Raw genomic sequence first — 46,482 nt, 5'->3', positions numbered from 1 at the left:
GCGGGTTCCTTCGCCGGCTCGCCTTCCGAGTCCTGGCCGGGGGCCTTCTCCGGCTTCTGGCCCTGCGGGTGGCCGGGGTCCTGTGCGGGATCCTTCGCGGACTCCTTCGCCGCCTCCTTCGCGGGTTCCTTCGCCGGCTCGCCTTCCGAGTCCTGGCCGGGGGCCTTCTCCGGCTTCTGGCCCTGCGGGTGGCCGGGGTCCTGTGCGGGATCCTTCACGGGGTCCTTCGCCGGGGGCTGTCCGGTGTCGCCCTTCGACTTCTGTTCCGTCTTCCCGCCGGGGTCCTTCGCGGTTTCCTTCTCGGGAGGGGGTGCCGGATCCTTGCCGGGCTCCGGGTGCGGGACGTGGTTCTGGTTCTGGTTCTGGCCCGGCTGCTGGTTCTGCTGCTGGGGCGGAGCCTGGTTCTGGTTCTGGTTCTGGTTCTGGTTTCCGGCCGGGTTCTGGTCCTGGTCCTGGGGCCGGTTCGCGTCGTCCGTGCCCCGTCCGGGGACCTGGTCCGGCGCGTGGGGCTGCTCCTGCGGGCGGGGCGAGGGCAGCGCCGGGCCGGGGGCGTCGGCGGGCCGGCCCTCCGGGGGCGGCGCCGGGCGGTCGTGCGCGCCCCGGACGTCGCCGCTGCGCCGCTCGTACCAGCCCTTGCTGCCCTTGTCGTACATCGTGACGGTCTTCACCGGCTTGACCGCCGGCCTGACCGCGACGACGTCGGTGGACCGGAACGCCGACCACTCCGTACCGCTGTACGTCTGCGCACCCCTGCCCGCGACGGGTGGCGTCAGCGGGTTGCCGCAGGCGCAGCGGACCCTGGGCACGCCGCGGTCGTCGACCAGGACGGCCGTGCCGGCCTGCAGGACCGCCTGGTAGCCCGTGGCACGGCTGCCGTCGAACCCGTGGTTGGTGACCCGGGTGTCCCAGCCCAGCCGGACCGGTGTCAGCGACCGCAGGTACGCGGGGACGGCGGACTGCGGGATCCCCAGCGGGGCGGCGAAGGCCCGGCCCTTGTCCCCGTGCCGGGTGAGGAAGTCGATCTGGCGCTCCACGTCGCAGCTGGCGACGTTGCGCGTGCCGCCGTAGAGGCCGGGGTGCGCCCCGTCGACCTCCAGCGCGCGGGCGCCCTGCATCCTCCGGTCGGTGCCACCGGCGGTCGCCGGGGTGATGTCGCCGGCCGTGGTCTCCCCCGCGGTCGAGGGCGTGAACGGATCGGGGCCTGCGGCCGAGGCGGACTGGAGGAAGATCTCCCCGCCGGCCGCTTGGTTGCCGGACATCAGGGTGAGGGCGAGCACGGCGGCCGTTCCGACGACCACCGCGGTGCCGGCGCTCAACAGGGTCCTGCGCGGCCGCCTGCGGCGGGTCGCGCGCCCGGGCCCGTCGGGGTCGCCGGGTCCACCGGCCGCCGGGCCCGGCGGCCCGGGTGGCGGCGGTGGTCCGGATGGTGGCGGGGTCCCCGCGGGCAGCGCGGAGCCGGGCGGCGGTCCGCCGGTCGGCAGGGACCCGGCGGGCGGCGGGGGCGGCGGTGCGGGCAGCTCGTGCGTGGAGCGGCCGGAGAGCGGGCCCGACGGGGGCCCGGTCGGGCGGCCGGACGAGGGGGGCAGGGAGGTCATGACGCGCTCCCCTCGGTGGAGGGTGTCGGGGGAATGGCAGCGTGCCGCATCTTCGTGCTCCTTCACGGTGGGTGCGGGCCTCGACGGTGTGTGCGGGCGTCCGGTCCTTGCCGTGCGCGGGCCCCACGTCCTTCGAGTAAGCCCCCGGCCGCGAGGGGCGTCACGTCGCGATTTCTCGGGGCTTGACAACGGGCGCCGGGCCGGCCCGGGAGGCGTCGCGCGGGGTGGGGGCGGGGACGGGCGGGGCCGGGCGCGGCCGAGGGGGTCACTCCACCGGCCCGTCCGGGCGCGCCTCGGCCGGCTTCCCGGCACAGGCTTGGTACAGGGGAGTCCCAGGCCACGAAAGGACCCGTACCTTGCTGAGGCTCGTAGTCGATCTCAACCGCTGCCAGGGATACGCGCAGTGCGCCTTCCTGGCACCGGACGTCTTTGCGATGCACGGAGAGGAGGGCCTGCTCTACGACCCCCAGGCCCAGGAAGCGCAGCGCGCCCGGGTCCTGCAGGCGGCGGCCGCGTGCCCCGTGCAGGCCATCCTGATCGACGAACCGGACCTCGCGGCCACGTCGGCCGTCGGTTCGAACGAGGCGGCCACCGATGCCTGACAGTTCCCTCGAACAGCTCAGACGCGAGGGCCGCATCGTCGTGGTCGGCGCCTCGCTGGCCGGTCTGCGCGCCGCCGAGACGCTCCGCGAGAAGGGCTTCGCGGGCACCCTCACCATGATCGGCGACGAACCGTACGACCCCTACGACCGCCCGCCACTGTCGAAGCAGGTGCTGCTCGGCCACGCCGACGCCGCGCGCACCGCCCTGCCCCGCCGCCGCGTCGTCGACGCCGACTGGCGCCTGGGCGTGGCGGCCACCGGTCTGGACATGGCGGCCCGGCGAGTGCGCCTGGACGACGGCCAGGAGGTCCCGTACGACCGCCTCCTCATCGCGACCGGCGTACGGGCCCGGCCCTGGCCCAATCCGGCGGAGGCGGAGCTGGACGGCGTCTTCGTGCTGCGCACCCGCGACGACGGCGTCGGCCTCTCCCGCCGGCTGGCCGCGGGCCCCCGCCGCGTCCTCGTCATCGGTGCCGGCTTCACCGGCTCCGAGATCGCCTCCGCGTGCCGCGAACGGGGCCTGGAGGTCACGGTCGCCGAACGCGCGGACGCCCCGCTGGTCGGCGCCCTCGGCGGCGTGATCGGCCAGGTCGCCGCCGACCTCCAGCGGGAGAACGGCGTCGACCTGCGCACCGGAGTGATGGTCACCCGCCTGGAGGGCGACTCCGCCGGCCGGGTCCGGGCCGCGCACTTCTCGGACGGCACCAGCGTGGAGGCCGACGTCGTCGTGGTGGGCCTCGGTGCCGTCCGCAACACCGAGTGGCTGGCCGGCTCCGGCCTCGGCGCCGGACCGCGCGGCATCGCCTGCGACGCCGGCTGCCGCGCCTTCGACATCCGGGGCATCGTCACCGACGACATCTTCGTCGCCGGCGACGTGGCCCGTTCCCCGCACCCGCTCTTCGGCTACCAGTTCCTCTCGCTGGAGCACTGGGGCAACGCCGTCTCGCAGGCCGAGACCGCCGCGCACAACATGCTCAGCGAGAGCACCGAGCGGCGCCCGCACATGTGGGTCCCCGCCTTCTGGTCGAGCCAGTTCGGGGTCAACATCAAGTCCGTCGGCGTGCCGTCCATGGGCACCGAAGTCATGATCACCCAGGGTTCCCTGGCCGAGCGGCGCTTCGCCGCCGTCTACGGCTACCAGGGGCGCGTCATCGGCGCCGTCACCTTCGACAACACCCGCTGGCTCGAGTTCTACGAGCGGCAGATCGAGATCACGGCACCGTTCCCGCCGCCGTACGACACCGTCGACCGGCGCCCCGAAGGCCGGCGACCCGTCTCGGCCGACTTCCCCGACCCCTCGGTCCCCACCCACGGGCCCACCATCACCCTGAGCGGCTACTCGCCGGCCGATCGGCGGATGGAATTCACCCCCGCCGGGCACTGACCCGCCGACCCGGCCCCCGGAGGAGCCTCCCCATGCCCCAAGACATCCTGCGCCGCATCCTCGACCCCGCCAGCCGCGCCGACCCGTACCCGCTGTACGAGGAGCTGCGCAAGACCCCCGTCTACCACGACGGCGACGGGCCGTACGCGATCAGCCACTACCACGACATCCGCGCCCTGCTCCACGACCCGCGGCTCAGCTCCGACCCGCGCAACCGGACCGCCGTCGGAAACGACCCGCTGGCCGATGCCGAGGATGAGGAGTCCACCGCCCTACCGACCCCCTTCCTCCGGCTCGACCCGCCGGAGCACGACCGGCTTCGGCGCATGACCAACCGCCCCTTCGGGCCCCCGCACTCGCCGCACCGCGTCGACTCCATGCGGCCCGAACTCCACACGATCGTCAAGGACCTCATCGACGGCATCGGCGACCCGGGCGACGTCGACGTGGTCGAGCAGTTCTCGTACCCGTTCCCGGTGACCGTGATCTGCCGGCTGCTGGGTGTGCCGCACGAGGACGAGTCCCGCTTCCACGTCTGGGCCGACACCCTGGCCGCCAGTCTCGACCCGGACCCCGACTCCGACCCCGTCGAACGGGCCAAGGTCTCCCAGGGCGCCCGCATGGAGCTCGGCATGTACCTGGCCGGGCTGATCGAGGAGCGCCGCAAGAAGCCCGGCGACGACATGCTCTCCCAGCTGGCCGCGGGCGGCGGCGGCAAGGGCGAGGACGGGCCCATGTCCACCATGGAGCTGCTGAGCACCGCGGCGCTGCTGCTGATCGCCGGCCACGAGACGACGGTCAACCTCATCACCAACGGCATGCTCACCCTCCTGCGCCACCCGGAGGTCCTGGCGGACCTGCGCGCCAACCCGGGCCTCGCGGTGCCCCTGGTGGAAGAACTCCTGCGCTACGAGCCCCCCGTGCAGCTCCTCCCGGGCCGCACCGCGCTCTCCGACATCGAGGTCCGCGGGGTCACCATCCCGAAGGGCTCCACGATGTGGCTGGTGGTGGCCTCCGGCAACCGCGACCCGGAGCGCTTCGCGGATCCGCACCGCTTCGACCCCTACCGGAAGGACATCCAGCACCTCGGGCTGGGCAGCGGCATCCACAGCTGCTTCGGCGCTCCACTGGCCCGTCTCGAGGCCCAGATGGCGCTGTCGGAGCTGGCCCGCCGGCTGGAGAACCCGCGCCTCGTGGCGGACCCGCCGCCGTACCGGCAGAACGCGGTGCTGCGCGGCCCGCGCCACCTGCGCATCACCTGCGACGGCATCCGCCCCTGACGCGGCACCGGAGCCCCTGACCGGGCGCGTGCGGCCGTCGGCCGGCGCGCCCGGTTCCGTCTTCGCGCTCCGTTCGGTCCGCGTGATCTGCCGGTTCCGCGCCTACACCGGTTCCAGGAGGTGGGGGCCGTTGTTGCGGACGCTGTTGACCGCGGTGGAGACCGCCGTCGCGGTCAGGCGACCGTCGGCGGGGGTGTGCAGCAGGGCGCGCAGGTCGTCCGTGTGCTGGTGGGCGGGGTCGAGCCAGGTCGCGTAGTCGTCGGGGTGGAGGGCGAGGGGCATCCGGGGGTGGATGCGGCCCGCCTCGTCGGTGGCCTCGGTGGTGAGGATCGTGGCGGTGGTGAGCCAGGCCGCCGGATCGTCGTCGTCCTCGACGGACTTGTCGCGCCAGAACTCGTACAGGCCCGCCATCGCCATGACGCCGTCGTCCGCGGGGCGGATGAAGTACGGCTGCTTGTAGGCCTTCGCCGTGCCGCTGGCGGGCACCGCGACCCACTCGTAGAAGCCGTCCGCCGGCAGCAGGCAGCGCCGCCGGGTGAACGCCTTGCGGTAGGCGGGCTTCTCGTGCACCGTCTCCACCCGGGCGTTGATCATCCGGGAGCCGACGGAGGGGTCCTTCGCCCAGGAGGGCACCAGGCCCCACTTCACGGGGCGCAGGCGCCGCAGGACCTCGCCCGTGCCCTTGTCGACGCGTTCGAGGACGGTCCACACCTCGTCCGTCGGCGCCACGTTCCACGAAGGGCCCGGCACGCCGCGGTCGGGGTCGAGTTCGGCCTCGAAGAGGCCGGCCAGGTCTTCGGGAGCCCGTGAGGAGGCGTATCGGCCACACATGCCTCCACTGTCCCACCCGGCACGGCCGCGGCGCAGCGGCTCGGCGGGACCGGTCACCAGGACTCCTCCGCGCCGGGCCCCGCGCACCACCAGGAGGAGCAACAGGAACACGGGCAGCAGGAACAGCTCCCGCCCTCCGTCGAGCAGCGCGCTCAGGTCGAACTCGATGCCGGTGACGACGTAGAACAGCGGTACCGGGAAGCCGAACCCCACGGCCCCCACCTCGGACAGCACCAGCGCGCTGCTCGCGCGCTGCGGCGTCCCCGGCCGCCCGGCCGGGTCAGCTGCCGAACCACACGGTCAGCCGGACGTTCTCGTCGCCGTGCCGGGCGGCGAGCGTCCGCATGACGGTCCAGACCGGCTCCCACTCCCCGTCGACCGGGATCGCCTCACGCCGCGTCATGCGCCCGATGCGGTACAGGCGGTCCTCGCCGTCCCGCCATTCCGTGCCCTCCGGCCAGTCGTGGTCCTCGTACCGGAAGAGCCTGCCGGGGTCGCGCCGCCTTTCCAGTCCGGTGACTTCGGCGACCCGCGCGCTCCAGGAGGCCTTGCCCGCCATCACCCAGCCGCCGTCCGCGGTGCGGCGGTACTCGTGGATGCGGGCGTCCACCTGCTCGGCCGGCTCCGACCAGTCGATCCGCCCGATCTCCGCCCAGCTGATCCAGGTGGTGTCGTGGGCGTCGGTCCCCCAGTCCTCGACCCGGGCGCGTACGGTCGACGAGGCGTCGGGCGGCAGGCCGCGGCGCTCGGCGAGGGCCCGGAACCCCGCGAAGTTGCGCACGCCGAAGAGGCAGCCGAAGGCGTCGTAGTCCCGCCCGTCGTACAGCAGGTCGAGGTCGATGGCGGCCTGCCACGGCTCTTCGCCGTACTCGGCAGAGCATTCGACGAACCCGTAGATGTCTGTTCCCATGCGCCGTGATTCTGCGGGCCGGCCGGGGGCTCGCGCCACGGGGTTTCCGACGGCGCCGGCGGGTCCGGGGCCCGGGCAGCCGGGGCCGCCCGCCGCGGGCGGCTCAGTGCGGGCGGCTCAGTGCGGGGTCCAGGTGAACTTGCCCCCTCCCACCCACCGGACCTCTTCCAGGTCGTCGAGGTCGTGGATCGGGACGCCCGATTCGGCCGCGATCAGCAGCACGTCGGTCATCGACATCGCCCTGCCGACGAACTCTCCGTCGACCTCGACGATGCGGAAGGGCGGATTGGCGGGCTGGACACCCAGGACGGTGATCCGCGCCGGAGAGAGATGAGGAGTCGAGCCTTCGGTCATGCGAGAACGGTTCCACGCCGGGACCCGCGGCGCATCCCGCGCCGTGCCCGGACCGCCGTCCGTGTCGACGCGCGGGGCCCGTGACGTGTCGTGGAGCGCTCGTACGGACGGCCTCGCGACGCGGCTGCCCTGCGAGGCCCGCCTTCCCGGTACGGCGGGCGGACAGCGGTAGGGTGCCGCCCGTGTCCGAGCAACAGCGCGACCTGGTCGGGTACGGTGCCGAGCCGCCGCACGCCGGCTGGCCCGGCGGTGCCCGGGTCGCCGTCAGCCTCGTCCTCAACTACGAGGAGGGCGGCGAGCAGAACGTCCTGGAGGGCGACGCCGCCTCCGAGGGCTACCTGCACGAGATCGTCGGCGCTCCGCCGGTGGTGGGCGGGCGCGACCTGAACGTCGAGTCGATGTTCGCGTACGGCTCGCGCGCCGGCTTCTGGCGCCTCCACCGCACGCTCACGGCCCACCGCGTGCCGGTGACGGTCCACGGGGTGGGGCAGGCCCTGGAGCGCAATCCGGACGCGGCGCGGGCGATGGGCGCGGCCGGCTGGGAGGTCGCGGGCCACGGCTGGCGCTGGATCGACTACCGGCACGTGCCCGAGGACGTCGAGCGCGCCGACATCGCGCGGACGGTCGCGACGGTCGAGCGGCTCGTGGGGCGCCGGCCCGTGGGCTGGTACACCGGCCGCACGAGCTCCCGCACCCGGAACCTGATCGCCGGGGCGGGCGGCTTCCTCTACGACTCCGACGACTATTCGGACGACCTGCCGTTCTACGTGGAGGCGGCCGGCCGGCCGCACCTCGTGGTGCCGTACTGCCTGGACGCGAACGACTTCAAGTTCCTGATCGTGCACGGCTTCACCACCGCCGGCGACATGCTCGACTACCTCGTCGACACGTACGACGCCCTGCACGCCGAGGGCGCCGACCGCCCGCGCATGATGAGCGTCGGCCTGCACTGCCGGATCACCGGCCGGCCCGGCCGCGTCCGCGCCCTCGACGGGTTCCTCAAGCACGTCGCGCAGCTCGGCGGCGGGTGGACCGCCACCCGCGAGCAGATCGCGCGCCACTGGCTGGCCACGCACCCGCCCCTGCCCCGGCCCTGAACCGGCGTCCCGGTGCTCCGGCGCCGGGGCCCGCCCCACCTTCACCGCGGTTCGTGGAGCCCGCCCCCTACCGGGGTACGGCCCGGGGGGGGTACCCCGGTATGACGTGCCGGTGCCCGCGCGGTACATACGCTGGCCGGACCATGAAGGATGAGAAGCGGCGTCGGCCGCGCGCGTCACAGGCAGGGGCCCGGGCCCGGGAGTCGCTGCGGAGTTCCGCGGTGGCCCTCGCCGCGCCCACCGGTCCCGGCGAGGCCCTGTTCGCCCGGGCGTCGTCCGCGTGGGTGCGGTGGCTGCCGTACGGGGTGGCGCTGGCGTTCGTCGCGTCGCTGCTGCCCGTCACCGTCACCGTCCTGGTGCAGGACTACCACGTGGACGGCGCCCTCGCCGGCGCCCTCGCCACCGCGCAGACCGCGCCGCTGGTGCTCGCCGTCACCCGGCCGCTGCGGGCCTGGTGGATCGTCTTCGCCGGGGACGTCGCGGGCGGGTTCGCGATGCTGGCCGCCTCCGGTGTGGACGGCCGGCCCTGGCCGTGGACGCCCATGGTCGTCGTCGGCTACCTCGCGCTGATGCTGGCCCTCGGGCTGCGGGAGTCCCGGCGCGTCCTGATCGGGGTGTGGCTCGCGACCGGTGCGGCGGGGGCGGTCTTCGAGATGGTCTCGCCGGACCGCGCGGGCGGGGTGACCGTGCTGCTCTTCGTGCTCAGCGGCGCCGTGCTGCTGCTCACCGCGACGCTGCGCGGGCGCGGCGAGGCCGAGTGGCGGCTGGTGGAGCAGGAGACGATCAGCGAGGCCGAACGGTCCCGCCGGACGCTCCTGGAGGAGCGCGCCCGGATCGCCCGCGAGCTGCACGACGTGGTGGCCCACCACATGTCGGTGATCACCGTGCAGGCGGACTCCGCCCCGTACCGGATCCCGGACCTTCCCGATGCGGCCCGCGAGGAGTTCGCGACGATCGCGGCCGGGGCCCGCGAGTCGCTCGCCGAGATGCGGCGGCTGCTGGCGGTGCTGCGCAGCGAGGGCGCGGAGGGCGAGCGGGCGCCGCAGCCGGGCCTGGACCGGGTGCAGCACCTGGTCGAGGCGACCGTACGGGCCGGCGTGCCGGCCGAGTTGTCGCTGGCCGGTGACCTCCGGGAGCACGGCGAACTGCCGCAGGCGGTGGAGCTGTCGGCGTACCGGATCGTGCAGGAGGCGCTGGCGAACGTGGTCCGGCACGCGCCGGGCGCCGCGACCCGGGTGTCCGTGCGCGGGGACGCGGAGGGCTGGTTGGACGTCCTGGTCGTCAACGGGCCCGCCGCCGAGCCGGCCGCCCCGGTGGAGCACGGCCCCGGCGCCGGCCACGGCCTCGTCGGCATGCGCGAGCGCGTACGGTTGACCGGCGGCTCGCTCGACGCCGGGCCGCTGCCGGACGGGGGCTTCCGGGTCGCCGCCCGGCTGCCGCTGACCGTTCCGAAGGGCGCCCCGTGACCATCCGCGTGATCATCGTCGACGACCAGGCCATGGTGCGGGCGGGCTTCGCCGCCCTGCTGTCCGCGCAGTCCGACATCGACGTGGTGGGCGAGGCGCCGGACGGCCGGCGGGGCGTCGACGTGGCCCGCGCCACGCACCCCGACGTGGTCCTGATGGACGTGCGGATGCCCGAGCTGGACGGGCTCGCGGCAGCGCGGGAGATCCTCGACCCCCCGCCGGGGGTGGTCCACCGGCCCAAGGTGCTGATGCTCACCACCTTCGACGTGGACGACTACGTGTACGAGGCGCTGCGCGCCGGGGCCTCCGGGTTCCTGTTGAAGGACGCGCCGCCGGCCGACCTGATCTCCGCGGTGCGGGTGGTCGCGGCCGGTGAGGCGCTGCTGGCGCCCTCGGTGACCCGGCGGCTGATCGCCGACTTCGCGGCCTCCCGGCCCGCGCCGCGCACCGACCGGGTCGCGCTGCGCCTCAACGGGCTGACGCCGCGGGAGACGGAGGTGCTGGAGCTGATCGCCCGGGGGCTGTCCAACCAGGAGATCGCCGGACACCTGGTGCTCGCCGAGCAGACGGTGAAGACGCACATCGGGCGGGTGCTGGCCAAGCTGGACCTGCGCGACCGCGCCCAGGCGGTGATCTTCGCCTACGAGTCGGGGTTGGTTACGCCTGGGGGGCGGTAGGGGGTGGCCGGCGCGGTGGGGCGTAGCCGGCCCGGTGGGTGCCAGGGCGCGTATCGAGTCGTGATCAATGAGGGACGTGTGATCACGACTCGACGTGCACCTGGGTGACGCGCGCAGTGCCGGACGCCAACGGCGGGCAGGCGTCGGGTCAACGGTCAAGCAGCCGCGGACGCGGCCTCACCCGTGGATTCCGCGTCGGTGTCGTCGGCGCCGACCGGGCCGCGGGGAAGCATCCGGTCCAGCCACTTCGGCAGCCACCAGTTGGTCCGGCCGAGGAGTGTCATGGTCGCCGGTACCAGCACCATGCGGACGACCGTGGCGTCGATGAAGATCGCGGTGGCCAGGCCGAGCCCGAACATCTTGGTGGAGGGGTCGTTGGCGACGGCGAAGGACAGGAAGACCGCCACCATGATGAGGGCGGCCGAGGTGATGATCCGGGCGGTGCCCGAGACGCCCTCGACGACCGCCGTGCCGTTGTCGCCGGTGCGCAGGTACTCCTCGCGTACGCGGGAGAGGAGGAACACCTCGTAGTCCATCGACAGTCCGAACAGGATGGCGAAGAGGAACATCGGGATGAACGACACGATCGGAACCGTCGCTTCCAGCCCGATGAGCGCGCCTCCCCAGCCCCACTGGAAGACCGCGACCATGACGCCGTAGGCCGCGCCGATGCTCAGCAGGTTCAGCAGTACCGCCTTGAGCGGTACGAGTACCGAGCGGAAGACCAGCATCAGCAGCAGGAACGACATCGCCAGCACGGTGGCGACGAGCACCGGCAGGCGTTGGCTGGTGCGTCGGCCCACGTCGGACAGGCTCGCGGCGGCGCCGCCGACGTGGGCCCTGGCCGGGCCGTGCCCGATCGCCGTGGGCAGCACGTCGGTGCGCAGCCGGGCGATGGTGTCGACCGTGGCCTCGTCCTGAGGGCTGCTGGTCGGGAACACCACGAGGGTCGCGATGCCGGTGGCCCGATCGACGTGCGTCGGCGCGACGGACGCGATGCCCGGATCCGCCGCGACCGCCCCGGCGAGTCGGTCCAGCACTCCCGGATCACCGGCGGGGTCCGCGGCGATGACGAGGGGACCGTTGGTGCCCGGGCCGAACCCCTCGGCGACGAGGTCGTAGGCCCGGCGCTCGGTACGGCTGGGGGGCATCGAACCGTCGTCGGGCAGGCCGACGCGCAGGCCGAGCACGGGCAGCGTCGCGGTCAGCAGCAGCCCCGCCGCGCCGACCGCGTACGGCACCGGGTGCCGGCTGACGTGCCCGATCCAGCGCCGCCAACCGGCGGCGGGGACGGCGTCCGGCGCCGCGCCCTGCCGTCGGAAGAGCCGCCCGGCCCGAAGAGCCCGGCCGATCCGGCCGGCCCGGCCCAGACGCGGGCCCGCCGCGCCGAGGAAGGCCGGCAGCAGCGTCACCGACGCGACCACCATGGTCAGGACGACGATCGAGACGGCGAACCCGCCCACCGTCATGAACGGTACGTTCGCGACCGCCAGGCCGAGGATCGACACGACGACGGTGCCGCCGGCGAAGACCACCGGCCGCCCCGCCGTGGCCACCGCTCGTCCGGCCGCCTCGTGCGGATCGAGCCCGCGCGCGAGGTACTCCCGGTGCCTGGCGAGCACGAACAGCGCGTAGTCGATGCCCACTCCGAGCCCGACCATGCTGCCCAGGACCGGTGCGAAGGTCGGGACGTCCGTCACCCCCGCCAGTACCGTCATCGTGGCGACCCCGACGGTCAGCCCGAAGACCGCCATGCCGATCGGCAGCGCGGCGGCGACGAGCGAACCGAACGCCAGGAACAGGATCGCGGCCGCGGCGAGGAGGCCGATCAGCTCGCTCGCGCCGCCGTCGGGGTCGGAGAAGGCGTAGAAGAGGTTCCCGCCCATCTCGATGCGCAGGGGCAGTTCGGCGCGCAGCCGGTCGCCGAGAGCGACGAGGGCGTGGAGGTCGTCGGCCGACAGCCGGCTCTGGTCGGGGTACTGCACCCGGACCACCGCGATCCGCCCGTCGGCCGAGACGAGGCCGCCGCGCACGGCGGTGTCCCCGCGTGCGTCGAGTGCCCCCGCCGGGTCGCTCGTGCCGAGCACGTGCGGCAGCCGCTTCACCTCGGTCTGCAGCCGCGTGAGGGCGGTGCGCGCGCTGCCGTGGTCGAAGAACGTCGCACCGTCGTCGAGGGGGGTGACGACCACTTGGGCGGTCATCCCCTCCTGGCCGGTGCCGGCCCGCTCGATCAGTTCAGCGGCCCGCTGGGAGTCCAGCCCCGGAGCGGTCATCGAGTCCGCGGTCCGCCCGCCGAAGGCGACGGCGGCGAGGACGGCGAGCGCGGCGGCGATCAGCCATGCCCCGATCACCCGCCAGGGATGGCGGGCAGCGCTTGCGCCCAGGCGCAACAGGGCTTTCGAGAGCATCGGGTCCTCCAACCACCTCGTCGGCCGTCCTTGTACGGCCGCCGATGCCGAGGCTCGTCGCCACGGCGCTCCGCGGCATCGGCCCGCGGGCCGCGGATCCGTCGGCCCCGGGACGGAGTGACGACCCGTCCTTTCGGCCGATGCGCGACACGGCTCGGTCCCTACGCTGAGAACCGTGCTCCGAGACGACGTGCGAACCCTGTGGACAGAGCCCCGGCCGGCCGACGCGCCCGCCCGGGTGCGGCGGGACTGGGCGCTGCTCGCCGCGTGCCTTGCCGGTGTGGTGCTGGAGGCCAGCCTGCGCGAGAACGTCGTGTGGCGGCCGGTGGCGGTGGTGTTCGCCGTATGGCTGTGCCTGCTGCCCCTGTGGCGCCGGACCCGCCCGCTCGCGATGGTCACGCTGGCGTTCGGCTCGGTGGCCCTGCTTCAGGTGGCCTCGCTCGTCGCCGCACCGCGCGAGCCCGTCGGCCTGTACACCGGCGCGGTCGTGCTCGTGCTGGTGTACGCGCTGCCCCGGTGGGGATCGGGACGGGAGATCGTACTGGGCGGCGCGGTGATCGTCGCGGCGTGCGCCCTGTGTGCCTTCACGGACGAGACCCCGGTCGTCGAACAGATCGTGGGCTTCGTCTTCGGGCTGCTGCCCGGCGTGGTCGGGGCCGCCGTGCGGTTCCGGGTGACCGCTCGCGAGCGGCAGTTGGACCAGGTGCGCTCCCGCGAGCGCGAGCAGCTCGCCCGGGAACTGCACGACACGGTGGCCCACCACGTGTCGGCCATGGTGATCATCGCCCAGGCGGGCCGGGTGCTCGCGGGCGCCGACCCGTCCGCCGCCGTCGAGGCGCTGGAGGGGGTCGAGGAGGAAGGGGCGCGCACGCTGGAGGAGATGCGCGCCATGGTCGCCGCGCTGCGCGACCGCGGGGTCGGCGCCGAGCTGGCGCCGCCTGCCGGCGTCGCGGATCTGGAGCGCCTGGTACGCACCCCGGGTGGTCGCCTCAGGGTCGACCTGGGGCTCGTCGGCGAGCTGGACGCGCTGCCCCCGGCCGTGGACGCGGCCGTCTACCGGATCGTGCAGGAGTCGGTGACCAACGCGGTGCGCCACGCGGTCGACGCGACCGAGGTCGTCGTCCGGGTCGCCGCCGAACGGCACATGGTGCGGGTGAGCGTGCGCGACAACGGCCGGCGCACCGGCCGGGGTCGCGACGGATACGGACTTACCGGATTGCGCGAGCGCGCGACGCTGCTCGGCGGCACACTACGAGCCGGCCCGGGAACCGACCGGGGCTGGCACGTCGACGCCGAACTGCCGAGAGCGAGGAGCGAGAGCGGTGTCCATTCGCGTCCTCGTCGCTGACGACCAGACGATCATCCGCACCGGGTTGCGGATCATGCTGAACGCCCAGCCCGGCATCGAGGTGGTCGGCGAGGCCGCCGACGGGCGGGAGGCGGTCCGTCTGGCCCGCGAACTGCGCCCCGACGTCTGCCTGTTCGACATCCGCATGCCCGTCCTCGACGGGCTCGAGGCCACCCGGCTGGTCGCCGGCCCGGGCGTCGCAGACCCGCTGGCCGTGGTCGTCATCACCACGTTCGACCTCGACGAGTACGTCTACGGCGCGCTGCGTGCCGGCGCCCGCGGATTCCTCCTCAAGGACACGGGACCGGACCTGCTGGCCCAGGCCGTACGGTCGGCGTCCGGCGGTGAGGCGCTCATTGCCCCCAGCGTCACGGTCCGTCTGCTCCAGGCGTTCGCGGACCTGCCCGCCGGCCGGCCCGTGGCCCAGCCGGTCTCCCCCGTCACCGCCCGCGAGGAGCAGGTGCTCCTCGCCGTCGCCCGCGGGCTGACCAACACCGAGATCGCCGATGCACTGCACATCAGCCTCAGCACGGTGAAGACGCATCTGGCCAGCCTGATGGCCAAACTCGGCGCCCGCAACCGGGTCGAGATCGCGATGTGGGCCTACGAAACGCGCCGTATCCTCCCCGGAACCTGAGCCGGGTGCCGGACACACCCGATACGACAGGGGTGCGTTGCTCGGGTGGTGTCGGGCGGCTCGCTTCGAGGGGCGCGCCCTGTGGTGTGTGGGTCCCCCGGCGCTTGACGGGGGCGGCCTGCAGGGCCCTGTGGCAGGCCCACCCCTGGGGCTTCGAGGCCTTCGGCCACCCCAGGCCAGGGCCTGCCTCCGGACCAGCCTGCCACCCCCGTCAAGCGCCTCCCCCACACACCACACGGGGTCGGGGAGTGGGGCGGTGTGGGGGTGGGGCGGGGGAAAACCCCACCTCTGGAGGGAGGTTCGCCGCTCCTCCACCCCCTACTGGGGTATGAGCGCGTAGTTGGCGCTGCGGTGTGACGTGTCGTGCACCAACGGCTTCCTACCTTCCTGTCGCCGACGACGAGCGGGACAGGAACGGAAGGGGAGGGCCATGCGCCGGTTGACGAGGACGCGGATCGCGGGGGTGCGCAGGGCGAGGGGCCGGATCGCGCGGACCGTGGTCGCCGCCGTGCTGACGGCCTCGGCGGTGGCCGGCACCGCGGGCTGGGTGTCCGGGGCCGGGCAGCGGCCGGTGACCGGGCCGCCCGTGGGCACGGCGGCGTGGCGGGCCGCGGGCCTGCCCGACCCGGAGCGCATGACACCGGATCAGATCGCCCAGTACTTCGAGGGATTGGGGCTGCGGCGGCAGCAGGAGCTGGTCCGCTCGCACCCGGACGTGGTCGGGAACCTCGACGGCGCGCCGGTCGCCGTGCGGTACGCCGCCAACGCCCGTACCGCCGGGGCGCGGTTCGCCGGCCGGCAGGTCCTCGCCTACGACCCGCGGGGCCGCGGCCAGGCCGTGCTCGTGTACGGCGATCTCGGCACGGCGCGGAACGTGGCGGTGGTCGTGCCCGGGTCGGACGTGGACGCCGGGAACCTGGCGTCGCTGACCCGCAAGGCCACCGCCCTGCGCGGGGCCGCCGGCGCCCGGACCGCGGTGGTCGCGTGGGCCGGCTACACCACGCCGGTCGGGGTCGGCCTCGACGCCGCGGGCGGGGAGCTGGCCGAGGCCGGTGCGGACCGGCTCGCCCGGTTCACGGACGGCCTGCGGGCCGTCGGCGCCGCCTCGCCGGCGCTGTTCTGCCACAGCTACGGCTCGGTGGTCTGCGGACTCGCCGCCCCTCGGCTGGCGGCCCGGGACCTGGTCGCCATCGCCTCCCCCGGCATGCGGGCGGACACCGCCGCCGACCTGGGCACCACGGCCCGGGTGTGGGCCGCCAAGGACCCGACCGACTGGATCGACCTGGTCCCCGCGGTCGAGTTCGCCGGGCTGGGCCACGGGGCCGACCCCGCCGGACCCGGGTTCGGGGCCCGCCCCGTACCGGCCGCCGACGCACGCGGTCACGACGGCTATTTCGCGCCCGGTACCGCCTCGCTGCGCGCGTTCGCCGCCATCGCGGACGGAGCGGCCCGATGAAGGCGCTGCGCGCGACGGCCCGCAGGATCGAGGCCGGTACGCCGGCCCACCGCGACCGCGCGATCGACGGGCTGCGTGCCCTGGCGCTGGTCGCCGTACCCACCGGGCACTGGCTGCTCGGCGGCTTCACCCGCTCGCCCGACGGCGCGCTCCACAACGCCAGTCCGCTGTCCGCCTTCGGCGGGCTGGCGCCGGCCAGTTGGTTCCTGCAGATGCTCGGGATCTTCTTCCTGGTCGGGGGCTACGCCTCCGTGCTCTCCTTCCGCCGCCACCAGGGCCCCGCGGGTACGTGGCTGCGGGGCCGGATCGCCCGCCTCGGGCGGCCCGTGCTCGGGGTCACCGCGGTCTGGGCGGCCCTGCTCCCGCTGCTGCACTTCGGCCTGGCGGTGCCGGGCGACACCCTCAGGACGGCGTCGACGCTGGTGGTGCAGCCGCTGTGGTTCGTGGGGGTGTACACGGTGGTGACGGCGCTGACCCCGTACTGCGTGCGGGCCGCCCGCCGGCTCGGCGCGTGGGCCGCGGCGCCGCTGCTCGGGTCGGTCGCCGCCGTGGACTTCCTGCGCTACGGACCGTACGCCGATGCCGTGCCGTCCTGGCTGGGCGTCCTCAACGTGCTGCCCGGCTGGCTCTTCGCGTACCAGCTCGGCGTCTCGTGGGGCGAGGGCCGGGTCGCCCGCCGCCACGCGTGGGGCCTGCTGCTCGGCGGCGCCGCGCTGTTCGCCGCGCTGCTGGTCTGGTTCGGCTACCCCGCGTCGATGGTGGGTGTGCCCGGGGAGGCCCGGACCAACTCCCATCCGCCGTCGCTCCTCGTCCTGGCCCTCGCGGCGGTGCAGAGCGGTGCCGCGGTCCTGCTGCGCGAGCGGATCGGCCGGCTGCTGCGGCGGCCGGCGCTGTGGGCACCGGTGGTCGTGGTCAACCTGTCGGCGATGACGATCCTGTGCTGGCACCAGAGCGCCATGCTGGCGGCCGCGGTCCCCGCCTCGTACGCGGGCGGGGCGGCCGGTCTGGTCGGGGCGCCCGACTCGGTCGGCTGGATCCTGGCCCGCCTGGCCTGGCTGCCGCTGTTCGCCGGGCTGCTCGTCCTGATCGGGCGGTACGCGCGGGTCTTCGAGTCCCCGTGGACGCGGGCCGGCGCCGTCCGGCGGGCGGTGGCGGGCGTGCTCGCGGCGGGGTTCGCCGTCTTCGCGCTGGGATTGGCCTGAGCGGTCGGCCCGGGACCGGCCGCCGTCAGGTGCGGACCGGGTCCGGCGCCGGGGCGACCGGCTGGCCCTGCCGGAGCTCGGCCAGGAGTTCGTTGCGGCCGGCCAGCATCTCGGTCAGGATGCGCCGCGCGGCCCGGAGCAGGTCGGCCACGTCCCCGCCGGCCAGGGCGTAGGTGACCGTGGAGCCCTCGCGGGTGGACACGACGATGCCGGAGCGGCGCAGGACGGCCAGCTGTTGGGAGAGGTTGGACGCCTCCACGTCGATCTCGGCCAGCAGGTCCCGCACCGGCATGGGTCCGGCCTGGAGGAGTTCGAGCACGCGGATGCGGACCGGGTGGCCGAGCATCCGGAAGAACTCGGCCTTCGCCTGGTACAGCGGCACCTGCATAGTCACGACGCTCCTGCTGCTCCTCGGACCGTTGCCACGGCCGCGCCTCCCACACCGGGGACCTGCCTCCGGTCCCATCGTCGCGTCCCGCCGGCCCACGCGCACCCGAAGTTGACCGGTTTCGGATGTGTCGAGTTGAAGATGTCTTCAACTCATGGGCATGCGTGGGCCAAGCGGGACGTTCGCGTCAGACCTCGAGTTCGGCCTCGATGCGGCGGAGCTGGTGGCGGGCCATGGCGAGGTTGGACTTCCCCTTGTCGAGCACGAGGTAGAGGAACAGGCCGCTGCCGCTGCGGCTGCGCAGCAGCCGGATGAGGTGGTACTGGCCGCCCAGCGTGATCAGCACGTCCTCCAGGTCGTCCTGGAGGCCCAGCATCTCCATGGTCCTGACCTTGGCACGGATCACGTCGGTGTTGCCGGCCGCGGCAACCGTCAGGTCCAGGTCCTTGCCACCGCCGAGCGTGCCGAGGGCCATGCCGCTGGTGTAGTCCACCAGCGCCACCCCCAGGGCGCCGTCGATCGAGGTCATCGCTTCCTTGAGCGAAACTTCCACGTTGGCCATGGTCGTCCTCCACACTGCTTTCGCCGTCACCGGCATCGGTTCTTTCGAAACGGGACGCTACCGATCGCCCGGCGCCGAGCGGCCGGATCCACGAATTCGGCGAAAAACGATCGGTCCCGACCGAGCCACGACGGCGTCGGCTCCCCCCGGTTCCGGCCGGTATGGCCGTAACTGTTGGATTCCGCCACGGAACTGACTGAAGATCACCTCTTGCCGGTCCCGCACACGGCGCAGGATGCGAGGGGCACGACCGGAAGCGCCCCGGGCGTCCGTCCCTCCCCCACCGAAGAACGGGCCCGGGCGCCGCACGGGTGGGCGGGAGGGGACGGAGTGACGGGAGAGGACAGAGTGGCGCAGATACGGCCGCGGACCCAGGCGCACGCGCAGGCACGGGGTCAGATCCGGGCACGTCCGCAGGACCGGCCGTGCCCGCCGGCCACCCGGGCCGCTGCCCGGCCGCTTGCCGAACGCGACGAGGTGCTCCGGGCCGCGGCGGAGGCCACGGCCGCCGCCCGGGCGGGGCGGGGCGGCTGGCTGCTGCTGCGGGCGCCCGCCGGACGCGGCCGGACCGCGGTCCTGGACGAGGTGGTCCGGCGGGAGACCCGGGACGGCTCCGTGCTGGCCCGGCGGGCGCAGTCCGCGGCCGAGGAGTCGGGCTTCCCCTTCGCCCTGGTCCGCCAGCTCTTCCCCGTCACGGACGACCGCATCCCGTTCGACGCGCCGGACGCGGGCCACGAGGAGCGGGCCTTCCACCGCCTCGTGGCCCGGCTGGCCGGTGCGGGGGAGGCCGGGTCCGGTGCCCCGCGCCCCGTGCTCCTCGCGGTGGACGACGTACAGCACGCCGACGCGGTGTCCCGGCGCTGGCTCGGGTACCTGGCCCGGCGGGTCGCGGGGCTGCCGGTCGTGCTGCTGCTCACCGAGTGCGGCGACCCCTCGGACGTCACCTGGCTCCCCCGGGCCGGTGGCGCCGTCCACACGCTGCCCCCGCTCGGGCCGGACGCGGTCGCCGCGCTCGCCGCCGGGCACGGCCTGGACGCCGACCGGGCCCGCACCTGCGCGGCCGCGAGCGCCGGTAACCCCGCGCTGGTCCAGGCGCTGCTCGCCGACCTCGCGGAAGGCCCGCTGCCCCGCCCCGCGGGCAGCGCGGCGGGGAGCCGCTACCGGGACCGGCTCGTGCACTGGCTCCGGAACCGCGCCGACGAGCCCTCCCGGCGGTTCTGCCTCGCCCTCGCCGCCCTCGCCCGGGGCGAACCGGCCGCGTCCTCCGTCGCGCGGGTGGCGGCCCTGCTGCCCGAGTCGGAGGTGCCTCCCGCGGCCACGGCCGGGCGCCTCGCGCAGGTCTTCGCCCACCCCCTCGCGCACGAGGCGGCGCTGGCCGCGGCGCGGCCCGACGAACTGGCCGCCCTGCACACCGGCATCGCCCGGCGCCTCCACGAACGCGGCGCCCCCGCCGCGGTCGTGGCCGCCCGTCTGCTGCTGCTCGACCGCCCCGGTGCGCCGTGGATGGTCCACGCCCTGGAGGAGGCGGCCGACGAGGCGGCCCGGCACGGCCGTACCGCCGGAGCCGCCTCCCTGCTCCGGCACGCGCTGCGCGGCTCCCTCGATCCGGGCCGGCGCGCGGCCCTCACCCTGCGCCTGGGCGCCTGGGAGTTCCCGCACAGCGCGGACGCCGGCATCCGCAGCCTGCGCGCCGGCCTGGAACTGCACCCGGACCGCCGCGAGAGCGCCGCCGCGGCGCCCGCCCTGGGCGCGGCCCTCGTGGCGCGCGGCCGCACGGACACCGCGCTGCGGGTCCTGGACCAGGCGCGCTCGGGTGCGGACGACGACCTCGTCCACGTCCTGCGGGCGGTCACGGCGCTCGTCTCCTCCCACGACGCGACCGCCTGGCGGCACGCGGTCGCGGGGCTGCGCGCGCTGGCGTCCACGGCCCCGGCGCCCGTGGAGCCGCTGGTCTGCGGTCTGATCACCGAGTACGAGGTGGGCGCCGGCCTCGTCCCGGCGGCCGAGGCGGTCGCCCGGGTACGGGCCCGTCTGTCCTCCCCCGTCCATCCCGGGGTGCGCACGGCCTGGCTGGGCAGCGCCGCCACGCTCCTGCAGTGGGCCGACCGGCTGGACGAGGTCCGGGCCCTGGTCGACGGCTGCCTGCCCGCGGCGCCCGTGCCGCCCGACCTCACCGACGTCGGCGTGCAGTGCCTGCTCAGCGTCCGCGCCGAAGCCGCGCTCTGGGCGGGGGACTTCCGACGGGTGCTGGCCGAGAACGTCCCGCTGGTGGCGGACTGCACCGCACGCGGGGTGCGACTGCCCCACCTGGTCGCCATGGTCGCACTGGCGCACCACGAACTCGGCGCGTCCGCGCGGGCCCGCGCGATGGTGACCGCCGCCGGTGCGGCCTACGCCGACAGTTCCTGGGAGTGGAACGAGCTGCGCTACGCACGGGCCCGCCTGCACGCCGACTCGGGCGACTGGCAGGCTGCCCTCGACGACTACCTGGCCTGCGGTGCCGGGCAGGACGCACGCGACTTCGTCAGCCCCGTCGCGACCCCGTGGCGCTCCGGGGCCGCCCTCGCCCTGGCGGCCCTCGGACGCACCGCCCGGGCCCGGGAGCTCGCCGCGGAGGAGCTCCGCCACGCGCGCGACTGGGGAACGGCGCGCACCGTCGCGAGGGCGCTGTACGGCTGCGCCGCGGCCGCGGGCGGGCGGCCGGCCCTGGACCTCCTCGCGGAGGCGGCCGGGCTGCTCGCCGACGCGCCGGCGCCGGTGGAGCGGGTGGAGACCCTCATCGCGCTGGGGCGCGCCCGGATCGGGGCCGGTCTCGGCCGCAGGGGCCGGGAGGACCTGCGCGAGGCCCACGCCCAGGCGCTCGCGCTGGTGTCACGCGGCGGCGCCGAGGACCCCGTACCCGCGGCCGGACGTCTGGTCCGGGCGGCCGAGGAGGCCCTCGGCCTCGCGAACGCGCGCCGGGCGCCGCGTGCCCGGACCGGCCGGGACGCCCTCACGGCCGCGGAGTGGCGGGTGGTCGAACTCGCGGTGCAGGGAAGGACGAACGCCGAGATCTGCGACGGCCTGCACCTCGCCCGCCGCACCGTGGAGACCCACCTGACCAGTGCCTACCGCAAGCTCGACGTGGCCAGCCGGACCCAGCTCGCGGCGCGGCTGGGCGGGGCGGGGGCGGCGCCGCCCGACTGAGCCCCGTGGTGCCGTGTTCGTGGTCTTCCACGATGCCCGGTGCGGGGGCGGCCCGGCAGGGTGGTGGACGTGCCGGGCCGGTCCCCGTCCGGCCCGGCACGCGAAAGCAGCTCGTGTGCGCCGCGGTTGACCGCGCGGCGCCCGACCGAAAGGCATCACTCCATGCAGTCCACCGCACGCCCCGCCGCCCGCCGGACCCTCACGGTCCTGGCCGCCACCGCCGCACTCGCCCTGGCCGCGCCCGCCGCCGCGACCGCCGCCGCCGCACCCGCCGCCGGCCCCGCCCCGGCCGCCGCCGCCGTGGCGCAGCCGCGGGCCGCCGGCCTCCAGGCCAACCAGCTGTGGAAGCTGCGCAAGCGGGACAGCCGCTACGAGATCGTCAACGTGCACAGCGACCTGTGCCTGATGGTCAAGGGCGGATCGAGGGACAACGGCGCCGCGGTCGTCCAGAACGAGTGCGGCACCGCGTCGGAGAAGCTGTGGCGCGCCGAGGCCACCGACGGCGGCACGTACATCCAGCTGCGCAACGCCTACTCCGGCAAGTGCCTGGACATCTCCGGCGGCCGGGCCTACAACGGCGCCAAGCTGATCCAGTACGACTGCACGGGCGCGCTGAACCAGAAGTGGTGGGACACCGACGGCATCAACGGCGACCCCGGTTTCTGGATCAGCGGCACCACCCCGTCCGGCGCCCCCACCTGGATGTGCATGGACAACCCCGGGTGGAGCAGCACGCCCGGCACCCAGGCAGCGATCTGGCAGTGCGTCTCCTGAAGGCCCCGGAGCGCCGGGCCGTGTCCACCGCCGGGGTCGCGGGCCCGGGTCAGTTCCAGAGGTCGTACGTCACCTCGTGCGGCAGGGGTGCGGGTGCGGTGTCGGTGTAGACGATCCTGAGCTTCGTGAAGTGCGGGGTGCCGGGCTGGGACGGCCAAGGCCGGGGGACGCTCAGCGTCACGGTGACCGGATATGCACGGAACTTGCCGGCCGCGCAGTACGGCACGCAGTCGTTCACCATGTCCGTGCCCGTGGCCGTGGCGGTCTGCCGGCCCCAGCCGGTCCAGTGGAGGTCGGTCAGGCGGTTGTTGCCGTCGCCGCAGGCGAGGAGGAAGTCCGCGGGCCGCACCTGGGGCTTGGCGAAGCAGTCGACGACCACCACGGTGCCCGCCGGTGTCGCGCTGGGCGACGCGGTCACGCGCGGCGGCGGGGCGGACGCGGCGCCGGGTGCGGACGCGGCCAGCGGCAGGGCGAGCGCGGCGGCGGTGCCGAGCACGGCTGCCGGCATGAGGCGCGGGCGTCGTCGACGGCGACCGGCCGTGGGCGGACGGGCCTGTGCAGCGTCCATGGGCTCTCCTCACCTCGCCCGGGCCTGCGCGACGGCGGTCGGCCGCCCCGCCCTTCGACGCTAGCAGCACGCCCGGCACCCCGCCGCTCGGCCCAGGGCCGGGCGGCGGGGTGTCGTGCGTACGCCCCCCGGGGCGGCCGGGACGCCGGTGGACCGGCCGCCGGGGCCGGGACAGGCGCAGCCGCAGCCGCCTGCGCTTCACCCGAACGACCCGGTGCGATCGCGGGGGGCCGGGGTGGAGGTCATGATCGGGAGGTCGTTCCTGTGGTTGCCGTACCCCCCCGCGCGGAAGGACACCGGTGAGCGCCCACCCCCTCGCGAGCCCGGCCCCCGGACCGCCTTCAGCCGCCCCGCACGCGGTGCCGGCCGGACGCGTCCGGCGTTGCGCGCAGGACGGCGCGCCATGACGAGACGGCGCTGGACGCACCGCCGGCCGACGGCCGCCGCCGTGGCCGCGGTGATGATCATCGTGTACTTCCTGCTGCCCATCGACGCGCTGGGGCCGCACCGGGCCGGGGTGAGCTGGACCGTCCTCGTGGCGACGCTCACGGCCGTGGCCGCCCTGCTGCTGCGGCAGATCCGCAACGTGGTGACCGAACGGCCGGGCACCCGGCCGGGCATCTTCATCGCGCTGCTGATCCTCCTGACCGTCCTCGTCTTCGCCGCGGCGTACCACGCCCTCGCGCAGCACCCCGGCGAGTTCAACTCGCTCTCGACGCGGCTGGACGCCCTCTACTTCACCGTCGTCACGCTCGCCACGGTCGGGTACGGGGACATCGTGCCCACCGGGCAGACCGCCCGCGGTCTGACGCTCGTCCAGATCCTCTACAGCTTCGTGTTCCTGACGGCGGCCGCCTCGGCGATGAGCCAGCGGCTGCACAAGCAGTTGCTGCGGCGGCCGCAGCGCGAGGGCGGTGCCGCGGACGAGACGCTGCCCGACGGACCGGAGGGCGACCCCGGCGACGGTCCGGGCGACGACCCCGGCGAGGCGGCCGGCGGGAACGGGGGGCGGTAGCGGGGCGCCGTCGCGGTGGCGGCGACCGGTTGTCAGTGGGGGGCGCGAGGATGTGTCCGTACCGCTGAACCGGCACGATCCAGGGGGGATCCCATGCCCGCATCCACCACCGCGCCCGTCGACCTGCCCACCGGCTGGTGCGCCACCGACCTGGGTCCCTACCGGCCGTGCGGATCCACCTACGAGGTCTACTCGTCGGAAGGCCTGCCCGTCCTGGACCCCGCCCTTCTCGACGGCGGCTTCGGGTGGCTCGGCGGGCCGGGCGACCGGGCTTCGGGGCACGCCGCGCACCTGGCGGCGCTGGAGGCGGAGTTGGCGCCCCTGGGACTGCGCCTGCCCGCGGACTTCCGCACGTTCTACGGCAGCGCGCGCCTGTGCGGCGCGTTCGACGAGGTGTCGGTGACGGCCTGCTGGAGCGACCTGTCCCGGCCGCTGCGCAGCCCGGTGGAGGACGGGGCCCGGCTCGTGCGGTTCCTGCGGGACCAGCAGGACTGCGTCCTGTGGTACCTGTACCTGCGCCCGTCCGGGGAGGCGTTCGTGGTCTGCTCGCCGGCGGACTTCGCGTACGCGGAGGGGCTCGACGGCGAGCGGGCGGCCGCCTTCCGGGACGCGGCGGCGGGTTCGCTGCTCCGGTGCGCCGGGACGTTCCAGGAGTTCGCCTGCCGGTTCGTCGTGGAGAACGAGCTGTGGTCGTACCTGCACGAGAGCGACGCCGACGGCCCGCTCGCCCCGTACCTGCGCGACTACCTGGACCGGTACGCGGCCACGGCCTCCTGACGCGGGACCGGGGGCCGCGGATCGGCGGGGCGGCGGCCGGGGGACGCCGGCCGGCCGCGGAGCGGGGGTCAGTGGCCGGTGGTCGACCAGTGGGTGGCGTCGTCGGACGGCCTGGGCGAGTAGTGGATCACGCCGTAGGTGCGCCCCACCGCGATGAGCTTGGTGTTCAGACCGGAGTGCGGCGTGGTGGCGATGGTGACCCGGCGACCGGAGTGGTCGGTCACGGTGATGCTGCGCGCCGACCAGGTGGTGCTCATGTCGATCGCGAGCCCGCGTACGTGGAGGCTGGTCAGGGAGGGTGCCACCTTCAGGCCCGTGATCTTGAAGGCCTTGACCATCGCGGTGGCGGCGGCGAGGGACGCGGCCTTGTCGTACGTGCCGTTCGCGTCGGTGTGCTGCCAGCAGATGTCGACCCCGGCCTGCCCCTTGGCGGGCTTGAACGCCGGCACCTTGTCCGCGGAGATCTGCTTCTTCCAGATCAGCCAGGCGTAGTGCATCATGTACGCCCGCTGCACCGGGCGGCGGGTGGCCTCCGGAGTGACCGAGATGCCGCCGCCGCGCATGGCCCGGACGAACGCGTCGACGTCACCGCGGAACCCGTCCGCCAGGTCGGCCGTACTGGTCCGGGTCGGGAACCGGGCCACCCAGGGGGACCCGCTGAGCGCCTTGGCGGTACAGGTGCGGACGTAGCCGAGCGTGCCCGAGCTGTCGTGGCAGGTGGCGCCCGACCGGACCGTGACCGTCCACGCGATGGTGTAGCTCTTGGGCGCCAGGAACGGGCTCGGCTTGGTGTACTCGTGCTTCACCGGTGCCAGGGTGCTTCCGTTCGGTCCCCCGTTGAAGTCGAAGGACGTGGTGGCCCCGTCGCCCCAGGTGGCCTTGAAGGAGAAGGTGCAGGCGCTGGTGTCGCCGTTGCTGGTCATCTTGAACGCCACGTTCGGGTCGGAACTGGCGCAGTTCGGGATCGACTTCTTGAAGCAGGGTGTATCGGCCGCGGAGAGGTCGCTGCCGCCGTCGGCGAGCACGACCGTCGCGGACGTGGCCGCCGGACGGGTGTCGGCCGAGGCGGTCCCGGCGGCGACGGCCAGGACGGCGACCGCGAGGGCCGCGGCCCAACGCCGCCGGCGGACCGCCGGCCTCTTCGGATGTGCGCGACGCACGGTCGGACGAGATGACAAGGGAATCTCCCCCCAGTGGTGGTGATGCGGGTGGTCCGGCCCGTGAGGTCGGGGCGGTCCGTCGGCTCAGGCGAAGGCCCGGAGCCAGGTGTCGCCGGGCGGGGGTACGAAGAAGTAGCCGCCGCCGACGGTCAGGAGGTACGTGGCCATGGCCTCGCCCGCGAGGCGGTGCTGGACGGCCTCGAAGCCGGTGACCGGGTCGCGCTGGAAGCAGGAGAAGAGCAGGCCCTCGGGGTGGCTGTAGCTGCGCCGGACCAGGGGCGGCGGACGGCGGCGGTCCGGAGCGGCCCGGCGGACGTGGGAGTCGAGCGGCGTGCGGCGTCCCGCCGGGTCGGCGGCGAAGTCGGGGCGTTCGGTGGCGGGGGTTCCGTCCAGCCACCGGCCGTCACGGCGGCGGCCGATGACCCGCTCCTGTGCGGCGAGGCTGTCGCGGTCCCACAGCTCGGCGGCGATCTGCACCAGGCGCACGACCTGGTAGCTGCCGCCGGCCGCCCACTCCGGTTCGCCGTCGCCCGGGCGGACGAGGGTGCGCTCGGCGGTGGCCCGTTCGCCGTCGGGGTTGCCGAAGCCCTCGGTGAAGTGGAAGGGGTTGCGGGCCAGGCCGCGGCCGTCGACGACCCGGCTGTCGGGCCGGTGGCCGGCGGCCCGCCAGCGCGGGCGCCAGCCGGGCAGTGCCGCCAGCACCCGGGCGGCCCGCTCCCGGGCCTGGGCGGGGTCGCGCCCGCCCAGCTGCACGAGCACCTGGCCGTGGGTGCGGGCCGGGTCGAGGAGGTCGCCCGGGAAGGCCGGCATGTCACGCAGTCGGCGGGGCCGCACCTCCGTACCGCCGCCCGCTCCCGTGCCGCCGCTCCCTCCCGTGCCGCTCCCCCGCCCGTCCCCGCCGGCGGCAGCCGGGCCGAACGCGGCCGCGCCGAGGGCGATACCGCCCCCGTCCGGCTCGGCCGCGCCGACCGCCGCCGCGAGGGCGGCCAGTTCCGCGCGGCCGGGCGGCCGGCCGTGGACGGTGTCCAGGGCGACCAGCTCGGCCGCCACCGGGGGCTCGGCGCCCCGCAGTTGGGGCGGGAGCGCCACGGTGGCGGCGCTCCCCGCGGCCGGTGCGCAGCCGGCGGCACCGAGGGCCGCACCCGCCGCGCCACCGGCCGTGGCCAGGGCCGGCAGGCCGGCGAGCACGGTGCGCCGCCTCATCCGCGGGCCCCCTCGCCGGTGGGCCGCCGCACGAGCGACACCGACCACACGTCCCCGGGCCCCACGCCGTCGCCCTCGTGGGCGTCGGCGCCGAGGGCCGTCACCAGGGCGCCCGTGGCGGGGACCCGCCACCGGGTGAACGGCGCCGCGGAGGGGTCGTCCAGCGGGACGATCCGCACGCCCTCCGCCGCGAGCGCACCGGTCAGCTCCGCGAGCGGGGTACGGGGGGCGAACCTCCCGTACGCCCGGGCCAGCGGGGCCGGTACGAGCGGTCCGGTCGCCCCCTCGGCGGCGTGCGCGAGCCGGTGCACCTGGACCGAGGCGGCCAGGCACCGCCACCGGCCGTGGCCCTCCTCGGCGAACGACAGCTCCACCAGCCCGTGGTCGCGCCGCATCCGCCCGCGCCGGACGTCCTCGAGGTGGTCCGCGCCGAGCGCGGCCGCCCAGGCGTCGGGGCCGGCGTCGGGCCCGACATCGAGGATGCGGCCGTCCCGGCAGACGTCCCGCAGGAAGTCGAGCCCGGTCATCACATCCTCCCCAGGGCCTTGATGAGGAAGTTCATCTCCGCCGCCCGGCCGATCGCGTTCGCTCCCCAGTCACCCATCGCCATGCTGTTGCGCGCGGACGTCGCCTTGCTGATCAGGTCCGTGCGCAGGCGGACGTCGGTGCGCAGGGCGTCCAGGACGGCCTGGACCTGCTTGGGGCTCGCGGTCCCGTTGCTGAGGCGGATGGCCTCGGCGCCGATCCCTCCCGCGTGGTTGGGGAAGACGCGGACCTCGGCGCCGCCGACGTGCAGGTGCGCGCCCTTGTTGGCCCAGTCCTGGGCCGCGACCGAGGCCCGGATGGGTCCGCAACCGCTGTTGTGCACCAGGACCGGGGTGCCGCCGGCCAGCACGTGGTAGGTGTGCGGGCCGGTCACGGTCAGGTTGAACACGGTCGCCGGCCGCTCCTCGGCACGGACCGCGGCCACCCGGGCCTCGGTGCCCCCGGCGGTGCGCAGCAGGTCGCCGGGGCGCAGGTCCTCGGCGTCGGCCCAGACCCGGTACTCCGGGAGCCAGAAGGGATGTTCGGCGGTGGCGGTGACGGTGGCTCCGGTGCCGTCGGCGGCCCGGACGGAGACGTGCACGAGGTGTTTGTCGCCGGTGCCGCGGATGAGGGTGGTGACCTCGGCGGCGCCGGCGGCGCCGGTCTCGGGGTCGGCCGCGTACACGCGGTCGCCGGTGCGGACCCGTTCGATCGGCTCGGTGGTGCCGTCGGCCATCAGGACGGGCGTGCCCGCGGTGAAGCTGTTGGGTGCGCGGCACACCTCGGCGGCCCGCTTGAGCCACTTGGAGCCGGACAGCAGCGGTCCGAGCATGCCCATGGCGCAGCCGGTGAGGGCGGAGGTCCCGACCTGGCCCCAGTCGACCTTGCGGCCGGACAGGCGCTGGACGCCGTAGTCCACGGCGGCGTCGACGGCGGCTCCGACGAGGCAGCCGGCGAGCAGCGGGAAGTTGCCGGAGGGGTCGGTGTAGGTGGTCGGCGAGGACAGCGCGTACTGGTAGAGGTTGCTGCCGCCTTCGTGTCCGGCGGGGTCCTGGGAGAGGAACCGGCCGGTCTGCGGGTCGTAGTAGCGGGCCCGGTAGTACATGAGCCCGGTGCCGTCGGCCTCGCGGCCCGTGAAGGTGTACGGGTTGGTGGTGGCCGCGCCGCTGCGGGTGACGGTGCCGCCCGGGTCGTAGGTGTAGCGGGTGGTGACCTTGCCCGCGGCGTCGGCCAGGCCGACGACGGATCCGAGGGCGTCGGTCAGGTAGACCTGGGTCCTGCCGCCGGCGGTGCGGGTGCGGAACTCGTCGACACCGCTGGTGGCGACGGTCGCGGCGGTGCCGCCCGAACCGGTCTGCTCGACCAGCGGGTTGCTGCCGTCGGTGAGGAACTTCCGCTCGGTGCCGCCGATGTCGGCGGCGACGCGGTCGCCGAGGGGGCCGTAGTCGAAGGTGGACTTCTTGCCGCCCTTGGTCAGGCCGGTCAGCTGGTCGCGGCCGTTCCACTGGTAGGTGCGCAGTCCGTCGGCGGTGAGACGGCCCTCCTTGTCGTAGGTGAAGGAGCGGCCGGCGAAGGTGGTGAGGCGGTTGGCCTTGTCGAAGGCCGAGCCGGACTCCGCCGCGGGCAGGGCGACGCTCGCCAGGGAGCCGGTGAGCGCGGTCTGGAGGCCGCGGGCGTCGCGGGTGTACTTCAGGTCGCCGACCTGGGCGGTGCCGCGGGTGTAGGCGAGGGTCGCGATCTGGCCGGCCTTGTCGTAGCCGGTGGTGCGGGTGATGCCGCCGGGCAGGGCGGCGGTCTTCTCGCGGCCGGCCTTGTCGAGGGTGAAGGTGATCGGCTCGGTGCCGGTCTTGAGGCCGGTGAGCAGGTCGGAGGTGTCGTAGGTGTACGTCGTGGTGGTGCCGGCGGCCGTCATGCCGGTGCGGCGGTCGGCGGCGTCGTAGGTGTAGGTGACCTTGCCGGTGGGGCCGGTGGTGGCGGTCACCCGGTCGTGGGCGTCGTAGGTGAAGGACTGGGTGCCGGCGGCCGTGTCGGTGATCTTCGACGGGAGGTCGACGGCGTCGTACGTGGTCGTCGTCGTGCCGGCCCCGGCCTCGGTGACCTTGGTGGTGCGGCCCAGGGCGTCGTACTCGGAGGTGGCCTTCTGGCCGAGCCGGTTGACGGCCTCGGTGATCCGCCCGGCCTTGTCGTACACGAAGGAGGCCCTGGCGCCGAGGGGATCGGTGGCCGACGTGGGCCGGTCGGCGGTGTCGTACGCCCAGGTGGTGGTGTTCCCGCGGGCGTCGGTGAGGGCGGTGGTGTTGCCGTTCTTGTCGTAGGTGAAGGAGGTGCGGGAGCCGAGCGGGTCGGTGACCGAGGTGGTCTGGTTGAGCCTGTCGTAGGCCACGCGGGTGCGGGAGCCGGCCGCGTCGGTGAGCAGGACGGGGCGGCCGGCGGCGTCGCGGTACTGGGTGCTGGTGGCGCCGGCGGCGTCGGTGACCGCGCTCAGTTCGCCGTCCCGGTAGGTGAAGCGGGTGACGGTCCCGGACGGGTCCTTCACGGTCTCCACCTGGCCGGTGGGCAGGTGGGTGAAGACGGTGGCGCGGCCTGCGGCGTCGGTGGACCTGGTGAGGTTGCCGAGGTCGTCGTAGGCCAGGCGGGCGGTGTGGCCGAGGGCGTCGGTCACGGCGGTGGGCAGGTCGTTCGGGCCGTCGAACACGGTCCTGGCGACGGTGCGGGCGTTCGGGGTGCCGGCCAGCTCGGTGGTGGACGTGATGTTGTCGTGGGCGTCGTAGGTGAACGCGGTGCGCCGGCCGAAGGGGTCGGTGACGGCGTCGACGCGGTGGTGGTCGCCGCGGGTGAGGACGGTGCGGCGGGCGAGCGCGGTGCCGTACGCGAGGGTGTCGGCGACGGCGTACCCGGAGTCGTCGAACTCGACGCGGCGGACGGTGCCGTCGGGCTGCTTGGCGCGGGTGTCGACGATGCGGCCGGCGGCGTTCTTGCGGTACGTGAAGCCGTAGGCGGCGCCCTCGGTGAGGGTCTGCCGGGTGACCCGGCCCTCGGCGTCGTAGGTGTTCTTCAGGTAGGTGATGCCGCGGGCGTCGGTGGCCTGGGTGATGCGGTTGGTGGTGCCGTCGTAGGTGTAGGTGGACGTCCTGCCCGCCGGGTCGGTGACGGTGGCGAGGCGGCCGACCGGGTCGTAGGTGTACGTGACCTTGCGGCCGGCGTTGTCGCGGGCGCCGGTGACGCGGCCCTCGGCGTCGTGGGTGAACTTGATCCAGCGGCCGCCGGGGATGTCGACGCGGACGACCGGGCCCTTGGAGCCGCTGTCCATGCGGGTCAGGACGGTCTTGTTGCCGAACCGGTCGCGGATCTCCTTGAGGGGCGAGTACCAGGGGAAGACCCAGGTGCTGCCGTCGGGGAACTTCAGGTCCCAGGTGCCGGTCTGGACGATCTTCGTGCCGCGGAACGCGGCCGGCGAGTCGAGGGGTTCGAAGACGGCGTCGCTGTAGGAGGTGCCGGGCGAGGTGCGCACGAAGTGCACCTTGGAGCCGCCGGGCAGGTAGAGGTCGACCTCCTGGTACTGCTTCTCGGAGTGGAGGAAGACGTTGTACGACAGGTCGCGGCCGATGCCGAAGGCGCGCTTGCGGGTGTCGCCCTGCCAGTAGGTGCGGGACACCTCGGCGGTGCCGAGGTCACCGGAGACGGCGAGGTCGGTGCGGGCGTCGGTGAGCAGTCCGGTGGCGAGGTCGACGGGGTCGCCGGAGAGCCAGTCGACGGCGTCCTTGATGCGTGAGGTGTCGAACGGCATCAGGTCGCCGGTGTTGAACATGGCGCCGTGGAACGACCACACGCGGGTCTTGGGGTCGGGGACGACCTGCTTGGCGTCGGCGGAGACGCGGCCGTAGCCGTAGACGTGCCAGCCCTTGCCCTTGGGGTCGTAGTCCATGAACTCCACGCGGGTGCCGGCGGGTTCGTGGGTGTAGTTCGGGTAGACGATCTGCGCGCCCTTGGGGAACACGTACGTCCCGCCGGGCTGGACGGTGAAGTAGACGGGGACCACGCCGCGGCGGGGCAGCGGGAACGGGGCCCGGTCCAGCGGGATGGCGGTGATGCCGAGCTCGGTGACGACGCGGCCGTTCTCGTCGCGGACCACCGAGCCCTTGGGGATGCGCACTTCGAGGCCGGGGATGCGCGGGGTGGTGAGCACCACGTCGCGGGTGGCCGGGGCCGCGAAGCGGGTGGTGTGGGCGGTGTCGAGGGCGGTCATCCACACCGGGAAGCCGAGGTCGGTGCGCTGTCCGGCGCGCGGGTGCACGCGGATGTCGTAGCGGCCGTAGTGGCGGGCGCCGGTGTTCGCGGTGGCGCCGTCGACGGTGACGGTGGTGGTGTGCGGGTCGATGCCGGCGAGCAGGAACCGGCCCTGGGCGTCGGTGCGGGAGGTCTTGCCGTCGGCCCGGACGGTGACGCGGGGCAGCGGGTGGCCGTCGAGCGTCAGGACGAGTCCGGTCAGGGCGGTGGTGCCGGCCGGGGCCGGCAGCGGGCTCGGGGCGTGCGGCGCGGGGCCGCGGCGGGTGGTCCAGTCGCGGCCCGCGAGCTGGTCCTTGCCCGGGCGCCAGACGTCGGGGCCGGCGGGCTCGGCGGCGCGGGGCGCGGCCGGGGCGGGGGCCGCGGCCGGGGCGGCCTTGCCAGGCGCGGGGTGCACGGCGGCCGCCGGGGTGGTGCTCAGGCCGAGGGTGAAGGTGCCGGTGCGGCCGTCGTAGGGCGCGGCCGTGAGGACGTACCGGCCGGTAGCGGGCAGCTCGGGCAGGGTGGAGGAGGTGGCGGTGTCGGAGACGTACCGCTCGTCGAGGAGCCAGCGGCCGTCCGGGCCCCAGACGGACAGGTACCAGTAGTACGGAGAGGCGCCGATGTCGAGGGTGAGGCGCTGTCCGGCGGTGCCGTCGAAGGTGTAGCGGGCGTTCTGGCCGACGGCGGCGACGGCGGCGCTCTTGCGGGCGCCGCCGACGGTGAGGGTGCCGCCGAGGGCGTCGGGGCGCAGGACGGCGGTGGTGCTGCCGGACAGGGCGTCCTCGGGCTGGACGGTGACCTCGGCCGTGCCGGCGGCCATCGGGGCGCGCAGGTTGACCTCGGACTCGTTGTTCGTGGTCGCGACGTACGTGTCGGTGGTGGCGCCGGGGGGCCGGAAGGAGATCCGGGAGTAGCCGGTGCCGGGGGCGCCCAGGCGTACCGAGGCGCCGTCGCCGGCCCGGGCCTTGACGGTGAAGACGAGCGGCTGGCCGGGGCGGGTGGTGGTGCCGGTCCTGACCGTGTCGGCGACGAGCGGTCCGATCCGGGCGGGCTCGCTCAGCCACAGGGTGAGGGAGCCGGTGGCGCCCTGGTACGGGGTCGCGGTCAGCTTGTAGGTGCCGCCCGGGGTGAGGCGACCGAGGTGGAACACGTCGCCGCCGTTGGCGCCGATGGTGCCGAGGTAGCGTCCGCTGGGGTACTCCGGGCCGAAGAGGGTGAACTCGACCGACTGGGGCACGGTGCTGCCGGTGGCGGCGAAGCTGAGCGGGGCGGTGCCGGCGGTGAAGGTGGCGCTCAGGTGCTGGCCGACCCGGCCGATGCTCTTGGTGAGCGCGGCGGCGCCGGGCTTGAGCGTGGTGGTCAGGTCGGAGGACAGGGTGAGCCCCACGGTGCCGGTGACCGCGCCGGTGGGCACGACGGTGACGGTGTGCGTGCCGGTCTCGCGCAGGTCGCGCAGGGTCAGGCCCTCGTTGCGCCCGCTGTAGACGTACGTGTCGCGGACGACGGAGGCGCCGGAGGGGGCGATCACGGAGACCTTGACCGTCTCGGAGAGGCTGTTGGCCACGCCGAGGCTGAGGCTGGTGCCGGCGGCGGCGACGAAGGAGCCGCGGGCCTCCTGGCCCGGCCGGGTGAGCGTCACGGTGGTGGGCGCGCCGGTGGTGGTGAGCTTCGGGGCGGTCACGGGGCGCGAGAGGGTCACGCGGGCCTGCCCGGTGTCCCGGCTGCCGGGGGCGAGGAGCAGGCTGTAGCGGCCGGTGAGGGGGAGGTCGGAGGCCGAGAAGCGGGGCGCGGTGCCGTAGAGGAACGCGGTGTAGCCGACCTGGTTGCCGTTGGGGTCGCGCAGTTCGGCGTTGACCGTGGAGCGGAAGGTGGACTCGGTCAGGCCGAATGAGGCGCTGTCGCCGGTCTTGGCGTCGAAGCGGACCTCGGTGAGGTTGCCGCCGTTGACGACCTTGACCAGGGGCGGAGTGGTGTCCGTGAAGGACGTCGTGGTGCTGGACTCGACCTCGCCGCTGCCGGTGTACGGGACGTTGAAGGGGTTGGCGGAGCCGGCCCGGCCGTCGGGGGTGGTGACCTGCACGAGGCCGGTGGTGGCGCCGGGCGGGACCTTCACCGTGAGGGTGGTGGCGGTGCGGCCGGTGACCTGGGCGAGCCGGCCGTTGAAGCGGACCACGTTGTCGGAGGTCACGGTCGAGAACCCGGAGCCGCGCAGGACGACCGCGGAGCCGGGGTATCCGGCCGGCGGCTCGACGGCCTTGAGGACGGGGCCCTTTCCGGCGGGGGCGAACGTCTCGGGGGCCGTGGCGGTGCGGCTGCCGACGGTGACGGCGACCTTGCCGCCGCCCGCGCCGGTGGGGACCTTCACGACCAGGCGGGTGCGGGTGGCGCCGGTGACGGTGGCGGCCTTGCCGCCGAGGGTGACCTTGTTCGAGGCGGCGGTGGTGGAGAAGCCGGTGCCGGAGAGCGTGACGCGGGCGCCGGCGGCGGCCCGCGGGGGCACGAGGGAGAGCACCGACAGGGTGCTGGAGCGGTAGCGGTCGACGGCGAGGCGGTTGCCGGCGGCGTCGTAGCGGTAGCGGGCGGTCTCACCGGCGGGGTCGGTGACGCCGACCAGGCGGCCGGTCGCGTCGTACGCGTAGACGGCGTTGTTCGTGGCGGTCGCGCCCGTGTCGGGGGCGGCCGGGCCCTGCGCGGGCGGTGGGGAGTGGCGCGGTGGGGCGGCGGGTTCCGCCGCCGGTCTCGGGGTGGGCCGGTCGGTGGCCGCCCGGGCGGAGACCGTTCCCCCCAGCAGCGCGAGTCCCAATAAGCCCACCACGAATGCGCGGGCACGCGTGCCTGACCTGACGTCCATCGACGCCCCTCCCCCGGAAGTGCTCGGCCCGCACCCCCGTGCGGGACCGCCAGGCTAGGCTCAACTCCCCCTCCACGTCCGGAATTTGTGTGAATTCCGTGAGGAGGACGTGAAGGGGGAGGTGAGGGCGGGTGGGGGCCCTGCCGGGTCAGTCGGTGGCGGCGCCGAACCACTGGGGCAGGTGGGCGAGCAGGTCGTCCTGGTCGTCGCCGGCCCACGCCACGTGGCCGTCCGGCCGGAGCAGTACGGCCGGAGCGTCCAGCTCGTCGCTGACGTCGACGACGTGGTCGACCCGGTCCGCCCAGCCGTCCACCGACAGGCGGCCGGTCTGGTCGAGGAGCAGCCCGCGGCCGCCGTGCAGCAGCGCGTACAGGCGGCCGCGCTTGAGGCCGACGTCCCGCAGCCGCCGGCCGAGCAGGTCGTGGCCCTCGCCGAGGTCGTAGCGGACGCCCGTCGCGGTGATCATCTCCGTGACGTAGCGGTTGACCTCCTCGAAGTCCATCAGCCGGGCGAGCAGCTCCCGGAGCGCGGTCGCCCCCGGGTCGGTGCCCAGCAGCGTGATCTGCGCGCGGGTGTTCTCCAGGACGCGGGCGCCGACCGGGTGCCGTTCGGCGTGGTAGCTGTCGAGCAGCCCGTCGGGAGCCCAGCCGGCCACCTCCGCGGCGAGCTTCCAGCCGAGGTTGAAGGCGTCCTGAACCCCCAGGTTGAGACCCTGCCCGCCGGTCGGCGGGTGGATGTGCGCCGCGTCGCCGACGAGCAGCACCCGGCCGACGCGGTAGCGCTCGGCCTGCCGGGTCGCGTCGCCGAACCGGGACAGCCAGCGGGGCGAGTGCATCCCGAAGTCGGTGCCGGCGACGGCGCGCAGCTGCCGGCGGAACTCCTCGGGGGTCGGCGCGGCGGTCCGGTCCTCGCGGACCCCGTCGGCGGGTACGACGACCCGGTACGTCCCGTCCCCGAGCGGGGTGGCTCCGAAACGCGGCTGGGTCCTGTTGACCTCCGCGACGACGGCTGCGATCGTCGCCGGGTCCTCGCCCAGCCCCGTCTCGCCGAGCATCGTCTCGACCCGCGCGGGCTCGCCCGGGAAGGCGACGCCGATCGCCCTGCGCACCGTACTGCGGCCGCCGTCGCACCCGACGACGTAGCGCGAGCGCAGCCGCGTGCCGTCCGTCAGCTCGACGGTCACCCCGTCCCCGTCCTGCTCCAGCCCGGACACCTCGTGGCCGCGCCGGAGGTCGGCGCCGAGTTCGCGGGCGCGCTCCTCCAGCAGCCGCTCGGTGACGGGCTGCTGGATCGCGAGGCCGTACGGGTGGGCCGTGTCCAGACTCTCCGGCCACGGCTTGGCGATACCCCCGAAGAGGCCGCCGACCTGGAACGTGCCGCTGACCTCGCGGAACCGTTCCAGCAGGCCGCGCTGGTCCATGATCTCGACGCTGCGCGCGTGCAGGCCCTGGCCCCGGGGCTGCCCGGTCCGCTCCGTCAGCTTCTCCAGCACGACCACGGCCACGTCGTGCAGCCGCAGCTCGGCCGCCAGCATCAGGCCGGTCGGACCGCCACCTACGACGATCACGTCGATCATCGGATTCCCCCATTCGACGAATTCAGCTCTGGCGGAGGCCCGCCTTCCCCGCAGGACCGCGGTTTCCGCAGGTGGTGGGCCTCGCCGGGAGATTCTGGACCATGATCGGGGCCTTGCCGCAAGCCCCCCGGTGCGCTATATCTTGATCATGGCGGGGACGGGACGAACTCCTCGCCTCCGCTGTTCCCGTCAGCGGTTCCGTCAGCGCCCGGAGCGCCGGTGCCGGCGGAGGTACCAGACGGCGCCGACGGCCAGCGAGAGGCCCGTGACCGACACCGCGAGGACGGGCCAGCGCGAGTCCCTCAGGTCGGCGACGACGACCAGGGCGAGCGCCCCGAGGGGCAACAGGAGCGAGGCGGCGGCGCGCACGACCGCCGCGATCATCCCGGGGTCCGAGGCGACGGCGTGCAGGTCGCCGACGGCCTCCGGTACCGACCAGGTCCCGCCCGCCGCCTCCGACCGGTAGAAGTCGACGGTGCGCTCCGCCAGTTGGCCCGTCGAGCGGTGGTAGGAGAACCCCAGGTACGGCAGCCACACCAGCGGGGCGACGAACCCCACGACGACCACCGCGATCACCAACGCCCAGCGGGCCACCTTCACCGGCGTCCGGGTCGGTTTCCCGCTCGGGCCGAGCAGTCCGAGCAGGTACGCCATGCGGCGGACCGTGGTCCACAGCGCGGCGGCCCCGGACGGCCGCCGGTCCGCGGAGCGGCCGCCGGCGGCGTCCGTGCGGGCCGCCATCGCGCCGAGCGCCGCACGGGCGGCGGGGACGTCCGGGTGGGCGCCCTGGATCACCAGCAGCTCGGCCGTGCGGTCGGGGGACGCCGCGTCGCGGCCGGCCACCGCGGCGATCTCCAGGGCCATGCGCAGCTGCGCCAGCAGGGCGGCGCAGAACGCGAACGGGATGAGCAGCATGAACGGTCCGCCCACGAAGGCGCCCTCGGTCACCACCACGCGCCGGCCGCGGCCGATCACCAGGTTGCGGAGCTGGTCGGGGTCCGCGTCCGGGTGCTCGGCGCGGATCTTGGCGACCGTACGGGCGGCGCGGCCGCCGAGCCGGCGGGAGGCGAACGAGGCCAGGATCTCGGGCAGGTGTCCGGGGTCGGCGAGCATCGAGCGCAGCAGCCACCGCGCCAGGCGCTCGTCGCGCTCGCCGGGGCCGGCGGCCGCCGTTGCGCCGGCCGAGCGGCCGGGCCGCGTGTCCGCCCCCTCCGTGTCCGCCCCGTCCGTGACGGCGGGCCGCGCGGTGCCGGGCCCGGGGACACCTCGGGGTGTCTCGGAGGCCATGGCTCCATTGTCCCCGCAGGGGGGACGGGACACCTGCGCCGCGGCAGGCCGGTGAGTGGGGGAGGCTCTTGACGGGGTGGGGCAGGCTGGTCCGGAGGCCGGGGGACCCGCCGCGGCCGCTACGCGGACCGGCGGGCGGCGGCCAGGGCGCGCAGGACGGCGTCCGGGCCATCCTTCCTGGTCACCCCGTACGTGTGCGCGCCGGGGGTGCCCGGGCCGGCCCCCGGACGGTCAGCCGGCCGGCGGCTCCTGCGCGGCGAGCCGTTCCGCGGCCCGGGTGATGTTGCGGGCCATGCCGCCGAACACGACGGCGTGGAACGGGGACACGCTCCACCAGTAGAGGTGGCCCAGCAGCCCGCGGGGGTGGAACAGGGCCCGCTGCCGGTAGCGGGTCCGAACACCGGGCGGGCCCTCGGCGCCGGCAGGGCCGTCCGGGACCGCGTGCGGGTCGACGTACATCTCCAGCCAGGCCAGCCCCGGCAGCCGCATCTCCGCCCGCAGGCGCAGCAGTCGGCCCGGCTCGATCTCCTCCACCCGCCAGAAGTCCAGCGAGTCCCCCACCCGCAGCCGGGCCGCGTCACGACGGCCGCGCCGGATGCCGGCGCCGCCGGCCAGGCGGTCGAGCCAGCCGCGCACCGCCCAGGCCAGCGGGAAGGAGTACCAGCCGTTCTCGCCGCCGACGCCCTCGATGATCCGCCACAGCTCACCCGGACCGGCGGCGGTGTCGCGGGACCGGCGATCGGTGTAGAGGCTGCCGCCCGCCCAGTCCGGGTCGGTGGGCAGCGGGTCGCTCGGGGCGCCCTGGAGCGAGGCGTTGGACCAGCGGGTGGTCACGTTCGCCTCGCGCACGCGTTGGAGGGCCAGCTCCAGGGACCGGTCGAAGCCGACGGGGTGGCCGGGCGGGTCGGGCACGTGCCGGGCGATGTCGTGGTCCCGGCACACGACCTCGTGGCGCAGGGACTCGGCCAGCGGTCGGGCCAGCGCGGGCGGGACGGGTGTGACGAGTCCGATCCAGAGGCTGGACAGGCGTGGAGTGAGCATCGGCACCCGCACGATGAACCGCGGGGGCAGTCCGGCGATCGCCGCGTACCGGTGCATCATCTCCTCGTACGTGAGGACGTCCGGGCCGCCGATGTCGAAGGCGCGGTCGACCTCCGGGGCCATGTCGGCGCTGCCGACCAGGTAGCGCAGGACGTCGCGGACCGCGATCGGCTGCACGCGGGTGCCCAGCCAGCTCGGGGTGACCATGACCGGGAGGCGCTCGGTGAGGTAGCGCAGCATCTCGAAGGAAGCCGAGCCCGAGCCGATGATCACGGCGGCGCGCAGCACGGTGGCGGGGACGGGCCCGCGCAGGAAGATCTCTCCGACCTCGGCACGGGAGCGCAGGTGCGGCGAGAGGTCCCGGGCCGGCTCGCCGCCCGGGACGAGTCCGCCCAGGTACACGATGCGCCGTACGCCGGCGGCGTGCGCCGCGTCGGCGAACGTCCGGGCGGCGGCGCGGTCGCGCTCCTCGAAGTCGGGGCCGGTCGTCAGCGAATGGACCAGGTAGTACGCGACGTCGACGCCGCGCAGCGCGGCGGCGGTGGTGGCGGCGTCGGTGACGTCGCCGCGGACCGCCTCGACGCGGCCGGCCCAGGGGTGGTCGCGCAGCCGTTCGGGCGCCCGGGCCAGGCAGCGGACCCGGTGGCCCGCGTCCAGCAGCTCGGGCACCAGGCGTCCGCCGATGTATCCGGTGGCGCCGGTGACCAGGCAGGTCAGGGGCCCGGGGACGGGCGCGTGCGGCGGGTGGGGGGTGTCCATGGCAGCCTCCGTCTCCGGCGGTCGCCGGCTCTGCCGCCCGGTCCCGCGCGGCTGCCGCCTCCCCTCCAGGATCCCCGGCCGGAGCCCGGACGGCCCGGCGGGGTACGACCACGGCGTCCCGGCCGGGCGCGACCGTACGGCGGCGGGCCCGGCCGGGCGCGACCGTACGGCGGCGGGCCCGGCCGGGCGCGACCGTACGGCGGCGGGCCCGGCCGGGCGCGACCGTACGGCGGCGGCCGGCCGGGAACCCCCGGCGCGGCGCCCCGGCCGCCCCGGCTCAGAAGCCGTACACGTCGAGTTCGGTGAGGGCGGCGAAGAGGTGCTCCCACAGCTCGGCGCCGGGCGCGTCCTCGGCATGGTGCCAGTCGGTTTCGGCCACCCGGACGTGCCCGCTGCGCCCCTGGCCGGGCCGGGGCGCGGAGCCGGACCGCGGTGACGGCGCGTCAAGACCCCGCTACATGCGCTGGTACGTGCCGACGAGGGTGCCGCTGGCCAGCTGGAGGTCCCGGACGGCGCCGTGCACGGCGTCCACGGTGGGGCGTTCCGGGAGGCGCACGGGGTGGGACAGGGCGTACAGGCGGAAGAAGTAGCGGTGCGGGCCGTGGCCGGGGGGCGGCATCGGGCCGCCCCAGCCGAGCCTTCCGAAGCCGTTGGGCCAGGGCTTGCCGCCGTGCGGGAGGGCACCCTCCTCCACGCCGCCGGTCCACGGGTCGATGCCCGTGACGAGCCAGTGCAGGAAGCTGCCGCGCGGCGCGTCGGGGTCCTCGCACAGGAGCAGCAGTTCCGCGGTGCCCTCGGGAGCGGCCGTCCAGGCCAGCGGGGGTGAGACGTCGTCCCCCTCCCCGCTGTGGCGGCGGGGGATCTCGGCGTGGTCGGCGAAGGCGGGGCTGGTGAGCTGAAGGGCTGTCACGGCGCTGCCGTACCCGGGCGGGCGCCCCCGCGTACCGCGGCGGCCGCAGGGTCCACCCGTCCGGCCCAGGGGCGTCCCGCCCGGGGTGCCGGGCCCGGTCAGAGCGCGGCGGTGGTGTCGGCGGTCCAGCGCTGGAGGTCGTACACGAGGTCGCCCCACAACCCGCTCGCCAGGAGTGCGCCGACCAGGACGAGCAGGCCGCCGCCGACCCGAAGCACCCAGACGTAGTGGCGCTTGACCCAGCCGAACGCGCCCAGCGCCCGTCGGAACGCCAGGGCCGCGAGCACGAACGGCAGCCCCAGGCCCAGGCAGTACGCCGCCATGAGGAACGCGCCCCGCCCGGCGCTCGCCTCGTTCCAGGCGAGGGCCTGGACGGCCGCCAGGGTGGGACCCATGCACGGGGTCCAGCCGACGCCGAAGGCCACGCCCAGGAGCGGGGCGCCCAGCAGGCCGAGGGTGGGGCGGCGGTGGCTGCGGAACTCCCGCTGGGTGAAGCCCGGGAGCAGTCCCGTGAAGGCCAGGCCCATGAGGATCGTGAGGACGCCGAGCACCCGGGAGATCGGGTCCTGGTAGATCAGCAGGGTCCGGCCGAAGTAACCGAACAGCGCCCCGCCGGAGACCAGGACCGCGGTGAAGCCGCTGACGAAGAGGAGTGCGCCGGCGGCCATCCGGCCCCGGTGCCCGGCGCGCGCCTCGGCGAGGTCGGCGACGGAGAGGGAGGTGACGTAGCTGAGGTAGCCGGGGACCAGGGGCAGGACGCACGGCGACAGGAAGGACACGAGCCCGGCGAGCACGGCGACCGGCGTGGCCACCAGGAGCGTGCCGGTGAGGAGGTTCGTGCCGCCCGCGTCCGCGGCGGCGGCCAGGACCGGGTGGCCGAGGATCTGGGGGGCGGCCGGGAGGACGGCGGTCACGAGGGCTCCGCGAGGACGGTGTCGAGCAGGGCGGTCAGGTCCGGTGCGGTGACCGGGCCCGAGGTGGCAGCGGCGATCCGCCCCTGCCGGTCGATCACGACGGTGGCCGGTACGGCCTGCGGGTTGATGGTGCCGGCCGGGAAGCGCAGGGGGAGGGTCCCGCGCGGGTCGTGGATGCTCGGGAAGTGCTGTCCGTGGGCGGCCACGAAGGAGCGGGCCGCCGAGACGTCGGGGTCGCGGGTGTTGATCCCGAGGAAGCGCACGTCGGAGGCGGCGGTCCGACCGCGCACCTCTTCGAGGGCCCCGGCCTCGGCCCGGCAGGGGCCGCACCAGGAGGCCCAGATGTTCACGACGACGACGTGGCCGCGGTGGGAAGCCAGGGAGGTCGGGGTGCCGCCGCCGACGTCCGGACCGGCGAGCTCCGGGGCCGGGAGGCGGTCGGCGGCGGCCAGGACCGTCGGCCGGTGGGCCGCCCGGGCGTCGGCCGGGGCGTCCGGGGAGCAGCCGCCGACGAGGAGGGCGGCGACGAGAGCGAGCAGCGGGAGGGCGAGGGAGGTACGACGCGGCACGCGGCGCCTTTCGTGCGGGGGCCGGCGAGGGGCGGTGCCGGCAGGAGGAGCGGGGAGGTGCGGCCGTCCCGGCGGTGGTGCGGACCGGTGCGCCCACGGGTGCGGGGCGGTGCGGCCGGTGCGGTGCCGGGACGGCCTGCGGAGCGGGCGCGTTCCTCCGCCGGTCAGCCGGCCTGCGTGAACGCGATGCCGTCGTCGGTGACGGCGAGCGGGACGCGGTGGTCCTGGACGGGGATCAGGCATCCCTCGGTGGCGTTGCACAGCGCGTAGCCGACCGAGACGTAGCCCGCGCCGGACCCGTCCGCGGTGAGCGGCAGGGTGGTCGTGACCGGTCCGTCCGGGTAGACGGGCAGCAGCGCGTCGGTGCCGGGGCTGTGGATCTTCCGTACGGGCACGTCGGCGGTCAGCCGTCCGTGCGGGCGCACCGTGCCGTGGACCGCGAGCGCGGTGGGCCGTCCGATGCCGTCGACGCCCTGCGCGGGCAGGTCGACGCTGTAGAGGTGGAAGCCCTTCTCCTGCGGGACGAAGTCGGCGGTGAGTGTGCCGTGTGCGCCGTCCCAGCCGGTCACGCGGAGGGTGACCGCGACGCCGTTCTCGCTGAACGAGGCGGTGGGGACGTCCGCGGCGCGGCCGTCGTCCCCGCCCGTGCACGAGGCCACGGAGAGCAGGACCGCCGTGGACAGCAGGCCCGCGCCGAACGCCCGCGCGTACCGCGGTCTCACTTCGCCCACGCGCGCAGGAAGGTGCTCAGGCCGGCGACGGTGAGCTTCGGGTTGCCGGTCGCGTGGGTGTCCGTACGGACGTCGCCGGAGGGCGACACCACGATGAGCACCGGCATCTTGTAACTGCCGCCGCCGCTGCTGTACTTGCGCAGCAGGGAGAAGTTGTCCGAGTTCGAACTGCCGATGTCCACCTTCACCAGGTGGTAGGAGTCGTTGAGGATGCCGGTGAGCGAGGACGTCGCGAACGCCTTGTCGGCGGCCTTGCAGTTGCCGCACCAGTTGGCGCCGAAGTCGAGCAGCACCGCCTTGCCGTCGGCCTTGGCCGCCTTGAGCGCCGCGGCCACGGCCTTGTCACCGTTGCCGGAGGGGTAGCCGCGCTCCGGCGCCCCACCGCCCCCGCCCGAGGTCGGCTTCGGGTCGGGCGCGCTGGTCCTGCGGGGCTTCGGCGCGGGCTTCGGCGCGGCGGGGGCGACGGAGGCGGCCGGCTTGGCGGCCGGGCGGGCCGGCACGGAGGCTGCGGCCGCCGGGGCGGTGGAGGCCTTCTCCGAGGCGGCCGGGGCGGCCTCGGACCCGACCGGGGCGGCCGCGGCGTCGGCGCCGGTGGCCGCGTCGGCGGCGCGGGAGGAGGACTCGGCGACCACGGCGCCCGCGTTGTTCGCGGCGTCCGCGGAGTCCGATCCGCCGCACCCGGTCAGGGCGGTGACGGCGAAGCCGGCGGTCAGCAGCAGGGGCAGCGTCCGCTTGGGGAGGGCGGAGGATCCGGGCGTACGAGAACTCATGGTGGTGCCACCTCACATGGGTCTGTGACTTGCGGGACCCGGCCGTACCGGCGCGCAAGGGGCCGGGGCAGGGCGCGGCGTCCGGCGGAGCGCGGCCCGGCCGGGAGGCCGGGCGGAGCGCTCGACCGCTGTCGCCGGGCACGAACATAGGGAGGAAATCCGCTGTTCGGGGGCCTGGTGGCGGTTCTTCAAGAAGCCCTAAGGAAGCCCTTGGACGGGCCATGGTTTCGATCCCGACGAAATGCCGCATCGTGGGAGGTACGGCGGGTCGGGACCGTCAGCGCACGGACTCCTCGCGGACGCTCGCCCGTGCCGAGGGGGTCACGGTGGCGGTGATCTCCGACCGGTGCGTGCCGCTGGTGAACGTCACGACCAGCGTCTGCGCGCTGCTCTGGCGGGTGCTCACGCTGAACCCCTGCTGCGGGACGGCCGAGATCAGGCACACGGCCTTGCTGCCGTAGCGCACGGTCGCCCGGCCGCCCTCGGACGGCACGGTGTGCGTGCCCCATCCCCCGCGCGCGCAGTCCGGATCGGGCTTCGCGGAGGGCGCGGTGCTCCGCTCGGGGGCGGCCGTCCGGCGGGGGGTGCGGGTGGCCCGCGGCGGGGTCCGCACGGCCGCCGGCCGGGCGGTCGGTCCCGGATCCGGCGTGGGCGTGGCGGAGGGGCCGGCCGGGGTGCCGGACGGCGTGGCGGCGGAATCGGCGGAGATGTCCTCCTGGGCCGACTGCGCCACGGGCGCGGTGGGGCGGGTGGAGCCGACGACGAAGCGGGCGGCGAGCGTCACGGCGGCGACGCTGGCGGCCGTACAGGTCAGCCATATGATCAGGTAGCGCAGGAGGCGGGGCACGACACCATGGTGACGGACGCGCTAACGTGCCTGCCCATGGCCTCCGTACTGGTCGTCGAGGACGACCCCGTCATACGCACCGCCCTCATCGAGGCACTCAGCGCGCACGACCACACCGTCCGCTCGACCGCCTACGGGTTCGAGGCGCTGCGCGAGATCACCGAGGGCGGTCCGGACATCGTCGTCCTCGACCTCGGACTGCCCGACCTGGGCGGACTGGACGTGCTCCGCATGGCCCGCGGCGTGTCCCGGGTGCCGATCCTGGTGGCGACCGCGCGCGACGACGACGCCGAGATCATCCGGCTGCTCAACTCCGGCGCGGACGACTACCTGGTCAAGCCCTACTCGGCGGGGCAGCTGGCCGCCCGGATCGCGGCGGTGCTGCGCCGCTCCCAGGCCCCGGCCGATCCGGCCGCGGGTCGGCGGGACGTCCTGCGCGTGGCGGACCTCACGGTGGACCGCACCGCCCGCACCGCGCACCTGGCCGGCACCGAGCTGCTGCTGACGCGGCGTGAGTTCGACCTGCTGGCGTACCTGGCCGAGCACGCCGACCAGGTGGTCTCCCGCAAGCGCATCCTGAGCGAGGTCTGGCGCCAGCCGTACCTGGAGGAGCAGACCATCGACGTCCACCTGTCGGCGCTGCGCCGGAAGCTGGGCGAACGGGCGTCCCGTCCTCGGTACCTGCACACCGTGCGGGGCATCGGCATCAAGCTGGTCAGCGCCCCGTGAGACGCACGCTCACCGGCATCGCCCTGGCGGCCACGGCCATGGTCGCCCTGTCCTTCCTGATCCCGCTGGCCATGCTCGTACGCGAACAGGCGCGGGACCGCGTGACGACGGCCGCCGAGCAGCGGGCGGCCGCCCTCTCCCCCGTCCTCGCCCTGACGACCCGCACGCAGGAGGTCCGGCAGGCCGTCTTCGAACTGGACCCGGCCGGCCGGCTGGCCGTCCGGCTGCCCGACGGCGGCAAGGTCGGCGTCCTGCACGCGGACGCGGAGGCACTGGACGGGGCGGCGCGCGACCGCGCGACGGTGGCCCTGGAGGTGCCCGAGGGCTGGGTCTACCTCCAGCCCGTGGTCCTGCCGGCGGACCGGGTCGCGGTGGTCGAGGCCTTCGTGCCGGGCGAGGAGCTCGAACGCGGCGTCCTGGCCTCCTGGGGCGTGATGCTGCTCGTCGCGGCCGGCCTGGTCGGCGGGTCCGTCCTGGTGGCGGACCGGCTGGGCGCGCGGGTGGTGCGCTCCTCGCGGAGCCTGTCCGAGGCCGCCCTGGCGCTGGGGTCGGGGGACCTGGAGGTCCGGGTGGAGCCCGACGGGCCGCCCGAGCTCCAGGAGGCGGGGGCCGCCTTCAACACGATGGCCGACCGGGTCGTACGGCTGCTGGCGCTCGAACGGGAGCTGGTCGCCGACCTGTCGCACCGGCTGCGCACGCCGCTGACGGCGCTGTTCCTGGAGGCCGAGCGGCTGGAGGGGACGCCGGACGGGCGCCGTATCGCGGTCGCGGTGGGCGCCTTGGAGGAGCAGCTGACCGAGATCATCACCACGGCGCGGGCCCCGCTGGCCGCCGCGCCGGCGGGCGCGGCCACGAAGGCCGGGTCGGCCCGGACGTCCCGGTACGGCGGTCACGCCGGGTGCGACCTGGCCGAGGTGGTGCTGGAGCGCATGGAGTTCTGGTCCGTGCTCGCCCAGCAGCAGGGCCGCTCCTGCGAGCGGTACGCCACGCCGCGGCCCACGCCGGTGCGGGTGGAGGAGGACGAGGTCGCCGCGGTGCTCGACGCGCTGGTGGGCAACGTCTTCCGGCACACCCCGCAGGGCACGGCCTTCGGGGTGCGGGTGGAGCGTACGGAGGACCGCGTCGTCCTCACGGTGGACGACGCGGGCCCGGGTGTCGCCCGGCCCGACCGGGCCCGCACCCGCGGGGTGAGCGTCGGCGGGTCCTCCGGGCTGGGCCTGGACATCGCGGGCCGCTCGGCCGTGGAACCCGTGGAGATCGGTCGGGCACCGATGGGCGGGGCCCGGGTCCGGGTGGCCTTCGCCCTGGCCGGCGCCCGCCCCACGGACCGCAACGGCCCGTCCGCGGACCGCCGTACCGGCCGCCGCCGGGCGGGGGGCCACCCCCTGCCCGGATGAGGAGGCAGGGGCCTCCTCCTTCGTATCGTCGACGGCGAGCAGCGCCTCAGGCGCCGGCGTTGTCGACGAACGCCACGATGTCGAAGAATTGGACTTCGGGCGGGACGCCGTAGATGCCCGTCACCTTCTCGACGATTTCCGCCGTGAAGAAGGAGCGGCCCTTCCCCTCGTCGTCCCACACGTAGAAGTTTCTGGCCTGGCCGCCCTCTTCGTCGAGCATGAAGCCCTTGAAGCGAAGGCCGGCCATGCCTTCGAACGGTCCGCGGAGTTCGCCGGCAATCTTTGCGACGGCCGAACGATCGAACTTTTCGGTCTGCTTGAAAGTCACGAGCACGCCGATCATCGGGGCCTCCTATCGACGGGGTGAGCAACGGTCGATCGAGTGACGCTAGCGGCGGATCCTAGTACACAAGACCGGACATTCCGGTCG

The 46,482-nt window shown here is 75.1% G+C and carries 38 protein-coding genes; 16 read left to right on the top strand and 22 right to left on the bottom strand.

The window, feature by feature from the left end:
• On the bottom strand, nucleotides 1-1,595 hold a 1,595-nt coding region (locus tag ACIQCH_RS10500; RefSeq protein WP_402580074.1), incomplete at its 3' end, for a DUF6777 domain-containing protein.
• A gap of 359 nt (nucleotides 1,596-1,954) precedes the next feature.
• On the opposite strand from ACIQCH_RS10500, the gene ACIQCH_RS10495 reads away from it, so the two are divergent.
• The 3 genes from ACIQCH_RS10495 to ACIQCH_RS10485 are packed head-to-tail and all read left to right on the top strand — an operon-like array spanning nucleotide 1,955 to nucleotide 4,861.
• Nucleotides 1,955-2,197: a ferredoxin gene (locus tag ACIQCH_RS10495; protein WP_402580190.1), complete on the top strand. Its 243-nt coding sequence runs from the start codon at nucleotides 1,955-1,957 to the stop codon at nucleotides 2,195-2,197.
• Nucleotides 2,190-3,581, top strand: a complete 1,392-nt coding sequence (locus ACIQCH_RS10490; RefSeq protein ID WP_402580072.1) for an NAD(P)/FAD-dependent oxidoreductase — start codon at nucleotides 2,190-2,192, stop codon at nucleotides 3,579-3,581. Before ACIQCH_RS10495 ends, ACIQCH_RS10490 begins: the two co-directional genes overlap by 8 nt.
• Before the next feature lie 32 nt (nucleotides 3,582-3,613).
• Complete coding sequence (locus ACIQCH_RS10485; RefSeq protein ID WP_402580070.1) at nucleotides 3,614-4,861, top strand: cytochrome P450; 1,248 nt, start codon at nucleotides 3,614-3,616, stop codon at nucleotides 4,859-4,861.
• A gap of 102 nt (nucleotides 4,862-4,963) precedes the next feature.
• Here the strand turns inward: ACIQCH_RS10485 and ACIQCH_RS10480 are convergent, their stop codons facing one another.
• The 3 genes from ACIQCH_RS10480 to ACIQCH_RS10470 all read right to left on the bottom strand — a co-directional run bounded on the left by ACIQCH_RS10480 (nucleotide 4,964) and on the right by ACIQCH_RS10470 (nucleotide 6,956).
• A complete protein-coding gene (locus ACIQCH_RS10480; RefSeq protein ID WP_402580188.1) occupies nucleotides 4,964-5,692 on the bottom strand; it encodes an SOS response-associated peptidase in 729 nt (242 codons plus the stop codon).
• Between the two features lie 280 nt (nucleotides 5,693-5,972).
• Complete coding sequence (locus tag ACIQCH_RS10475) at nucleotides 5,973-6,602, bottom strand: hypothetical protein (RefSeq protein ID WP_402580068.1); 630 nt, start codon at nucleotides 6,600-6,602, stop codon at nucleotides 5,973-5,975.
• A gap of 117 nt (nucleotides 6,603-6,719) precedes the next feature.
• Nucleotides 6,720-6,956, bottom strand: coding sequence for a hypothetical protein (locus ACIQCH_RS10470; protein ID WP_402580066.1), 237 nt, complete (start codon nucleotides 6,954-6,956; stop codon nucleotides 6,720-6,722).
• A 182-nt stretch (nucleotides 6,957-7,138) separates the two neighbouring features.
• On the opposite strand from ACIQCH_RS10470, the gene puuE reads away from it, so the two are divergent.
• The 3 genes from puuE to ACIQCH_RS10455 all read left to right on the top strand — a co-directional run bounded on the left by puuE (nucleotide 7,139) and on the right by ACIQCH_RS10455 (nucleotide 10,196).
• A complete protein-coding gene (gene puuE, locus ACIQCH_RS10465; protein WP_402580064.1) occupies nucleotides 7,139-8,053 on the top strand; it encodes an allantoinase PuuE in 915 nt (304 codons plus the stop codon).
• A gap of 143 nt (nucleotides 8,054-8,196) precedes the next feature.
• Complete coding sequence (locus tag ACIQCH_RS10460) at nucleotides 8,197-9,519, top strand: sensor histidine kinase (protein WP_402580062.1); 1,323 nt, start codon at nucleotides 8,197-8,199, stop codon at nucleotides 9,517-9,519.
• On the top strand, nucleotides 9,516-10,196 hold the full coding sequence (locus ACIQCH_RS10455) for a response regulator (protein WP_402580060.1): 681 nt from the start codon (nucleotides 9,516-9,518) through the stop codon (nucleotides 10,194-10,196). The genes ACIQCH_RS10460 and ACIQCH_RS10455 overlap by 4 nt, the downstream gene beginning before the upstream one ends.
• Nucleotides 10,197-10,351: 155 nt before the next feature.
• Here ACIQCH_RS10455 and ACIQCH_RS10450 read toward each other — a convergent pair whose 3' ends face one another.
• Nucleotides 10,352-12,604: an MMPL family transporter gene (locus ACIQCH_RS10450; RefSeq protein ID WP_402580058.1), complete on the bottom strand. Its 2,253-nt coding sequence runs from the start codon at nucleotides 12,602-12,604 to the stop codon at nucleotides 10,352-10,354.
• 175 nt (nucleotides 12,605-12,779) lie between these two features.
• Here ACIQCH_RS10450 and ACIQCH_RS10445 point away from each other — a divergent pair, with 175 nt between their 5' ends.
• The 4 genes from ACIQCH_RS10445 to ACIQCH_RS10430 all read left to right on the top strand — a co-directional run bounded on the left by ACIQCH_RS10445 (nucleotide 12,780) and on the right by ACIQCH_RS10430 (nucleotide 17,247).
• A complete protein-coding gene (locus ACIQCH_RS10445; protein ID WP_402580056.1) occupies nucleotides 12,780-13,952 on the top strand; it encodes a sensor histidine kinase in 1,173 nt (390 codons plus the stop codon).
• Nucleotides 13,927-14,589 (top strand): response regulator transcription factor, encoded by a 663-nt coding sequence (locus ACIQCH_RS10440; RefSeq protein WP_030832911.1) that lies wholly within the window; start codon nucleotides 13,927-13,929, stop codon nucleotides 14,587-14,589. Before ACIQCH_RS10445 ends, ACIQCH_RS10440 begins: the two co-directional genes overlap by 26 nt.
• Nucleotides 14,590-15,019: 430 nt before the next feature.
• Nucleotides 15,020-16,045, top strand: a complete 1,026-nt coding sequence (locus ACIQCH_RS10435; RefSeq protein WP_402580053.1) for an alpha/beta hydrolase — start codon at nucleotides 15,020-15,022, stop codon at nucleotides 16,043-16,045.
• A complete protein-coding gene (locus ACIQCH_RS10430) occupies nucleotides 16,042-17,247 on the top strand; it encodes an acyltransferase (protein ID WP_402580051.1) in 1,206 nt (401 codons plus the stop codon). The genes ACIQCH_RS10435 and ACIQCH_RS10430 overlap by 4 nt, the downstream gene beginning before the upstream one ends.
• Before the next feature lie 25 nt (nucleotides 17,248-17,272).
• Here the strand turns inward: ACIQCH_RS10430 and ACIQCH_RS10425 are convergent, their stop codons facing one another.
• Both ACIQCH_RS10425 and ACIQCH_RS10420 read right to left on the bottom strand, forming a co-directional pair.
• Nucleotides 17,273-17,635 carry a helix-turn-helix transcriptional regulator gene (locus tag ACIQCH_RS10425; protein WP_030199943.1) on the bottom strand — a complete coding sequence of 121 codons (363 nt, stop codon included), beginning with the start codon at nucleotides 17,633-17,635 and terminating at the stop codon, nucleotides 17,273-17,275.
• 187 nt (nucleotides 17,636-17,822) lie between these two features.
• Complete coding sequence (locus ACIQCH_RS10420; protein ID WP_402580049.1) at nucleotides 17,823-18,197, bottom strand: hypothetical protein; 375 nt, start codon at nucleotides 18,195-18,197, stop codon at nucleotides 17,823-17,825.
• Between the two features lie 348 nt (nucleotides 18,198-18,545).
• Between ACIQCH_RS10420 and ACIQCH_RS10415 the strand changes: the two genes are divergently transcribed.
• Together ACIQCH_RS10415 and ACIQCH_RS10410 are read left to right on the top strand one after the other, a co-directional pair.
• Nucleotides 18,546-21,383: a LuxR C-terminal-related transcriptional regulator gene (locus ACIQCH_RS10415; RefSeq protein ID WP_402580047.1), complete on the top strand. Its 2,838-nt coding sequence runs from the start codon at nucleotides 18,546-18,548 to the stop codon at nucleotides 21,381-21,383.
• A gap of 162 nt (nucleotides 21,384-21,545) precedes the next feature.
• Nucleotides 21,546-22,157, top strand: coding sequence for an RICIN domain-containing protein (locus ACIQCH_RS10410; RefSeq protein WP_402580045.1), 612 nt, complete (start codon nucleotides 21,546-21,548; stop codon nucleotides 22,155-22,157).
• Nucleotides 22,158-22,206: 49 nt separating this feature from the next.
• Here ACIQCH_RS10410 and ACIQCH_RS10405 read toward each other — a convergent pair whose 3' ends face one another.
• A complete protein-coding gene (locus tag ACIQCH_RS10405) occupies nucleotides 22,207-22,725 on the bottom strand; it encodes a hypothetical protein (protein ID WP_402580043.1) in 519 nt (172 codons plus the stop codon).
• A 403-nt stretch (nucleotides 22,726-23,128) separates the two neighbouring features.
• On the opposite strand from ACIQCH_RS10405, the gene ACIQCH_RS10400 reads away from it, so the two are divergent.
• Together ACIQCH_RS10400 and ACIQCH_RS10395 are read left to right on the top strand one after the other, a co-directional pair.
• Entirely contained in the window at nucleotides 23,129-23,740 is a 612-nt protein-coding gene (locus ACIQCH_RS10400) for a potassium channel family protein (RefSeq protein WP_402580041.1), read from the top strand.
• Nucleotides 23,741-23,833: 93 nt separating this feature from the next.
• Complete coding sequence (locus tag ACIQCH_RS10395) at nucleotides 23,834-24,517, top strand: hypothetical protein (RefSeq protein ID WP_402580039.1); 684 nt, start codon at nucleotides 23,834-23,836, stop codon at nucleotides 24,515-24,517.
• A gap of 68 nt (nucleotides 24,518-24,585) precedes the next feature.
• Here ACIQCH_RS10395 and ACIQCH_RS10390 read toward each other — a convergent pair whose 3' ends face one another.
• The 13 genes from ACIQCH_RS10390 to ACIQCH_RS10330 form a co-directional block, all read right to left on the bottom strand.
• On the bottom strand, nucleotides 24,586-25,677 hold the full coding sequence (locus tag ACIQCH_RS10390; protein WP_402580037.1) for a hypothetical protein: 1,092 nt from the start codon (nucleotides 25,675-25,677) through the stop codon (nucleotides 24,586-24,588).
• Between the two features lie 84 nt (nucleotides 25,678-25,761).
• Nucleotides 25,762-26,880 (bottom strand): Dyp-type peroxidase, encoded by a 1,119-nt coding sequence (locus ACIQCH_RS10385; RefSeq protein WP_402580035.1) that lies wholly within the window; start codon nucleotides 26,878-26,880, stop codon nucleotides 25,762-25,764.
• Nucleotides 26,877-27,407, bottom strand: a complete 531-nt coding sequence (locus ACIQCH_RS10380; RefSeq protein WP_402580033.1) for a hypothetical protein — start codon at nucleotides 27,405-27,407, stop codon at nucleotides 26,877-26,879. The genes ACIQCH_RS10385 and ACIQCH_RS10380 overlap by 4 nt, the downstream gene beginning before the upstream one ends.
• Entirely contained in the window at nucleotides 27,407-34,474 is a 7,068-nt protein-coding gene (locus ACIQCH_RS10375) for an RHS repeat-associated core domain-containing protein (RefSeq protein WP_402580031.1), read from the bottom strand. The genes ACIQCH_RS10380 and ACIQCH_RS10375 overlap by 1 nt, the downstream gene beginning before the upstream one ends.
• Before the next feature lie 196 nt (nucleotides 34,475-34,670).
• A complete protein-coding gene (rox, locus tag ACIQCH_RS10370) occupies nucleotides 34,671-36,098 on the bottom strand; it encodes a rifampin monooxygenase (RefSeq protein WP_402580029.1) in 1,428 nt (475 codons plus the stop codon).
• 201 nt (nucleotides 36,099-36,299) lie between these two features.
• On the bottom strand, nucleotides 36,300-37,385 hold the full coding sequence (locus ACIQCH_RS10365; RefSeq protein ID WP_402580027.1) for a hypothetical protein: 1,086 nt from the start codon (nucleotides 37,383-37,385) through the stop codon (nucleotides 36,300-36,302).
• Between the two features lie 231 nt (nucleotides 37,386-37,616).
• Complete coding sequence (locus ACIQCH_RS10360; RefSeq protein WP_402580025.1) at nucleotides 37,617-39,185, bottom strand: SDR family oxidoreductase; 1,569 nt, start codon at nucleotides 39,183-39,185, stop codon at nucleotides 37,617-37,619.
• Nucleotides 39,186-39,639: 454 nt separating this feature from the next.
• Complete coding sequence (locus ACIQCH_RS10355) at nucleotides 39,640-40,095, bottom strand: YbhB/YbcL family Raf kinase inhibitor-like protein (RefSeq protein ID WP_402580023.1); 456 nt, start codon at nucleotides 40,093-40,095, stop codon at nucleotides 39,640-39,642.
• Between the two features lie 98 nt (nucleotides 40,096-40,193).
• Nucleotides 40,194-41,009 (bottom strand): cytochrome c biogenesis CcdA family protein, encoded by an 816-nt coding sequence (locus tag ACIQCH_RS10350; RefSeq protein ID WP_402580021.1) that lies wholly within the window; start codon nucleotides 41,007-41,009, stop codon nucleotides 40,194-40,196.
• Nucleotides 41,006-41,578 (bottom strand): TlpA family protein disulfide reductase, encoded by a 573-nt coding sequence (locus ACIQCH_RS10345; protein WP_402580019.1) that lies wholly within the window; start codon nucleotides 41,576-41,578, stop codon nucleotides 41,006-41,008. Before ACIQCH_RS10345 ends, ACIQCH_RS10350 begins: the two co-directional genes overlap by 4 nt.
• Nucleotides 41,579-41,742: 164 nt before the next feature.
• Entirely contained in the window at nucleotides 41,743-42,309 is a 567-nt protein-coding gene (locus ACIQCH_RS10340) for a hypothetical protein (RefSeq protein ID WP_402580017.1), read from the bottom strand.
• Entirely contained in the window at nucleotides 42,297-43,079 is a 783-nt protein-coding gene (locus ACIQCH_RS10335) for a thioredoxin family protein (protein WP_402580015.1), read from the bottom strand. Before ACIQCH_RS10335 ends, ACIQCH_RS10340 begins: the two co-directional genes overlap by 13 nt.
• Before the next feature lie 277 nt (nucleotides 43,080-43,356).
• Nucleotides 43,357-43,926 (bottom strand): hypothetical protein, encoded by a 570-nt coding sequence (locus ACIQCH_RS10330; RefSeq protein WP_402580013.1) that lies wholly within the window; start codon nucleotides 43,924-43,926, stop codon nucleotides 43,357-43,359.
• Nucleotides 43,927-43,962: 36 nt separating this feature from the next.
• Between ACIQCH_RS10330 and ACIQCH_RS10325 the strand changes: the two genes are divergently transcribed.
• Nucleotides 43,963-44,655, top strand: a complete 693-nt coding sequence (locus ACIQCH_RS10325) for a response regulator transcription factor (RefSeq protein ID WP_402580011.1) — start codon at nucleotides 43,963-43,965, stop codon at nucleotides 44,653-44,655.
• Nucleotides 44,652-46,052: a sensor histidine kinase gene (locus ACIQCH_RS10320; RefSeq protein WP_402580009.1), complete on the top strand. Its 1,401-nt coding sequence runs from the start codon at nucleotides 44,652-44,654 to the stop codon at nucleotides 46,050-46,052. Before ACIQCH_RS10325 ends, ACIQCH_RS10320 begins: the two co-directional genes overlap by 4 nt.
• A gap of 46 nt (nucleotides 46,053-46,098) precedes the next feature.
• Here ACIQCH_RS10320 and ACIQCH_RS10315 read toward each other — a convergent pair whose 3' ends face one another.
• On the bottom strand, nucleotides 46,099-46,395 hold the full coding sequence (locus ACIQCH_RS10315; protein WP_402580007.1) for a hypothetical protein: 297 nt from the start codon (nucleotides 46,393-46,395) through the stop codon (nucleotides 46,099-46,101).
• Nucleotides 46,396-46,482: the final 87 nt, after the last annotated feature.

It is taken from the genome of Streptomyces sp. NPDC093225, from assembly GCF_044753805.1.
Classification (GTDB): Bacteria; Actinomycetota; Actinomycetes; order Streptomycetales; family Streptomycetaceae; genus Streptomyces.
The sequence above is the reverse complement of the archived record's forward strand: the minus strand, read 5'-3'. Positions and strand labels throughout refer to the sequence as shown.

Coding starts and splice junctions, on each gene's coding strand:
- ACIQCH_RS10490 (WP_402580072.1), top strand. CDS start 2,190: ATGCCTGACAGTTCCCTCGAACAGCTCAGACGCGAGGGCCGCATCGTC.
- ACIQCH_RS10470 (WP_402580066.1), bottom strand. CDS start 6,956: ATGACCGAAGGCTCGACTCCTCATCTCTCTCCGGCGCGGATCACCGTC.
- ACIQCH_RS10425 (WP_030199943.1), bottom strand. CDS start 17,635: ATGCAGGTGCCGCTGTACCAGGCGAAGGCCGAGTTCTTCCGGATGCTC.
- ACIQCH_RS10380 (WP_402580033.1), bottom strand. CDS start 27,407: ATGACCGGGCTCGACTTCCTGCGGGACGTCTGCCGGGACGGCCGCATC.
- ACIQCH_RS10485 (WP_402580070.1), top strand. CDS start 3,614: ATGCCCCAAGACATCCTGCGCCGCATCCTCGACCCCGCCAGCCGCGCC.
- ACIQCH_RS10360 (WP_402580025.1), bottom strand. CDS start 39,185: ATGGACACCCCCCACCCGCCGCACGCGCCCGTCCCCGGGCCCCTGACC.
- ACIQCH_RS10435 (WP_402580053.1), top strand. CDS start 15,020: ATGCGCCGGTTGACGAGGACGCGGATCGCGGGGGTGCGCAGGGCGAGG.
- ACIQCH_RS10450 (WP_402580058.1), bottom strand. CDS start 12,604: ATGCTCTCGAAAGCCCTGTTGCGCCTGGGCGCAAGCGCTGCCCGCCAT.
- ACIQCH_RS10475 (WP_402580068.1), bottom strand. CDS start 6,602: ATGGGAACAGACATCTACGGGTTCGTCGAATGCTCTGCCGAGTACGGC.
- ACIQCH_RS10395 (WP_402580039.1), top strand. CDS start 23,834: ATGCCCGCATCCACCACCGCGCCCGTCGACCTGCCCACCGGCTGGTGC.
- rox (WP_402580029.1), bottom strand. CDS start 36,098: ATGATCGACGTGATCGTCGTAGGTGGCGGTCCGACCGGCCTGATGCTG.
- ACIQCH_RS10480 (WP_402580188.1), bottom strand. CDS start 5,692: ATGTGTGGCCGATACGCCTCCTCACGGGCTCCCGAAGACCTGGCCGGC.
- ACIQCH_RS10315 (WP_402580007.1), bottom strand. CDS start 46,395: ATGATCGGCGTGCTCGTGACTTTCAAGCAGACCGAAAAGTTCGATCGT.
- ACIQCH_RS10420 (WP_402580049.1), bottom strand. CDS start 18,197: ATGGCCAACGTGGAAGTTTCGCTCAAGGAAGCGATGACCTCGATCGAC.
- ACIQCH_RS10405 (WP_402580043.1), bottom strand. CDS start 22,725: ATGGACGCTGCACAGGCCCGTCCGCCCACGGCCGGTCGCCGTCGACGA.
- ACIQCH_RS10430 (WP_402580051.1), top strand. CDS start 16,042: ATGAAGGCGCTGCGCGCGACGGCCCGCAGGATCGAGGCCGGTACGCCG.
- ACIQCH_RS10335 (WP_402580015.1), bottom strand. CDS start 43,079: ATGAGTTCTCGTACGCCCGGATCCTCCGCCCTCCCCAAGCGGACGCTG.
- ACIQCH_RS10460 (WP_402580062.1), top strand. CDS start 8,197: ATGAAGGATGAGAAGCGGCGTCGGCCGCGCGCGTCACAGGCAGGGGCC.
- ACIQCH_RS10385 (WP_402580035.1), bottom strand. CDS start 26,880: ATGAGGCGGCGCACCGTGCTCGCCGGCCTGCCGGCCCTGGCCACGGCC.
- ACIQCH_RS10410 (WP_402580045.1), top strand. CDS start 21,546: ATGCAGTCCACCGCACGCCCCGCCGCCCGCCGGACCCTCACGGTCCTG.
- ACIQCH_RS10400 (WP_402580041.1), top strand. CDS start 23,129: ATGACGAGACGGCGCTGGACGCACCGCCGGCCGACGGCCGCCGCCGTG.
- ACIQCH_RS10325 (WP_402580011.1), top strand. CDS start 43,963: ATGGCCTCCGTACTGGTCGTCGAGGACGACCCCGTCATACGCACCGCC.
- ACIQCH_RS10365 (WP_402580027.1), bottom strand. CDS start 37,385: ATGGCCTCCGAGACACCCCGAGGTGTCCCCGGGCCCGGCACCGCGCGG.